Origin of the sequence: Butyrivibrio sp., from assembly GCF_015056685.1 — a bacterium.
In the GTDB taxonomy this organism is placed as follows: domain Bacteria; phylum Bacillota; class Clostridia; order Lachnospirales; family Lachnospiraceae; genus Butyrivibrio.
Genome location: NZ_SVFW01000028.1, coordinates 1 through 50,408, shown reverse-complemented (window position 1 = coordinate 50,408; position 50,408 = coordinate 1). Strand labels below are relative to the sequence as shown.

Genomic DNA, 50,408 nt, shown 5'->3' with positions numbered 1-50,408 from the left:
ACTGAAATATCAGTCTTTATGCGGGCTTGAGGGGTATTATGAACTAAGATTTATGAGGCTAGACTGTCAAACTTCCGCGTAAATGCCATGTTTTCCCTCAACTTTAATGATTATTAGAAGATTATAGCATCAATGGGATTAACATCCAATACCACAAGAAAGCAGACAATATGATAAAATAATTAGTGAAAATGTTAAAAAAAATTGAAATAAGAAACGTTTCCGTTGCAGATTTAAATTAATTGCGCTAATATATTGTAGAAAAAATGTCATAAATTTATCAATAATTATTGTGTTAAGGTATTGCATTATAGGAATCGAGGAAATCATATGGCAAAGCAGATAAAAACAATCGGCGTATTAACAAGTGGTGGTGACGCACCTGGAATGAATGCTGCGATCAGAGCAGTTGTTCGTAAGTCTTTAGCTAATGGTCTTAAGGTTAAGGGTATCAAAAAAGGATACATGGGCCTTCTCAATGAAGAAATCATTGATATGGACAGGAGAAGCGTATCCGATATCATCCAGCGCGGTGGTACAATCCTTGGAACAGCACGTTGCATGGAGTTCACAACACCTGAGGGACAGGCTAAGGGAGCTGAGATTTGCCGTAAGCATGGTATAGATGGAGTTATCGTTATCGGTGGTGACGGTTCTTACAGAGGTGCTCAGAAACTTTCACAGCAGGGCATCAATACAGTAGGTATCCCTGGAACGATCGATCTTGATATTTCCTGCACAGATTACACAATCGGATTTGATACAGCTATCAACACAGCTATGGAAGCTATCGACAAGATCCGTGATACATCTTCATCACATGAAAGAGTTAGTATCGTAGAAGTTATGGGACGTCATGCTGGTTACATCGCTCTTTGGTGTTCAATTGCTAACGGTGCTGATGATATCCTTCTTCCAGAGAAATATGATTACAATGAGCAGCGCATCATTGATAACATCATTGATAACCGTAAGAAAGGTAAGACACACCACATCATTGTAAATGCTGAGGGTATCGGACATTCAACATCAATGGCTCGTAGAATTGAGGCTGCAACAGGTCTTGAGACAAGAGCTTCTATCCTTGGTTACATGCAGCGTGGTGGTAGCCCAACATGTAAGGACCGTGTATATGCTTCAATGATGGGATGCTATGCAGCAGATATCCTTGCAGCAGGCAAGACAAACAGAGTAGTAGGATATCGCAATGGCCAGTTCGTTGACTACGATATTGACGAAGCTCTTGCAATGAAAAAGAATATTAACGAGTACATGTACGAAATCGCACGTATTCTTTAATTACATATTTGATGAAAAAATGATTCAACGGCGGATTTTTTTATATCCGCCGTTTTTTTATCCTTTGTTTATTGTGTTATACTATATACACTAATCGGGTATATGTAATAAGAGGAAAGATAATGATAACAAGTACTAATAACGATAGAGTAAAACAGGTGGTAGCCTACGTGCAAAAGAGCAAGGCCCGCAAGGACGGGGATGTCTTTGTCATTGAAGGCATGAAGATGCTAAGAGAAGCGCCTGTTCTTCAGGTAAGAGAAGTCTATGTGACAGGCAGATTTCTTGATAAGGCAACTGAGGAAGATAAAGAGATCCTTTGGCGATACGGTGCAGAGGAAGTTTCAGATGATGTCATGAAAAAAATGGCAGATACCCAGACACCTCAGGGAGTTCTAGCGGTAGTTTCCCAGTATCATTACACAGAAGAGGAAGTTTTGGAAGGCTATAATAAGGACGATGAAGGTGCTAAGCCACTTATTCTTATCCTTGAGAATATTCAGGATCCGGGAAATCTTGGAACAATGCTTCGTTCGGGCGAAGGCGCAGGAGTGACCGGAGTTATCCTCAGCAAAGGCTCAGCAGATATCTATAATCCAAAAGTCATCAGATCCACCATGGGCTCAATTTTCAGAATGCCTTTTATATATGTAGAAAACCTTGCAGAAATGATAAAAAAACTCTCTGCAAATGGCATAAATACTTATGCTGCGCATCTTAAAGGAACCAAAAACTATGATGAGTTCGACTATACAAAGCCCACAGCTTTTTTGGTAGGAAATGAAGGCAATGGCCTTACAAAAGAGACTGCGGATGCAGCAACTGAGTACATTCTGATACCAATGAAGGGTGAAGTTGAATCAATGAATGCTGCAACATCAGCGGCAATACTTACATTTGAAGCATCAAGACAAAGAAGGGGGTAATTAAAATGACAATAGGTTTTATCGGACTTGGAAACATGGCAAAGGCCATGATCGGTGGCATCTTAGCCAAGGGACTTATGGGACCAAATGAGATCATAGGAACAGCGGCAACTGAGACCACAAGAGCAAAGGTTGCAAACAAGTACGGAATTCAGACAAGAAGCTCTAACGAAGCAGTAGCCAAGGATGCAGACATCATCATCCTTGCAGTTAAGCCACAGTATCTTAAGGTTGTTATTGCGGACATCATGGACAGCGTAGATGACAGCAAGATCATTGTCAGCATCGCAGCCGGAAAGACTATTAACTGGCTGGCAAAAGAGTTCGAGAAACCGGTTAAGATCATAAGAGTAATGCCTAACACACCGGCTCTTGTTTTGGAAGGCTGCTCTGCAGTTTGCAGAAATGATCTCGTTACAGATAATGATTTCCATTTCGTTATCGAACTTTTGGAGAGCTTTGGAAAAGCCTACACAGTTCCCGAATCCATGATGGATGTAGTAGTTGGAATCAGCGGTTCATCACCTGCTTATGTATTTCTTTTCATCGAGGCAATGGCAGATGCTGCGGTTGCAGGCGGAATGCCCAGAAAGCAGGCCTATGAGTTTGCAGCACAGTCAGTTCTTGGAAGCGCAAAAATGGTTCTTGAAACAGGCAAACACCCGGGTGAGTTAAAAGACATGGTATGCTCTCCTGCAGGTACAACTATCGAAGCTGTACACGTCCTTGAAAAGGAGAGATTCAGAGGAACAGTAATGGATGCAGTCCAGGCCTGTATTGAAAAAAGCCGCAGTATTTGACAAAAAATCATATGTTTGTTAATATCTCTTTCAGAGTGTTTTCGACTTGGTAACAAGTTGAAATATTTTCGTAACATTTACCCAGGCGATCGCTAGGGTAGCAAAGAGGAAAGCAAAGATATGAAAAAAAAGCTAGAGTTATCCCGTGGGATAATGAGACTTATCATGATTTGCGGTCTCATCTTAGTTCTATTTGATTCCCATGAGATGACGGTACATGCAGGTGGAGGAGCTAACAGCATTTCTGTTTCTGCGGGCATTTCTAACATTGTTAGTCCGATGACACCTTTGGGAATTGATGTGACAGCTACAGAAGTTAAGGTGGCGGCAAGCGTGGAGAAATCTACTGAAGCAAGCTCTGCCTCATCTTCAGAAGAGACTGAATCAACCTTAGTCATGTCCAATGTGGGCAAGGCTATGAATGTAAGAGAAGAACCCTCAGAGGACGCTCAGAAAGTCGGAGTTCTTTATAAGGACTGCGGAGGAAAGATTCTTGAGAGGAAAGACGGTTGGACTAAGCTGCAGTCAGGCGACCTGATCGGATGGGCCAAGGATGAGTATCTTTTATTCGGTGAAGATGCTGAGAAACTTGCGTCTGATGTAGGTAAACAGCTTGTAACAAGCCAGAGCAGTGCTCTAAACGTTAGAAGTGAGGCGTCAGAGGACTCAGAGATTATCGGAGTTCTTGGTGAAAAAGCCTTTGTAGATATGATCGAGGACCTTGGAAATGGTTGGATCAGCGTAGACTACAACGATGAGACAGGATATGTGCAGTCAGAGTACGTTACCACTGAGTTCAAGATTGACCAGGGTGAGACAATAGCAGCGATCAAGATCCGTGAGGAAGAAGAGAAAAAGAAATCCCTCACAAAGAACACAGGCGCTGTAAGCGCAGACGCAGATGAAGTTAAACTTCTTGCAGCACTTATCCAGTGCGAGGCAGGTAACCAGCCATATGAAGGACGAGTTGCGGTAGGTGCGGTAGTTATGAACCGTGTTAAGAGCGGCGCTTATCCTAACAGCATTTACAGTGTAATTTATGCATCAGGTCAGTTCACACCGGCACTTAACGGAACAGTTGCCAAGGTATACAACAGCGGCAAGATTTCTGATACTAACTATCAGGCAGCTCAGGCAGCTATAAATGGCGAAACAACTGTTGGTACAGCCCTTCACTTCAGAAGGATCAACGGAAGAGAAGGAATTATCATCGGAGCGCATGTATTCTGGTAATGCATAAAAATTGAATATTTATTCAAAATCATTCACATAAATGAATATTTATGCTAATATATAAGGGATTGCAGTAGCAATCCCTTATACTATTTCCAGAAGAACGGAGGATGAGATATGAATTTATTCGGACGCGACTTTTTGAAACTGTTGGACTACACACCAGAGGAGATCCTTTATCTTGTTGATCTTGCAGCAGAGTTAAAAGAGAAAAAGAAAAATGGTGTACTTACTGATGTCTTAAAGGGCAAGAACATAGCTCTTATTTTTGAAAAGACCAGTACCCGTACCAGATGTGCTTTTGAAGTAGCTGCTCATGATCTTGGAATGGGTTCGACATATCTAAATCCAAACGATTCTCAGATCGGGAAAAAAGAAAGCATTGCAGATACCGCAAGGGTTTTGGCAGGAATGTTTGATGGAATCGAGTACCGTGGATTTGAGCAGGAAATAGTTGAGACTATAGCCAAATACAGCAAAGTGCCCGTATGGAACGGACTTACCAATGAGTTCCACCCAACACAGATGCTTGCTGATGCACTGACCATAAAAGAGCACTTTGGAAAGCTTTCAGGAATACATCTTGTATATATGGGCGATGCAAGATACAATACAGGTAACTCACTAATGGTTCTGTGTGCAAAACTCGGAATGCATTTCACTGCGGTATCCAATAAGAAGTATTTCCCATCAGAGGAGCTTGTTAAGACTTGCCAGAAAATAGCAGCACAGACAGGCGCAGTAATTGACTTTTCAGAGAATCCATTGGAGGGAACAAAAGGGGCAGATGTTATTTATACAGACATCTGGGTATCTATGGGAGAGCCGGATGAAGTATGGGAAGAGAGAATAAAAGACCTCGAACCCTACCGCGTAACTATGGATATTATGAATAATGCAGGTGAAAATTGTGTATTTATGCATTGTCTTCCATCATTCCATGATCTTAACACAGGCATTGGTAAGGACATAAAGAATAAATATGGCCTCGATGAAATGGAAGTAACTGACGAAGTTTTTGAATCAGACAGATCGATCGTTTTCGAAGAGGCAGAAAATCGTATGCACACTATCAAAGCAGTGATGTATGCTACTTTAAAGGAAGCCTGAAAATGTTAACTAAAGAAAATATTGAAGGGCAGCTCCATACAAAATGGGCTGCCCGTAATCTTGTCTACAAGGATGTAACAGATTCAACAAATAACGATGCCAAAAAACTGGGAGAAGAGGGCGCGCCACATGGAACTCTTGTGGTGGCTGACAAACAGACAGTTGGCAGAGGGTCACGGGGGCGCAACTGGGAGACTCCGAGCGGAACCAATATCGCCATGAGCCTTATGATAAGACCCGATGCGCCACCTGAGAAGATTTCCATGCTGACTCTTATAATGGGGCTTTCAGTGGCTGAGGGCATAGAGAATGCGATCATTCAGGCCAGGGACCAGCAGCTTGGCAAAAGAACTGACGTTGATATTTCAAGACAGCTCCTTTCTGAAGTAAAGGTTTTTCCCCTGATCAAATGGCCAAATGACGTAGTCATCGCAGGTAAAAAGATCTGCGGAATCCTCACTGAGCTTCACATGAAGAGCGACAACACCATAAATGACGTGGTCATAGGCGTTGGAATAAACGTCAATATGAGAGATTTCCCTGATTCCATAAAAGACATAGCCGGGTCCATCCTTTCTGAGACCGGTATCATTACGGATAGAAGCGCGGTTGTTGCCCACTGTATGAAATGTTTTGAAGATAACTACGAAAAATACAATAAGACTTTTGACATGTCTCTTTTAAAAGAGCAATATGAAAAGAGACTTATTAATATAGATAAACACGTCAGAGTGCTCGACCCCAAAGGCGAGTACGAAGCTGTCGCAAGAGGTATTACTAATGAGGGAGCCCTCATCGTTGTTACTAATGATGGTAAGGAGCGCATCATAAACGGCGGCGAAGTCACAGTCAGAGGACTTTACAGCTACGTGTGAGCCCGGAAGATAGCAATTATTCTTTTTATGGTATGATCGAATAAAAAATGAATATTCTTTTTTAGACAATAGGAGAAAGAAATGATTCTTGTAATTGACGTTGGTAATACAAATATTACTTTTGGCGTATATTCAGGAGAGAAGCTTGTTACTTCATTTAGAATGATCTCACAGATCTCTCATACATCTGATGAATATGGACTTAACCTCATATCTCTTTTGAACCTGAACAATATTAAAAAAGAAGATATCGAAGGCGTAATGATCGCAAGTGTTGTGCCGCAGGTTATGCATGCTCTGGTTAATTCAATTCTGAAATACCTGGGCAGAAAGCCATATATAGTTGGCCCCGGCATCAAAACAGGAATCAAAGTTAAGATCGACAATCCAAGAGAAGTCGGTCCGGACCTCATCGTTGACGCTGTTGCCGGATTTGAACTATATGGCGGTCCTGTACTTATCATTGACTTTGGAACCGCAACTACTTATATTATTGTAAATGAAAAAGGCGAGTTTTTTACCGGAGTGGTATCGCCGGGTATCAGAATATCAGCAAAAGCCCTTTGGGAGGACACAGCTAAGCTTCCTGAAGTTGAGATCAAAAAGCCCGAGAGCATCCTGGCAAAAGAGACAATCTCCAGCATGCAGGCGGGACTCATATACGGGCAGATCGGCCAGACCAAGTACATTGTTAATGAGATGAAAAAAGCTTCCGGCTATACTGACATGAAGGTAGTTGCAACGGGAGGCCTTGGCAGGATCATTGCTGCTGAAACAGAAGAGATAGATGTCTACGACCCAACCCTTACACTCAGGGGACTTCAGATTTTATATGAGAAAAACAGAAAGAGCAAACCTCAGCTTCACGAATTTGAAGATGGTGACAGACCGGAATAATTGGAGTTAAAGAATGAGCGCACAGGATTTTGAAAAAGAATACAAAAAAGAATTTGAGGAAAAAGAAGACTTTAAGATAGATGAAATGCAAAAGACCAATAAGGGCAGAGTATTCGAAGAGGCAGCCGGCGGAAGGATAGTTCTTTGCGGAGCCAATGCCTATGAGCAGAAATACTATTTTAACCCCTTGTTCAAAGAGATTCCTGAAAGCATTAAAAAAGAGCTGAATATCATCAGTGTTCTTTTTACTCAGGAAGCAGGTGGAATCTTCACGATCGTATTTGAAGAGGATGGAAGTATCAGCATCGAGACAAACGCCGATGAAGAGGACATCACATACGACGAGATAACAGCAGGTCTTTTGGTAGGAGAAGTAAGAAGAAAGAGACAGGACCTCTTCGAGGCTCTTGGACTCTACTACAGGATCTATGTTCTGCACGAGAATCCGGCTGATATCTTGGATGAAGACTGAGATAGCAGATCCAGGATTTGCGTGAGCGGGGCTTATTCTGGCGAGCAAAGCGAGAGCAGAACTACATTAGATAGGAGAAAGATGAGCGGATACGGCAAGTTACAGATTGGCAACGTAACCCTTGATAATAATATAATACTTGGACCAATGGCAGGTGTATCTGACCTGCCTTTTCGTCTGTTATGCAGAGAAATGGGCGCGGGGCTTGTGTGCATGGAAATGGTAAGCGCCAAGGCCATTACCTATAAAAATAAGAACACCGGAATGCTGATGGATATTCATGAGGATGAACATCCGGTATCCCTTCAGCTCTTTGGCTCCGAACCAGAGGTCATGCAGCAGGCAGTAGAGATGATAAAGGACAGACCTTACGATATCCTGGATGTAAACATGGGCTGTCCTGTTCCCAAAGTTGTTGGCAATGGTGAGGGATCAGCCCTTATGAAAAATCCGGAACTGATACAGAAGATTGTTGCTGCGCTTGTGGAAGTTTCTGACAGACCTGTCACGGTTAAGATAAGAAAAGGCTTTAATGATAAGAGCATCAACGCGGTAGAGTGCGCACTTGCTGCGCAGGAAGGCGGAGCGGCAGCAGTTGCAGTTCACGGAAGAACCAGAGAGCAGTATTACTCAGGGAAGGCCGACTGGTCAATCATCAGACAGGTGAAAGAGGCAGTTAAGATCCCCGTTATCGGAAACGGCGATGTGGTAGACGGAGAGAGCGCAAAGAGAATGTTTGATGAGACAGGGTGCGACGGCGTAATGGTCGCAAGAGCAGCTCAGGGCAATCCATTTATATTCAGAGAGATAAAGAGCTTTTTTGAAACAGGAATGACTTGTCCACGCCCGACCAATAAGGAAGTCTACGATACCGTCATAAGACATGCGGATCTGCAGCTTAAGTACAAGGGCGATTACATCGGAATTAGAGAGATGAGAAAGCATGTTTCCTGGTACACAACAGGAATGGCGGGAAGTGCCAAATTCAGGAATCAGATAAACCAGATGGAAGACATGGATTCCCTAAAAAAAGCCTGTGCAGAAATAATGCTTTAAGGCAATTATTAAATGTTTAGAAAATTGTCTAAAATAGTGTTTATGTTTCATTGACATGAATAGTTATAGACTGTATAATGGCAAAGTTAAAAGTAGCTTGTTTAGCAAATGCTTTTATATAGATTTATTATTCAATCTTTATGAAGGGTAGGGAATATCATAATGGAAGAAAAGAAAAACATATTAACTTATGAAGGACTTAAAAAGTATGAAGATGAGCTTCATGAGTTAAAGGTAGTTAAGCGTAAAGAAGTAGCTGAAAAGATCAAGGAAGCCAGAGAACAGGGCGACCTTTCTGAGAATGCTGAGTACGATGCAGCAAAAGACGAACAGCGTGACATCGAGGCTAGAATCGAAGCTCTCGAGAAAATCCTTAAGAACGCAGAAGTCGTTGTAGAAGAGGATGTAGACCTCAACAAGATCAGCATCGGTTGTAAAGTTAAGATTCGTGACCTTGAGTTCAATGAGGATCTTGAATACAAGATCGTAGGTTCATCAGAGGCAAACAGCCTTAAGGGTAAGATTTCAAACGAGTCACCGGTTGGAAGAGCTCTTATCGGTGCTAAAAAAGGACAGACAGTTTCTGTAGAGACACAGGCTGGTGTTCTTAAGTACAAAGTACTTGGAATTGAGAGATCAGAGAACTGATAAAACTATCGGCCTCTGAGTATTGCAGAGATGTAATTTATGAGCCAGCGGTCAGAAGACTTGCTGGCTCTTTATATCGTACCCAATCACTAATCAAGAATATAGCATATACATGCTCATAAGGAGGAAGTAAAGTGGCAGATAATAATCAGCAGAACAACAATGCACCACAGGAAGACGTTGGACGTCTTCGACAGGTTAGAAGAGATAAGCTTTCTGAGCTTCAGGCAGCAGGAAGAGATCCTTTCCAGATCGTAAAATACGACCAGACACATCATACAAAGGAGATCAGAGACAACTTTGATTCATTAGAGTTTGTTCCTCCTGTAGACGAAGAGGGTAAGGCAGTAGTAGTTCCTCTTTCTGATATACCTTCAGAGAAGCTTGTTTCACTTGCAGGCCGTATGATGAGCAAGCGTGTAATGGGTAAGGCTTCTTTTGCTAATCTTCAGGACAGAGATGGCCGCATGCAGCTCTACGTTTCAAGAAACGATCTTGGAGACGAGGCTTATGCTGATTTCAAGAAAATGGATATCGGTGACATTATCGGTGTTAAGGGCTTTGCTTTCAGAACAAAGACAGGTGAGATCTCAGTTCATGTTAAGGAGCTGGTTCTTTTATCCAAGTCTCTTATGCCACTTCCTGAGAAGTTCCATGGACTTACTGATACAGAAATACGTTACAGACAGAGATACGTTGACCTCATCATGAATGAAGATGTTAAGGAAACATTCAAGAAGAGATCAGCTATCATCAGAGAAATTCGTAACTTCCTTGCAGACAGAGATTTCATGGAAGTAGAGACTCCTATGCTTGTTGAGAATGCAGGTGGCGCAGCTGCAAGACCATTCTTCACACATTACAATGCTCTTGATGAAGAGAGAAAGCTTCGTATCTCACTTGAGCTTTACCTTAAGAGACTTATCGTTGGCGGCATGGAGAGAGTATTCGAGATCGGCCGTGTATTCAGAAACGAAGGTACAGACACAAGACATAACCCAGAGTTCACACTTATGGAGCTCTATCAGGCATATACAGATTATGAAGGTATGATGGAACTTACGGAGAGCATGTTCCGTTACCTTGCTGAGAAGGTTTGTGGCACAACACAGATTCCTTACGGCGACAATATCATCGACCTTGGTAAGCCATTCGAGCGTCTTACAATGAATGACGCAATCAAGAAATATGCAGGCGTTGACTTCGATACAGTTAAGACTGATGAAGAAGCTAAGGCTATTGCTAAAGAGCGTGGTGTTGAATTTGAGGATCGTCACACAAAGGGCGACATCATCAACCTTTTCTTCGAAGAGTTCTGCGAAGAAAAGCTGATCCAGCCTACATTCATCATGGATCATCCTCTTGCAATTTCACCTCTTACTAAGAAGAAACCTTCAGATCCTGAGAAGGTTGAGCGTTTCGAGCTCTTCATCAATACTTGGGAGATGTGTAACGCTTATTCAGAGCTTAACGATCCTATCGATCAGCGTGAGCGTTTCGCTATGCAGGATGCCAATGCAGCAGCCGGTGACGAAGAAGCAGAGCACACAGATGAAGACTTCCTCAACGCCCTTGAGATCGGTATGCCACCAACAGGCGGTATCGGCTACGGTATTGACAGACTTTGCATGTTGTTGACTAACAGTGCAGGTATACGTGATGTGCTGCTCTTTCCAACCCTAAAATCTCTTGATAAGTAAACCTCAGTATTCATGCGGGTTTGCGGAGATTTTTGATTTGAAATTTTTTTAGAACACTTAAATACATCAAAAATCATTATTGCTCTGAAATCCAGTGTTTATGCGGATTTCAGAGCAATTATTCTGACAACAATTTATTTGTTTGACAACATTTTGACCACACCTGATCAATGCAGCCAAGTATCGGCGCGGCATTTTGTGTGTGGCAATCTTTTAAATCTCGGCGCAGATGCGCTATCAGTGAGTCCTATTCACGGACTACTATTCCATTTTTGCTTTTTAGAGGGATTTATTTTACGGTAAAGGGCTATCTTATCCGTACAAATGGTGTGTAAAAAGCTCTTTTGGCAGATGATGTACGGATAAAAGTGCTAGTAAAGAGCCATCTTATCCGTACAAATGGCGCAGGAAAAGCTCTTTTGGCAGATGATGTACGGATAAAAATGCTAGTAAAGAGCTATCTTATCCGTATAAACGGCGTGTAAAAAGCTCTTTTGGCAGATGATGTACGGATAAAAGTGCTAGTAAAGAGCTATCTTATCCGTACAAACGGTCAGTAGACAGCTCTTATACCACATAATATACGGATAAGATGGCGTATAGTCTGTAATCTTATCCGTACAAGGGAAGAGCAGGGAACAAGAGATAGCTATGTTGTACGGATAGGAACAAAGAATAGCATTGAACTTATCCGTATGGCATGGATGATAGGACCAGATGATAGGGTGATAGGACCAGATGATAGGGCGATAGGACCGGATCATAGGCCTGATGGCTGGTGCATGAAAAAAGCGTGTATGAAAAAAGATAAAGATAAATAATAACAGAGGAAAATCTATGACAAATTATAATGAGATAATTGGTGAATTACAAAAAAGAAAGGTGCAACTTGAAGCGAGTATAGCCATAGCAAATAAAAAGATTGAGAAATTGCCAGATGGAAAGCTGCGGATTTCGTACTGTAGAGGGAATCCGCAGTATTACAAGATTATTGACTCTGCCGATACTCACGGGAAGTACATCAAAAAAAGCGATTTCAAGATAGCACAAGAGCTGGCGCAGAAGGATTATCTGAAAAAGATTATTGATGTAGCGCAGGAAGAACTAAAAATTGTAAAAAGAGCTATAGGTGCGGGCACCAACTTCCCAAAAACAAAGGAAGATAATCAGGGAATTATTACTCCGGAGGCGGTATATGACGGTCTCAAGAAGGAAAGAAGAATTCTCGTGTCTCCACTTTTGATAAGTGATGAGGAGTATGCCAGAAGATGGAGTGAGGAACAGTTCCGCATCAGCACTTATAAACCAGAGGAAAAAATATATGCAACCAGGCGTGATGAGGTGGTGCGATCCAAGTCGGAGATGGTGATTGCGGATATGTACTTTGAGATTGGAGTTCCATACAGATATGAGTGCGAGCTGCGGCTCAAGAGCGGTGTCATCAAATACCCTGATTTTACATTACTTAACAAGAGGACGAGAGAAGTTATATATCACGAGCACCTTGGCAGGATGGATGATGAGAAATATCGGAAAAAGAATCTGCGCAAGATAGAGGAATATAGAAGAAACGGAATTTTTGTGGGGAAGAATCTCATCCTGACTTTTGAAGAGGATGGATGTCCGTTCAACATAAGAGAATTCGAAAAGAGCATAAGGGAGATTATATAGATGCTTTTTCTGAGTGTTACAATTATAAGGAGTTATCGGTTACGGAATAGATATGCTTGAGGTGTTACTAACAAAAGTTGCGGCAATCAGAGACGTATTGTTGTTCCCGACACTTAAGTCCATGAAGTGATAAGCCCAGTATTCATGAGGGTTTTTGAGATAAGGAATGTCATTTTGACAAACTCCTGACAAACGGGAGATGAATTTAGAGGTTTGTAGATGCGCTCAGAGGCGCACCGTTAAAAACAGAAAACTTTTTTTCGATAACTTTACAAAAGGTTATAAGAGCTACTTTTTAGAAAACAAAATTCTAAGAAGTAGCTCTTTTTTGTTGGCTAATTCATGGATGGTTCTTCAGCACATAAAAAATAAGGAGGACATCATACATGAAAAGAAAAAAAGAAGACAGACCGTATTTTGATGATAACCGTGATTATGTTGGCGAACTTGAAAATGAGAATGAGAAAAACAGTCCATTTAACCGGGAAGTTATAGTCCAGGAGAAAGTAGTGATGCGTACCTTGAGGAAAAAGTGGCTCAGATATAGGGATGCAGAAATTGTTTACAGCCTTGAGCATAAGAAAATCCTTGAGATGGCAGACCAGGCAGGAGCGATTTATAGGAGAGAAGGAACTGTTCTGATCAACAGAGACATCTTTGATGAGTACCTTGAGAGATTCCACCAGCCTGCAGGAATGTATCAAACAAATGGTAATCGGGAGAAAAAAGTTTTGGAAGAGAGGGAGGGCTGAATATGTTCGGAACAATATGGATGTTCTCTGATCAGATTGATGATGAAGATATTCTGTTTGCCCAGAGAAGTTTTATCACCTACAACATGGCCATTGATTACTACAAGATGAGCTACAGGGCAGTTACTCGTGTGGCAGACAGGTCCGGTGCCTTTTACAAACTTCATAAAAAGGTTCTCATAAACAGGGCAATCTTTGAGGACTACTTAAGAAAAAATGGAAAAGATGGGAGGAAAAAAGTATGTGCAAAGTAATCGCAATCGCAAATCAGAAAGGTGGCGTAGCTAAAACCACAACTGCAATGAATCTTGGAATAGGACTTGCTAACAAGGGGCATAAGGTACTTTTAATTGATAACGATCCACAAGGGAGCCTTTCTATCTGCATGGGATATAAGGATCCTGACAGCCTTGAACTCACTATCGTTGATGTTATCGAGAAGATTGTTAATGAGGAAGATATTCCGGAAGGTTTCGCTATCATGCACCACAGCGAGAACGTAGATCTTCTTCCTTCAAATATTGGATTATCCGCTGCAGAGGTATCACTTGTAAACGTAATGAGCAGAGAACTGGTACTTAGGGATTATGTGGAACAGATAAAGGACCAGTATTCATACATCATTATTGATTGCATGCCATCTCTGGGTGTTATGACTGTAAATGCACTTGCTTGTGCTGACACTTGCCTCATACCCTGTGCCGCAGCGTTTCTTCCTGTAAAGGGTCTTCAGGCACTGCTTAAGACCATCTATACAGTAAAGCGCAGGCTTAATTCAAAGCTTGAGATTGAGGGAATCCTATTAACAATGGTTGATAAGAGAACCAACTATGCTAAGGAAATTATTGCAGAGGTTAATGAGGTATATGGCAAAAGCCTCCGAGTCCTTCCTACAGAGATTCCGCTATCAATCAGAGCAAGTGAAACATCTGCTATGAGTAAAAGCATATATGAATATGATCCAAAAGGCAGGGTGGCAAGTGCCTACAGTGAACTTACAGATTTTGTCGCAGATAATTCATGAAGGGGGTAATCAGATATGGCTGCTAGAAGAGAAAAGATACATTTTGAATCAGTAGATGAGCTCCTTGGAGCGCCGGAATTTAAAGAAGGTACCGAAGAAATACAGATAAAAAAAGTACATCCATTTAAAGATCATCCTTTTAAAGTAGTTGATGATGATAAGATGGCGGAACTTGTAGAGAGTATTAAGGTAAATGGGATTTTGTCTCCAGTACTTGTAAGACCGGACAACCAGGGCGGTTATGAGATGGTTTCAGGACATAGAAGAATGCATGCCGCTAAATTGGCAGGGCTTGAAGTTATGCCAGCGATTGTAAAAGAAATGTCCGATGATGAAGCAGTAATAATCATGGTGGATTCAAATGTCCAACGAGAAGAGATTTTACCTAGCGAGAGAGCCTATTCTTTAAAAATGAAGATGGATATTGTCAGAAAGCAGGGAAAGAGAAATGACCTCAATGGAACTTCTGGCACTGAGTGCCAGAAGTTGACCGGCGACAGTGTAGGAGAAGAATTTGGTCTTAGAGATAGGCAGGTCAGAAAATATGTAAAGCTCACAGATCTGATTCCTGAACTGATGCAGATGGTTGATGAAAAAGTTATTTCAATAGGAATGGGCTATGATATTTCTTTCTTTGATAAGGAAGTCCAGAAGTGGATCTACGAATACCGAAAAGAAAACGGCGTTCTCAGACCAGAACAGATAGAAGCACTTAAGGCGCAGAAGAATCTTGAAAATATGCAACAGTACCCAGTTATACAGGTTTTGAACAGTGCGTTGCCTGAGCCTAAAACAAACGGAAAGGTCTCATTGTCAGAAAGAAAATTAAATAAGTATTTCCCTTCACATATGCCTTCAAGGGAGCGTGAAAAGGTTATCCTTGAGCTTCTTGCAAAGTGGAAGGAAGAACAGGAGGAAATAGCAGATGAAACTTGATTATCATTACGGACGACAGGCATTCCAGTATGCCATGGTAGAAATTCCACTGCTTATGTTTATTGACGATGCGTTTGAACCACTGTCTATAGAAGCAAAGGTTGTATATGGAATCCTGCTACAAAGGATAAGGCTGGCAAATAGAAATGGCTGGCGGGATGAAGAAGGTAGGCTTTACGTGGTATATCCGCTTGAACAGATGCATAAAGATATAGGACTTTCAACAAGAACAATCAGCACAGCACTGAAGCAATTGGAAGATATCGGAATTATTGATATCTGTATAAGAGGTCAGGGAAAACCAAATCTGTACTACGTGAAGAACTTTATATACAAGGATGAGGAAAACTGTTCCAGAGGTGCAAAAATTGCATCTCTGGAATAAGGAAGGGGGAGAAGAAATAAAATGAAATTTGAGTATTTTAATGGGAGGGAACCGATATCAAACAGTTATATGGCACTTCCCAAATGTTTTCACAGTGATCCTGTGCTGAACAAGGTATCGGTCAATGCAAGATATCTGTATGCGCTACTATTGGACAGAATGAAACTTTCTGCCATCAATAACATGGTTGATAAGGAAGGAAAAACCTATGTTTTCTACGATTGGGAAGATGTTCATGAGGCAACAGGCTTAAGTAAGAATACAGTATATAAGCTTTTTGAGGAACTGGATTCTGAAAAAGGGATTGGTTTGATAGAGCGTGTGAAGATGGGGCAGGGCAAACCATCACGAATATATGTCATGAGGATTGTTGAGGCAGAACAAAATGTGGATACAAATGCACCTGAAAACCATAATTCGGAAAAAGTGCAGAAACTCACAATTTGTGATTCAAGCAAAAAAGAAGATGTTTCTGAATACCAAAAATTGAACCACCAAGGTCAAAATTGGGATTCAGAAGTCACAGATCTGGGCTCTCCAGAATACCAAGAATTGGGACGTAATAAGAATAATATTAATAAAAATAATTATAATAATAATCTTATCCGTATCTATCCCAGTAATAATATAGCTCCCAAGATGGATGGGATGAGATCAGATGTTGAAGAAACTGCTGCAAGGGCTTATGTCAGAGAGGAGATTGGTACGGATGTACTGTGCGAGAGGTTTCCGGAGGATGAGGGGATTATACGGGGAATAGAGGACCTTTTGGTTGATGTCCTTACTTCTAACCGCTCAAAGATATGGATCGGCAGCGAGGAAAGGGAAATAAACTCGGTAAAGGGGAGATTCATGAAGCTTGACAACATGCTCATCGAGGATGTTGTAGCAAGCTGGAAAAACCTTACTGAGGTGCCAAAGAATCCGAGAGCATATTTGCTGACGATGCTGTATAACGTGTCTATAACACACGTTGCACAGATAACTGCTGAAGTCAATCATGGTATGAGATATGGCTTCGGCGTAACTGAAAATCAAGAATTGATGGAGGGTTGATTATGTTTATCTTAAAGCTTTTACTGAAAATTGCATTGTTTCCGGTATTTTTGATCATGTGCTTTATCAAGAGTTGGGTAGGTGTTCTGTCCAAGATCGGCTGTTTGATTCTGGGTCTGTTTTACTTGCTGATGCTGGGAATAATCGTGATGTACATTAGTATGAAAATGTGGGATGCAGTGTTTATGGGAGTTGCATTCTCTTTTGCGGCATTTCTTGTGACTTTTGGCGCGGTTGCAGTGGGTGTTGCGATTGAGGATATTACAGACAAACTTAGTAATATACTTGCATCATGACAGAGAGAGGGGGAGATAACGATGAATTTATGGGATGTTAAGGGAGTACCACACAAAGGCTGGAAATGTGAAGGTGTAATTGATGTTGGGGATGGAGAATCGTCCAGCGATGAAATTGAATATGAGCAGTGTGAAATGTGCGGAAATGAGAGGATCCGATATGTGCATATCATGAGGCATGACAATTATTTTAGGGAACTGAGAGTTGGATGTGTGTGTGCAGAGAAGATGTCTGGCGACTATGAGAATCCAAGAATGGCTGAAAATGCTTTGAAAAACAAGCTTCTCCGAAAGAAGAATTATCTGAAAAAGCCCTGGAAATATAATCCGGCAAAGGGCACTTACAGCAAGAAATACAAGGGTAATTACATTACTCTGGTGAAAGGGAGATATGATAGCTGGGGGATATACTGTGATAAATACAGATTGTGGCAGGTTAGAGGTCAGAAGATAAAGGACTTCAAGGCGGCAGAGGCTCTTGCATTTGAACTGTATGAGCTTAGCCATAAGAGGCAGGAACCAATGGCAGCATAAAATATTATAAATTTTCAAAAGTTGCGCCAAACGCAAGTTTAAAATGATAGCATGGAATTATAAAGAAATTTTCTAACTTGAACCAAATTTAAGTCATTAGTGTTGGCATACTTGATAATAAAAGACTTGGAGGTCTCGTGATGAAAAAGAAGGATAATTCTGATCTTATGCTATTGAAAATGGTGGCTACGAAAGAACCTGATTTACGAAAGGTATGGCCAAAGGCTTTGGCAAACTACATGTTTAGAGAAATAATTGAGGATGCCCATGCTAAGTATGGGATTTCCCAAGAAGATATGAGGGAGATGAACAAGAAAGCTGCCAATAGAGCAAAAGCGTTTCTTGATGTGATAGTCCCGGATCCGAAGATGTTCCAGGCATTTGCTTCTTATGCTGCTTTTGTTATGGAGTGGGATGAAGCAGAGATAACTGAGGAGGAACAGAATATAATAGAGGAATTAGGATTGATGGCAGATTCATTATAAAAAATAAAATATTAAACGCTATATGCTGTATGAGGTACATAACCAATGTACAATATAAAGTAGAGACAGACAATCAAGGTGTTAGATTCCAAGGAGGCAGTGATGATAACTGAGTTCCCACGAAGGATAACTATTGACGGGTTTGTATATGAGAAGCAGAGTCCTCATGATGATGCGATGTACTATGATTCTAAGGATAATCCATCAGAGATTACCAGCCGCTACATCAGCCTTTATCCTAATGGCGAGCTTACCTATTTCTGGAATGGAATTGAACAGAGATGGAACAAGCACTTTGAAGTTGTAAAAGAGATAGCAAACTGATCACCGGTATTACAGAGTTTTTGGATTATGCAGAGACTCTTTTTGTGCTTACAGATGGTAATGTGTCGGAATCAAGGGACATTATTGCAGTTGGGAGAGCATCGTAGTGGGGACCACGGGTTCGAATCTTGTGTGAGCTTTTATGTAGTTTTGTGTCGGGATGAATGTATGGGCTAATTATTTATCAATTCTGTACAGACAATATCGACTAATACATCCTTACGATATACGTAGTCGCTGGTACAAAAAACGGATAACTGTTCTTTATTATGTGTACTGGCACACCGATTATATATTCTGTTTGAGCAGATAGTTATAAAGATGTCGGATTCCGGATCAATTACAAGATAAGTTCCAGTATATCCAGAAATGGCAAATGCGCTATCGCTTAGCCTAAAAGATACTTCGCTGTTCTTTTGATCAAATGCCTTCCTGTAACATAAGAGCCCTAAGCGCTGTGGTGGAATACATAGATCATACTTATGTGATGTGATCGTATTTAAGCTCTTTCTGGATATTATGGAGTTGGAAAGGATAGCTTGGCTGAATATGGAAATATCTTCTGGAGTTGAAATAATACCTGCGTGTCCAGAGACTTTTAATATTTGGGATTTAGGGTCATGCACAGTTCCTAAGGGTAGGTGCTTAACGATTACCCCGTTAGGAGACAATATATGCTCATTATCGTAAGACTGAATTCTGCTATGAAGTGAATTATTGTAATCATTCCACCAGAACGTATTGTTTAGATTGTTCTTATGCCATAGTTTTTTTGAGTAATCATAAAGTGAGTCGGAAAGAGTTTCGTCAATAAGAACTGACATTACTATAGCGCCCATATCACTGTACTTTAATGGTTTGTCAATAACATGAATGTTTTTTATTGCCTGAATTGCTTCATCGTGTGATGTGAAGGAATCTATGCGTTTGTCTGTTGATAGAGAAACAGAAAAGTTCAATAATTCATAAAGCCTTAGACGCTCGATATTTTTGAAGCTTTTTGAATAATCGCCAACCTGAGCATCTAAGCTTAACACTCCGCTTTCTATCAGATTCATTACAATAATTAGAAAGAATAGTTTCGTGACTGAGGCAATATCATAAAGGGTACTGGATGATACTTTGCTGTGAGGGTTTCCACTGATTTCTCCGTTGCATATTGTTTCTTTGTGTGTGCTCGTCCCATAAGAGATGACGATACCATCAGTCCATCCCTCATTTATAATTTTCTTTGCTTCGCTATTTATGGATTCTATCATTATAGGTCCTCTACTGAGTTTAGAATTGACAGAAGGCTATTCAATTCTGACTGATCATATTTTTTACCGTAAACATCTGCAAGCTTTTCTTTAACCATATTGATAGCTTTTTGGTTTTTGGTTTCAACCAGTTTTAACACATGATTTATAATTATGTTTTTGTTTGTCCTTGGATAATTGTCTGGAAACTTTGTTATAAGGTTTGCGTATGCCCAGCCACTATTTATATCTTTAAAGGATTCAATAGCATCTTTATAGTATTTTTTGGCGAGGTCGGGATCGGCATATCCAGGGTAAGATACATTGTCCACCATACCTTCGTAGTAAAAGTTTCCTAAAGCATTTAATGCCCAGGGTTCATGGGTTTCTGCTTGCATGCTTAAATATTTTAGGTATTTGTTTAGATTGTCAATAGAACTATCACCGTTAGTTATTTTTCTTTGGTATATCTTGGCTAAGTTACCATATGCGTATGAGTAACCTGCATTTGCGGCTTCCAAAAACAGCTCAGTTGCATCTTTCTTTCCGGTTATTTTCTTGATTCTGTTTTTGATGATCGATATGTTTGGAAGATCTTCCTCGCTTATTTGTAGTATCTTACCAAGGATGTTTGCAGCAGCAGGATTTTTGACGGCTTTAAGAGAATTGATTGCTTCTGTGGTCGCATAATCAACTTGTTCAAATCTACTCATTTTCTCTAATTCAGGAATGGATTCACATTTTTCGAGGCTAGTACCAGGCTGGTGATAATTAAAATAAATATATGCAAGACTCCAATATGCAAGAGGATTAGTGAGTTCTTTTGAAGTAAGCCTCTTGTAGCAATCAAAGGCCTTATTGATGTTTCTATCAGGTCCATTGCTAACGCCATAATAAAGCATGTCGGCATATTCATACAGAGCAAACAAATTTGGTTTATCACGCATTGCCATAGATATAATAGTGCGCCTTCCAGGATCTGAAGTGACGCCATATCTACAAGTGACTTCATTATTGAATTCTTCTAAATGTTCTTTATAGTCATTGCCAAATTCAAAATTGCGAGGAAGCTGCTTGAAAACAGCTAAATAAATGAGTAAGTAGATATGATATTCTAGGGATGTAATCTGGTAATCATCATGGCGGATGATGTAATTGATTAGGTCATCTTTATCATCTGAGTAAGATTTTGTGATTTTGCAAGTGTTGTCGTTATTTTGGTTTGTGTCGCCATAATCTTCAGTGCTAGTCAAAATTTCGATTAAATCATTGTTCAGATCCATTTTATGATTTGTACCAATGTTTTTTAGTATATTTTCGCGAATGTTATACTTTAAATTCCACTGGCCTAGTGGGGTTAAATCTGGATTGTCCTGATTATCGCAACTCAATCTATCTGCAAAGATGTCTTTCATTCCCTTTGTGAAGTAGTCGTATTCAATGATATGAGCCATTGGATTTATCTTATCGTTTACAAGCTTTTCAAAGAAATCACCCTGGTTTTTTACACAATGATATTTCTTTTGAAATAGATAATATAGTTTACCAATGAGACCTAATGTTTCACTTTTTCTGGGCATATTCTTACCTTTCCGTTTGTTACATTTTTTATTACACAAATATTTGAATAATAATACAGATTATACGCTTAATATACATTACGATTATATCATAGTATTTAATTAAGGCAGAACAGCAGACATTTCATAGCAAATGTAATGCGTGCCAATATCAAGCCTCGTAGAGAATGGAGGTGGATAATGATAGTAATACCTGCTGAGAAAATCAGAAAATATGTAACATATTCTGTTGAGGAGGAAAGGTGGATACATGATCCTGAAATGCCCATGGAATTAGAACCGGAATTTCAGTTATTTTCTGAAATGGCGATGAAATATAATTGTTTATCATATGATGGAACAGATAACTATTGATAGATAGTGATTTTTTTTAACTGTGAGCAACAAGTGAGTAGCATTGGCGCGGCATTACGTTATAAAATATATCTAGAATACTGTACAAGGTAAATTTGCAAAACTGTATAAGCACAATGATTTGATTTTTGAGTCAGAAGGGTGAGCATATGGGGTTATTAGAAAAAATATTTGGAAGATCAAGTTCATCAAAACAGTCAAATACTAGAGCAAGTGATGTTGCAGCGGCTTTTGTTTCTGCATTTAGGAATAGAGCATCGGTTGAAGAACTCAATAACATGTCAGAGGAGTTAGTGACGCTTGCTCAGATTTATTGGAACAAGGGTGATTTTGATAGCTATAAGATAATTCTATCCGCTGCGGAAGAAACGTCATACATGTATCAAGGGGACAAGTATCCTCATGATTTGGTTGAGGAGATTATTAGAAACTCTCATTAAACATGAGAGCATTGCGATATTTGGAGGTTAAAATGGGCGACTGGGTTAGAGATAACACGTGTGGTACTTGTACTCATTATGAGTATGCTGGTGAAAACGAGAAGGGATATTGTAGTTATTACAAGTCCTATTATTTTAGTGATGATACATGCAGCCACTATGAAAAGAGTGATTCGTATAGTTCTGGCAGCTCGGGCTGCTTTTTGACTACAGCTTGTTGTGAATATAAAGGATTGCCTGATGACTGTCATGAACTCGAAACTATGAGAAAACTGCGTGATCAATATATACTCAAACAACCTTATGGGAATGAAATAGTGCAAGGTTATTATGAGGAAGCACCGTTTATTGTAGAGAAGATTAAGAATTCGGAGGATTCCGCAATAATTCTTGAATCTATCTATAAATCCGTTTTGAAAATTGTTGAATTGGTAGAAATGGGAAAAAATGATGAAGCAATTATTTCATATATGTTAATGCTTCATAAGCTCTCTAAAATTTAATTATTTAGTTAAACATAAAGCCTAATGGCTGTGACATATGTGATGTAAGGCATAGCCAATAATGAGATGGCTGTGCTTTTTTGATATTTAGAAAAGATATTCATTTCAAATAATCAAAAAGAATAATACTCGGGAGACTGGCTATGTACGAATTTTTGAAAGATAGTACGGATGAAATAGTTCTTGAATATGACAATAAATATGAGAATCTATCACATGAAGATTTAGCACCTTTATGTAGACAAGGGGATTTAATTGCTCTTTATGAAATGGGGAGCAGATGTTGTCTTGGGGTTGACGGCGAAAAAGCAGATCCTATGGCTGCCAGACAATTTTTTGAGAAAATTTTGCATATTCAGAGGAATGCTAGAGCAGTTTATCTTTTGGGTGAAATGTATCGTGATAGAGAATTTGGAAGCGAAAATGAGCCAATTTGTCGAGAGTGTTATGAGTATGGACATGAGTGGGGAGATGCCAGATCTGCAGAAAAACTAGGGCTGTTATATAAATGGGGTGAATTTGTAGAAAAAGACTTGAATAAGGCTATAAGCTTATTTAATGAGGCAATAGACTTAGGAGACGATCATGCGTATTTTAATCTGGGAGATACGTATATAGAACTAAAAAACTACGTTTTAGCTAAGGAGTGCCTGGAGAAAGCTGTAGAGGCGGAAGACTATTCTAATATACTGTTGGGGAACCTTTATGAAGATGGTGCCGGAGTAGCCCAAGATTATGACAAGGCGCGTGAATACTATGAAAAAGCTTATGGCTTAGAAATAATTGAGGGGGCTTACTTTCTGGGAAGGCTATATCTTTCTGGAAAAGGAGTTAGCGAAGATGTCGATAAAGCAAGAAAATACATTGAAGAAGCTGTCAATGGTGGGTATGAACGAGCATATTATGAACTTGGAGCAATTCATGTACATTATGCAGAAAAGGGAATTGATGCCGAAAGCAATTTAAATAAAGGAATTGATTTTTTGAAAAAAGCCCCGGATTATTTGGATGATGTGACATATCAAATGCTTGGCATTGCATACAGATTATTAGGAAACTTAGAGAAGGCGCGCGATTGTTTTAGCGAAGCATACAAACTGGGTAATCCGGAAGCAGAAAAATCTCTAAGAGCTTTAGATGGTGAGAGTGCAAGTACACATAGAAAAGAGTTATTAAAAACAGACATAAACAAATTACTTGAGCTCTATGCTGCAGGTGAAGAAGATGCTGCTTTTGCGATCGCAAACTCGTATTCACAAGGCATCAATGGTGCCGAGGTTGATTATGTCAAAGCATATGCATTTTTTTCATACGTTTGTGAAAAAAAACTACCAGGCAAAAACAACGCTTTATTAGCCATGGCAAATATGATTATAGATGGATATATTCCTGGAAAATCTGCAAGCGAAGGGATATCCATCGCAAAAAAGTTGGCTGAAGAAGGATTTACACTATCATATCCATTATTGGGTGAAGTATATAGAAGAGGCCGCGGTGTTAGTCCTGATTATGAAAAGGCAGAATATTACTATAGAAAAGGAGCTGAACAAAATAATAACACTAGTAGGTGCTGCCTAGCTGAGATGTACTTTACGGGGCAAATTTCAGGTAAGCAGAATCTTGTAGAGGGCATTAAGCTATTAAAAGAAGTGTTGGCCGTACAACCTGAAAATGAAACTGCACGATGGTATATGTCGTGTTTTGAATTTGATGGAGTTAAAGAAAATGGTGAACAAATAGTAGAAAAGAATTCGCTGCATGCGTTGGAAGAAATGGAACGTCTCGCAGATAAAGGATCCATAAATGCTATTAAGAGATTAGCTGAAATATATGAAAAAATAGACACGTCATTTTTTGATCTTCAAAAAGCAATAAAATATAATAAGCTACGTTTGGAGAAAGGGGATTTATATGGAGCTGTAAGTCTGGCAGCTATTAATATTCTCGATGAATATCAGCACCAGACCGATACGACAAATGAAGATGGTGTGAACTATGCAAAAATGTATATAGAAAAGTCGTCCGAGAGTAGAGGACTCAAGGAAACTATGCTAAAGCTTATGATGGGGGTATACCAAAAGCGTGGATTAGACACGGTATATTCAAGGGAAGGGATGCAATATATTTTTGACAGTTTTGAAAGATATCCGTATGAATACTTTTCAGACGCTGGATTAAATACATTAACTGAGATTATCGAATGGATTTATCCATATGTGGGCGCACCGTATGACCGGCTTAAAAGAATATGCCAGAAAAATACATATATTAGCCGTGCTGCTGACAGAATACTTTCGAATAATAGTGAATATATGGGAGTTATTACAACGCTGGCAGAGCCGGAAACTGTGGAAGAGGAACCACAAGAAAAGTGGAAAGGACAGCAGGATTCCAATGAAAGTAGAAATGCTATACTTGGGGGAATTATTGTTGTTGCTTTAATTGCTTTTTTCTTTTTGCTTTTTAAGTTGATGGGTGGAGGACAAAATCAGAACAGTGTCCAGAATAATGAAACAGAGAAAACGGAGGTGGCAGTTGCACAAGAAGAAACTGGAAAACAGAATAATGAAATAAAGGATATCCTAGAGAATGGGACGTTTACATTTGTCGATGGATATGGAAACAGTCGCGAGGTAGAGCTGAATAATTCGATTAAACCCTGTGTTTATGATAAAGAGGGGTTTGAAATTATAAATGGTAGGGCAAAGTATGAAGACGAAAGGTATTCGTCACGCTGTGGAATAGATGTATCAAAATTTCAAGGAACTATAGATTGGCATGCTGTAAAAAACGACGGGATAGATTTTTGCTTTATACGTATTGGTAATAGAGGGTATAGCCAGGGTGTTATTAATTTGGATCCTGAGTTTATTAACAATATAGAAGGGGCAAAGGAAGAAGGACTGGATGTGGGGATTTACTTTTTCTCGCAAGCTATCACCGAACAGGAAGCTATTGAGGAAGCAGATTTTGTGGTTGATAATTTGACAGGGTATACGATAGATTTACCGATTGTATATAATACCGGAAAAATATCAAAAGAAGACTCTAGAACAGATAATATTTCAAATGAACAAATTGCTAAGAATGCAAAGGCTTTTTGTGATAGGATTTCTGATTTAGGGTATAATGCTGCTCTTTACACAGATATGCTTTGGGAAGCATATGTTTTTGATATGGAAAAAATGGGAGATTACAAGATTTGGTATTCTGATTATTACTCAGAAAAACCACAAACACCATATGATTTTGAGTATTGGCAGTACTCTAATCAGGGGAGAGTTGCGGGGATTAGTACGGACGTTGACTTAGATATACAGATTTATGAAAAATAATCGATGTATAAGGGGCTGTTTATTAGGGAGTGTGGTTAAAATGCGGAGGCTAATTAAGCCCTTTTAGCAAGACATTCAGGGTAGTGTTTTTGTTACGTTTTTCTTACATTATCTGTATTATCATGCTAAATACTTTGAGTGATATATATTTTAAGCTTGTTGTAATCTAAGTGATAGATTCTTTTGGAATACAACAAGCTTTTATATGTTGTCAAATTAGTCAATGATAATTACAACGCATGAAAAAGAAGAAACATTTAAATGATTTTTTATATATTGTAGCGCTGGGATTATTGATATTAAAAGTATAATTACATAGAATATAATTATTGGGAATTGTCAGTGTTTAAGGCGTTTTGCAAATACAGGATTAATACTTTCATGGGAATTGAAAGATAATTATCATAATAAAGAAAAGTTAGAGATGGCTTGAAAGGAGCAGTTTAAATGGAGAACCTAACCTGTGACATTTGTGATGGAAGACTTGTAGTAGATAAAGGTGGTGCAGTCTATTGCTCGCAATGTGGTGCTGTATATACTATAGCTGCGATGCGAGAGAAGTACCAAAAGATGAGTAATACTGGGAATGTTGGAGCTGATTTTACGGAAAAACAATCAACACAACCTTTTGAAGACGGGGCTAGCAATGTGATAAGAAGAGCAACTGTGCTTTATGAACTTGGTGATCTTGATTCCGCTGAAAGCATATGCAAACAGTATCTATCCCAGCATCCAGATGATGAAATGGTGCGTAGTGCAATTGATAATTATGAAAGCTTTAGGAGGTCTGTAAAAACTGAGGGCACAATACTTAAAGGGAAAGTGGTATCGATTGAAGAATTTGGTGTGTTTGTTGAGTTTTATAAGGGTTGCGAAGGAATGGTTCATATTTCTCAGCTGAGTACAACCAAGTTAAATAGCTGCGATGAAGTTTGCAATATAGGAGATATTTTGTGGGTGAAATGTAAGGGCCTCGATAAGATGGGGCGTCTTTCATATTCTGCAAAAGATTGTGCGGAAAAAAATGGATTCTGATCAATGTACTAGGAGACGCATTATGGCAGAAAAATGGTATAGACTGAGACAAATACCCGACTTGACGTTGAATAAGTATTCTTCCCTCGAGGGAAAGGGTGTAGATGGAGTTTTAGAGAACCATATTGCCTTTTTAAGGCAACTGAATCGAAAAGGAATAGTTTCTGGTCTATCATATCATCTTTATTATTTTTACTTGGTTCCGGATGATAAAGAAAAAGATGCCCCAGGAAATCGATTGCAGATATATCTTATGATACACGGAAATCAAGAAGCATTGGGGAATGTTGATGCGTTGATAAAGGCATCTCCTCTATATGATTTTTATAAATTTGAATCTGGATTAAAAGAATCAAGGACAGGAAAAAATGACTGTAGCATAAATAACGTTTTGGAAGAAGCAAAAATCGATGCTCCGGTCTTTAATATGTGTGCTTTTCTCAGCAAATCGGAGACCCTACTGCCTGCCGTAAACGGAGAAAGCGAAGATTATTACATGCTCCGTGAATGGGAGATGAACGAGGATGGCCGGCTTTACACAATGTGCAATATGATGGAAGCATTAGGGCATACCTCGTTATACCGTGTAGATTTATATCCTGTCGAGAAGAGCGTTTCTTTGAGGGAAGCGTTACGAAAACCAATGAGTATTCTTCGTAGGAGACAGGACGACAGAGGAATTGGTTCTAAGAGAGACTATGATGGCAAGGATGTACTAGATAGTTATGAGGATCTGATAGAAAAATACGATTCTTCCCCACATTTTATTGCTAATGTTATGGTTTTTGCTAATGAAAAAGAAGATGCCATATCAATATTGGATGCGGCTGGATCTGAAAGCCTAAAAAAAGGAAAGTATATTATTTCAACTTTTGCTTCTAAATATGATGTACATAGCTTTATAGATGACAATTTTGATAGCTTAAGCAATATGCGAGAGGGGATGATTGTTAAAAAAGGAAAAACTGGTCTGATTGTTTGCAGAGAGGATACTTCTTCCATAAGCTTAAATTATCTACCTACATTGTTTTCGCTAGAGGAAATCGCACCTTTTTTCCGTTTTCCAGCTCTTTATGATGGGGAAACAATCCAAATGCCAAAGGAAACAGCGCCAGCATTCGTTAGTCATGAAGGGTCACTTTTTCTGGGAAAAGATAGCAATGGGTATGATGTGTATTTTCCACTCTCATTATTGCCCAAGCACGCTTTTGTTTCGGGTGTACCTGGTTCTGGTAAAACAAATACAATGCATCATATAACATCTTCATTATGGAAAAAGCACCGGATTCCATTTCTTGTGCTTGAACCGGCAAAGCAGGAGTACAGAGCACTTATAAATGATCCTGAAATGAGTGATATGTATTTGTTTTCGCCCAATGCAGATATGAGTTTTCCGTTACATATTAATCCTTTTGAGATGCCAAAAGGAACTCTTGTTGCTGAACATATTAATAGATTACGTTCAGTATTTGAAGGGGCCTTCCCTCTTGAACCACCTATGCCTTTTTTATTAGATACTGCTATTGAAGCTGTTTATCGCGAGTTGGGTTGGATTCCAGAGCATGTATATATGGGTGATGAAAAGCTTGATGATGGGGAAACAAAGCGTAGATTGCCTACGATGTCCATGCTTTATAGACGATTGGAGCAAGAACTGAAATCTACTCAGTATAGTGATGAGGTTAGGGGGAATTTGGAATCTGCACTAAAAGTTCGTATTGGTAGTCTTTTAAGGAGAGAAATGGGAGATGTATTCGATGTACCTGAATCCTCTTTTGCTCCCGAAAAATGGCTCGAAGTTCCAGCTGTTATAGAGCTTGAGTCAATGGGAACGGGTCCCGCAAATTTCCTTACTCTAATGCTATGTGCTCTTATCAGAGAGACCTTGAAAGTTAATCCTCGGTATGAAGGTGATGTTAGACACGTGATATTTATTGAAGAAGCGCATAATCTTATTGGCCCTGAATCAGAAGAGCAAACAGGAGCTGAGGCTGATCCGAAACAAGCGGCGACAGCATTTGTTGTAAAAATGCTGGCAGAAGTACGTGCTCTTAAAGAAGGGATTGTGATAGCAGATCAACTACCAACTGTAATGGCGCAGGAAGTATTGAAGAATACTGGATTAAAAATTGGATTAAGGATAACATCTTCAGATGATAGGTCGCTCCTAGGAAGTACAATGGCTGCAAGTGCTCTGCAATTAGAACAGATGTCAACGTTTGCCGTTGGTGAAGCACTGATTTTCTATGAAAAACTTATGCGCCCATTCAAAATGCGTATTAAAGAATGGTGTGGTGAAATCGAAAATGATGCCGAAAAAGCACTTGTTGTCGCCTCAAAAAATGACAATGATTTGAGGTCTGCGCTTGCAGATAGTGAAACATATAGAGATGAGAATCTAAAGAGTATAAAGATTATTGGAAATAAGTATTATTTCCAGCTAGTTGATATAGAAGATCAGATTAAACAAAGTGAATATTGGCTTACAAGCGTGAAAAAACAAGTTGATAAAATCAACGATATTTATTCATATTTGGAGCGCGTTGAATTAGGAAGGGTAAAAATATCAGATGAAGAGAAAAATTCAAAATACGATTTGCTTGAAGATTTACAAGCAAGTAGAAACAATTTACTTAAAGAAAAAGAAAAGATTAGAAAAGTAATCGAAATTATTAGTACCATTGGCAACTGGGTGTTTGCGTTGGAAAGATTAAAGTGTGGCAGATGGGCACGGTTTAATGCACCAGAATCAGAATTGATTAAGATAACTCTTCTTCAGATAAAGATGTGCGATGAAGTATTCCCATTAAACGAAATGTTAAGGCAAGCGCTTGGGACAATTAAGGGCATAGAAAAGATTGATAAGGATTTAGAAAAACTATCATTACTTTATACTGATTTGGATGCTGATTTGAATAAGTACGTGGAATTGTATGGAGTAGAGTCAATAACAAGAGATTGAAAGGAGAAAGATTATGGGTAACTTCAAAGAGAAAGGTCACGAAGGTGTAAGAGAAGTGAATGAGAACAGCAAAGAAACTACTGATGTTGGAACTGAGATGACAGAGCAGGCGGATCAGATAAATTCTGTTTTAGATGGAATTGAGCTTCAGGATGATGAGGATGTTCAGGCGATAAGGGAAACGAGTCAATCATATCAGAGTAGTTTTGATAGTGCATTCAGTGAGCAGGTTGAAGCTTCTGGAGAAGAAATCGAACAACAGGGTGAACAGATCAAAGCATCGATAGAGGGTGAATTGGAAAATGTTAGGTCGGGTATAGATAAATTGGAGCAGGCTGGTGGTATTTCAGATATCGGAAAAGATGCTGCGGATACTGGTCGCCAAAAACTTGAAGGAAGTGGAGAAGAGTATGAAGGTATCATTTCGGAGACCGACAAAGCTGTAAATGATACAAAACAGAAAATTGAATCATTAAAAAATAATCTGAGTGGGATATTTGGGTGAATATCCGGAAAGCAGAACTTGAATGGCGAAGAGTTTTAAAGAGATAGGAAAAAAAGCAGAAGAACTAATGGAACAGGGGCGCGAGGCTGATCAAAATATTCAGAGATGTCAAGCGAACGTTGCAATGGCAAGTAATGCTGTTGCTTCTGCAAGAAGAGCTCTAGAGGCCGCCAGCTCAACTGATGAAGAAGGTAATTCGGTTGGTGATGTTGAACAGGCACAAGCAAGGTTGGCTGTGGCCCAGAATCAGCTAGCTCATAGCCAACAACGGTTACATGCGGCACGTGGTGAGGCAAATCGTATACGCCAAGAGAAAAATGCTCATATTAGGGAAATAGAACAACATAATAAAACGGAACGTTCTAACTTGCAGAATCTTAGGCAATTACGTTCCAACGCATTTAGCGGAGATTCAGCAACGCTTACTGAGGGAATCGCGAAACGCATGAATGAAGCAGAGGATGCAAGAGTTGAGCTACTCCGAAGCATGGGGATAGATGCTACTGCTGAGTATGTGTCTGTTGGAGAAGATATAAGCGCAGACTTTGGATGGAGTGGTGGTGGATTTGCCGAATTAGACTTGTCAGGAGTGTTGGGAAGCGTTCATGGAAGAGGAACAGAGGGGACAAACCAAAGTAATGGAGTTGTAACACCTGTTGGAGGCGCACTGAACGTTACGGGCTATGACAATGGTAGCGCGACAGAGAAAAGAAATCTTTCGCCTAACGGTGAAAACAATAATATTGCGGATAATCAATCTGAACAAAAGCAAAATAATGAAACATCGCCATTAAAACAGATTGATGGTAGGCTTTTATTTATGCCTTTGATTGATGGGAGTGGGTATGACTCAGACGATGCGATGAAGCAAGTCGCTTCCGAGATTGTTAACCAAATATGGGACGATCCAAGCCTGTCTGTAGCTCAGAAATGCGAACGCTCAAAAAAAGCAATACTAGTATGTGCTAATGAATTGCGTCAGAACATAGTTCAAGCACAGGCTGATGCAGCTAAAATGTATACCAAGGTAAAAGAACGGTCGCCAGAGGAAAAGCGTCAAAGCGGAGAACAATATATAGATGCGAAACTAGAATTAGTTAGAGAGTCTTTGATTAGAGATCATGGTGTTGTATCAGTGAGCGGGCTAGATGCAACAATGAGTGAGTTAAAAAAATACTATTCTGGCGAACTGCAAAAAGATATCCTTGGTCAACAAAATGGATTATATGATAATCCAGATTATGATGAGCTTGTGAAAAGAATTAATAGCAAGCGTGCACCAATAGCTAACGTAATGCCGGGTACAAGTATGCCTTTTGAAATGGCAGACTCAGGACATGTAAATCCAAATATTGGAAAATCAGAAGGTTATTATATAAATTGTCAATCCTGCGTTGTTGTTTTTGAAGCACGTGAGAGAGGATATGATGTTGAAGTTCTTCCAAATACAAGGGGATCAATGCTTGAAAGACTATCTCATGATACTAATTTAGCATGGATAGATCCGGAAACCGGTAGGCACCCTGAGTATATTTATGATGATACTTGTCGTACGCCAGAATCCTACTACGATTTTATTGATAGTGTTATTAAACCAGGACAAAGATATACTATTCAGTACTGTCATAAAGGTTGGGGACATTCCGGGCATATTGTAAACATAGACCGTACTGATAATGGGCAGCTTAGAATAAAAGATAATCAACGCAAGCTAAATGAACGTAGCGAGTGGGTTGGTTCCAATGCAGTTATTGAATACTTGTACAAGATGAAATATGAGGAGTTTTCACTGATTGGAACTCCTGAACCGTGTGTTCCGCAACTATTACGCATTGACAATATGGATTTTGATTATAGCGTTGTAAATAATATTATGAAAGGAGCTGAACATGTTACCGGTAGAGGTTGATGAGTTTGCAAAAGAACATGGCTATGAAACTGCTGATTATTTATGTGAATGGAGAGGATTTTCATGCTATGAGCCAGTATACACTAAGGATGAACTTGCGTATATAGGAATGCCGGCAATGATACTAGTAGACAAGGACGGAAAAATACGAATGGCTACCTATGATGAAGTCATGCAACGAATGGATGAATTAGATTAAGGCCAAAATTACAGCAATAGTTTCAAGACAACAGGAGGAAGAAATATGCGCCAATGGAAATGCTCTATATGTGGGAATACCTATAAGGGAAACGAACCCTGTGAGCGTTGCTCAATGTGTGGTGCACCAGGAAAATTATTTGAAATGGTGTCCGAATATGATGATATCAAAAGCCCCGATATTATAGAAGGAACAGGCAAAAAAGAAAAGACTGTTATATTACAAGAATGGGTTAAACTGCCAACAGGACACGATCAATCTTTACGTGCAATGATTACACTAGGAAATGAGGCGGAAACATTTAAAGAAAAGCTTATTTCAGCAAAAAAAGAATGGGATGACAATAAAGCAAAAAGCCAGAATATATATGATTCTATTGTATCATCGGCCACTAAGCAATGCGAGGAAGATTGCAATCGATATATTAGTCAAAAAGATATCGATATTAGAGCCACACAAGCAAGAAGGGGAACAGTCAATGAAGTAATAACTGCGTGCGAGAGCTTTGTAAAATCATTGAATTTCGGTTATCGCAGTGATGCAGAAAATCACATGAAAATAGTGCGCCAAAAAAGCAATACTGTAATGAGTGCTATTGGTGCTAAAGAAAAAGCATATACAGACTTATGTAATTGTCTCGTTGAAGAAGCAGAAACTACTAGAAATGAAAAAATTGATACAGCAAGGGCTGAACAAATTGAGCGTGATAAGATTGATGAACATAATTATGATTCAAAATATAAGCGTATTTGCGAAAGTGGGCGTGAATCTATAGCAAATAAGTTTACAAAATCAACCGTTCAGGCATATAAGCAGAGTATCCTTTCTACCAGATTCAATGTTAATAACTATGACTGCCCATCTGAAGTACCTGATTATATTATGTTGGGTGATATTGGTTTGATAATACCGAATTCCTCACAAGAGGATACTGCAGTAGTACAAGCAGTAGACATACAGGCTTCGGAATTTGCAAATATGAGTAATGGGAAGTATGTGGTCACAATTCCCTATGCCCAGCGACTTTCAGACGGAATATCCCTCTTAATGAGGTATGACCAATCCGAACGAGGTTATGTACAAGGACTTATACAACCACTGTTATTAAAGCTTTTTATGTCAATTCCAGCAGGAAAGCTTGAAGCGACAATGATTGATCCGTTAGAACTAGGGGCAAGCTTTCCTGATATTCCTAAGCTTGCGGAGGGACCAAATTCTGCTAGGATAATTGATACAAAAATATGGAGCAAAGAGAAGGATATTGAAACTGCAATTGCAACATTAAGACAGCGACTAGAGAACATGACTCAGGCATATGGTGGAGATCAGATAAGTCGTCTAAAAAAAGAAGTAATTAGAGCACTGGCAATCACTGATTTTCCAGTAGGATTTAGTGATGCCGCACTCAAAGACCTGCATGCAATAGTGCGCAACAGCGCATCTTTAGGGGTGTGTGTTCTTATTTGTGCTAATGATAATGAATTAGAAACGTTAAGAAAAAGAAACGGAACTCTTGTTGCGGAAATACTCCAGAGTCTAGTTGAAACCAAAGCATCTGGTAATATGCTTATGCTAAACAGAGTTGGCAATAATCAGTTGTTTTTGCAGTTAGATGAAATGAAAGATGTTCTTGCTAAAAAGGATCAGATACTTCCTCTTATTAGTGATGCGATTGAACGTACACCACTCAAAGTTGAGCATTTTGGTAGTATGTATAAAGAGGATATTTATGATAGTAATAATTGGTTTACGGGAAGTCATGATGAAATTGCTATACCTATTGGTATAAAAGGAGCAGACACTGTAGTAAAGCTGGTTGTTGGAAGAGGCGGTGGAAGCACTGAACATCACGCACTGATTGCGGGGCAGACGGGTGCAGGAAAGTCCACGTTATTACATACGCTAATCATGAGTGCACTAATAAGTTATTCGCCAGATGAAGTACAGATGTATTTGCTGGATTTTAAGGAAGGTGTAGAATTTAGTGCTTATACCCGATATCGGTTGCCATCTTTAAGGGTTGTGGCAATAAACAGTGAACGAGAGTTTGGACTTACCGTATTAAAAGAACTGTGCACAGAACTTGAAACAAGAACTAAGCATTTTAGCAGGTATGGAGTGTCTGATATAAATTCCTATGTGAGGCTTCCAGATGTTCCAAAGGTTCCGAAACTTCTTTTGATTTTTGATGAAGTACAAGAGCTCTTCAGAAGTAAAGGCGAAAGTGATTCAATCAGTAATGAATGCTTATCATGTATTAATAAACTTGTAATGCAAGGAAGAGCGTTGGGAATACACATTATTCTTGCATGTCAGGATTTTCATAATTGTTCTGGACTTGAGGCTTATTTCAGTCAAATGGCTATACGAATTGTAGTAAAGGGATCTGAAGAAGGGGCAGCATCCATACTTAGTGCAGATAATAAAGGTATCAGTTCTCTTCAGAAACAGGCTGCAGGAGCCGCTATTTATAATGGTGGTGGTGGCGTGGAATCTGCAAACAACTTCTTCCAGGTTAGCTACCTTTCCGAAGATGATAGGCTAAAATTACTAACACAGTTAGATGCGTATTATACCGATCCTGACGTTTCTGCTTTATATGAGAATCAGCATACAAGAATTCTTCTGACTAACGCCGAGGATAATATTCACAATTGTTTTAATCGGTTGATACTTGAAGGGGAAAGTAGCATACATCATTTGGCAACTTCTAAAGATGGTTATGGACTACTGTTAGGGCAGGGATTTGGTAAGAAAAGCATTTTCATGCCCGATATTTGTACAAAGGATAGAGATAATCTGCTTATTGTGGGCAAAGACGAAAGAATGGCACTAAGTTTATTTGAACTGTCGATGATGAGTGTCTTGTATGAAGAATTACATACAAATGCAGATAAAACCAATGCCCTTGTTTATGTTGCAGACCTATTTGCTGAAGAACTAACGGAGGAAGAGTGTGATTTTGATTATTTAGAATCGCAGTTCCCTGGGCAAATAAAGGTTGCTAAAGTGGGTGATATCGAAGAATTAATAGATAGCTTGTATGAGAATATTATTGATCGTTCAGATGGTTCAATGCCAACAACGGAAAGACTATTCTTAATGTTCTTTGGTATTAATAGAGCAAGAAGGCTGAGATCAGGAAAAATATATGATGAAGACAGGAATGGTGAACTAAGTTCAATAGATAAGCTTCAAAAGATAATTGTAAATGGCCCGAAATATGGTGTAAATACTATCATGTGGGGAGAAAGTCTGCAAAGTATTATTAATATCTTAGGCGATAGATATGAGGCCATGTTTGACAAGCGAATAGCGTTTGGATTAGATGATGCTTCGATGGATGAACTGGTTTCAGAAACTGAGCCAAAATCATTGAGAGGAAAGACTGCAGTTTACATGGATATATCTCACGATGTTAAGAATACTCACTTCAGACCTTATGAGATACCTGCAAAAATCTGGGTAGAGCGTTATGCAGAGGTATATGAAGATATTGCATCCGGAGGTGTTAAGAAATGACGGTTAAAGAGGCAAATCAACAAATTTCAGATTGCGAAGATCAGATCAAAAAGGCATATAGCGATTTCTTGAGAGAGGCAAGAGAAGTCTCGTCTAAAGGTATGGATCCGGTTATGAAGCAAAAGAACGATGCAGTAAATGCTGCAGATTCGGTTTATGGCATGAAAATGTTAGCCGCTATTGTTACAGTAATCATTGGATTAGTTATGATGTTTGCATCTCATCCCGGGTGGGGAATAATACTTATTATTTCCGGTGGTGTAGCGATTTACAATGTAACAAAGTCTAGTTCTACGATGGTGGATGAGAAGGTGGCAGCCGCTAACAGAAATGTTGATGAAGTTAGTGGTAAGCAATCAGGATTAAACGCTGTTTTAGACAAGAATAAATATGTATAGACATGTGGCGAGGTATTATGTGCCTCGCCGTATCTATACTAGGTGGCAAAAATGTTTGATGAAAAAAGTATGAATAACTCAAATCTAGATATGTTAAAAGAATGCTACGAGTTAGCTGTTCTGAATGCGGATAATGAAATTGCCAAAAATGTTATTCGCCAAAAAATTAAAGCTATTGAAATCTTGGATAGCCCTGTAGCTGCTGTAGAAATGACTTCCTATAGTAAGCATGAAAGTCAAATCGTAACTGATGCCATATTTGAACTTTCATCAGACAGTAGTGAAATATCCACAGTTAGTCGAATTGTTGAGAATCTTCCAGAATCGGGCGAAAAAGAGTATTTATTAGCGCTAATTGCTCTGAGAAAAGGAACTGGAGAAAGTAACAGAATAGAGGCGGTTAGGCATATTTCCTTAGCACATTCTTATGCCCCAAATGATCCCAGAATTATTGCCTTGGCTAGGATATTAGAAGAGGCTGATTAGTGAGGCTGAAAGATGGATACAAGTAAAATTCTATATTTTTTGAAAATACTTGCAACAGAAACAACTGGACATATCGATGAAATCGAAGATTTATATCTGAGAGCGTTGAATGAAAACGATGATATACAGGGCCTAGATGCATTGCTGGAAGATTTGGTATTTGACCATGAAACTGGCAAGTCTCTTCTTAAAGAGGCTAGATCGTTGCTGGAAAAGATTTATACCTATCCAATTGATTCAGTAGAAATGTTGCCCGATATCAAACGTGAAAAAACAAAAATTGACAGCATGTATCGAGCATGCATGGAAACAATATGTTCCCCTGCTCCTACAACTGAGACCATAAGTGTTTTGCGCAAAAGGGACATTATAGCTTATATCGAAGCGTTTAGAATGATAGCAAATGCCAGTATACATCTTATGCTTGTGTATGGTGGAGCTGATACAGTTAAGAATTTGACTTGGAATGATTCTGTAGGAGTGCAAGAATCCTTTTACGCTGTAAATACACGTTTTCTACCATCATTGTGTTCGATAAAAAAGCCAGATTACGGGTGGATAATTACGAAGAAAAGACTAGGAAGAAATGCTGTTTTTTGCGATGAATTCTTTTTATTAAACTATGAAAGAATGGATATTATTAATGAACAATGTAAGCATCTTCTTAGAGAGCCAATCGGTACACATGCTTTTTTAAATGTGGAGGCATATGAGTCGGGTAGATGCGAAGTCCCTTATTGTTGGGGAATTGGTAATATAGTTTCTACATCGCCTGGAACAGCTTTGTCATTTCTTCAAGAAGATTATGTAGAAAGACTTCGATTTCCTCAGCCTGAAGAGTATACCAGAAAGTTGCCAAGCCCATTCGAATGTGTAAAACAATTGGCGGATGGCAGGAGCTTTTGTATAACGGCTGATGAACTTTTGCGAGGAATGAATAGTTGGTATGTGGGATGTGAAATTGAAAGGCGAAAAAGTAGTCATATATGCCTATTATGTGGGAAGTATATCGATAGCGGAAAATATGTTTGCCGTTCACATTTTACTTCGGAGTTTAAATGAAAACAAATGACGAATATTTAAGTTTGAATAGATTGTATTATCCTGTTAAAACGCTTGGACCTGGTGATAGGGTTGGGATTTGGACAACTGGTTGCATAAGGAATTGTAGAGGATGTATTAGTCCTGAATTACAAGCATATGACTTATCAAAAGAAGTATTAGTTAATGATGTGTTAAGAATGATTGCTACTATAAAAAGTCCTATTGATGGATTTACTATTTCAGGTGGTGAACCATTTTATAAGCCGAAGGCAATGAGAATTCTTATTGATTCACTTTTTGAAAGATGTGATGACATAATCATTTTTACAGGATATACGCTTGATGAATTGAAAGAATTGAAGAATGAAGATATCAATTCGACATTAGAAAAATGTGCTGTCCTTGTAGATGGGCCTTTTATCAAAGAATTAAATGATGGAAAGGGGTTGAGAGGGTCTTCTAATCAAAAATGTCATGTGTTTAGACATCATGACAAATATTCTGATATTGAAGTGGAAGGGAGACAATTACAAACTGTAGTTTATGATGGCAAGGTATTAAATATAGGCATACCATAAGGAGATTTAGATGATTAATCCTGCAGAAACAATCCCTCCACAGCAAGGGATTAAAGGAAAATACAATTCAAATGAAACGATTGCACCTGAAAATGTCCATAGTACAGAGAGCATGGTTTTGCTTGCTGGAGAATCAATTGCTGATAGTTACATAATAAATTCATTGATGGAGAAGCAGGGAAAACAATCAAATGTATATCTTGCAAAAAAATGGGGGAAATCATATGTCATAAAACTATATCATGATGGCTGGCATCCTTCATGTCAAATGCAGAGTTTTTTAGCAAATGTGAGGCATCCTAACATTGCGCATGTCGTAGAGTATGGAGAATACAAGGGAAATTACTATGAAATATATGAATATTACGCAGAAGGAACATTGGAGGAAACATCAGCTTTATCTGGCACTCATATACAAACGGTAATAATACCTTCTATCAATGAAGGATTACATGAATTGCACAGAAATGGAATAGTTCATTGTGATATAAAACCAAGCAATCTATTTTATTCTAATAATGAATCGTCTGTAGTAATTGGTGATTGCGGTATAAGTGGATATACAAATTCAAATGGTAAACTTGTTGATGCTGTTCGTGGTACTCCTCAATACGCTCCTCGTGTCAAAGCTCTTTTATGGAGTGCAGCAATGTCTCCAGCTTATGACTACGGTTCGTTTGGGCTAGTGCTCTGCAGAGCGGTTCTAGGACATTCACTATTTGAAGGTATGTCAATAGAAGAGATATCTAGAGCTTGGGATAACGGGCTGGAATTACCAAGCCAAATCTCTGGAAGGATAGGTGTCCTTATTAGGGGATTATTAAATGAAAATGAAGAGCAAAGATGGGGATATTCTGAGGTTAAGCGATGGTGTGAAGGCGAGTACATGCGCCCGACAAATCGAAATATTTACGTTCGTAATAAAAAGGAGGCAAGCATAAAACCTCTTATTTACGGACGTTTTGATAATCAAACCATATCGGTGTTATCGTTGCATCAGCTAGAAAAAGCAATAATAGCTCATTGGGCCCAAGCTACAAGAATAGTTAAAAGACGAGAATTAGTGGAGTTTGTCAGGCAATTCGATGTTCCTTTAGCTGAAGAAGTGCGAAAGCTGTCATTTTATCAGGATTTGGATGCTGCAGTATACAAACTACTATTATTTATTGCAGATGACAAGAAAACTATATTTTATTGTGAAAAAAAATATAATTCACTAGAAGAGTATGTAAAATGTCTGGCGGAAGGTGATGATGAAGTGGCCAAGCGTTTTCTTCTGACAGGGCTTCTTGTGTATTACCTTCGTTATAATAACTATGATAAATTACAGGTAGATGAGATAGAGCAGATTATTAAAAGAAATAATAGCAATGATATGACATCGATTACTACAATTTGCTTTGCTTTACAAGGACAAAAAAGAATTGATGTATATGGAAACAAGGTAGAGTCTCTTGATGATCTGATTCCTGTTTTGACCCAATGTTCTATGGCTGAGATTGATGCATTACTGAGAAGTGATCAATTTATCGCATGGTTTAACAGACTTGGGTATGAGAAAGAATTGCGAAAGATGAAGGAGGCATTTTCATAAATGAGCAGTTATTATACCACCGCTGAGTTGGAAGCGATGAGAAGAAAACAAATAATGCAAGATTTGTCTGATGGTATTAAAAGACTTAAAAACATACTGATGGGGAAACATGATAATAATGTTCAGGTAACGCGAGGGAATAATATCGAATTAAATGTAAGTGTTAAGGATAACGCTGAAGGAGGTTGTTCTGACAGCATTCAAAAGCTGAAAGAACAGCTTAGAATAAATCATAGTAATTATGCCCAGGTAACAAAAGGAAGTAATATTGAATTAAATGTTTTTGAAAAGGATAATGTAGCGGAAGATTATAGTGTTTCAAATAGTGGCGTTGGACCTTTGCTTTATGAAAACGTGAATCCAGAAAAGAGTGTACGAAAGGAACTTGATTTTTCCGAATTACTAGTGTCAAAAAGAAATGAGCCTACCAAACTAGAAAAAGAGCTACAAGCTTTAGTTAGAAAATTAGATGAGCGAGTAATAATCTCAAAAAAAGATGAAGCAGACCATTCCCGTGTTATTGTTGAAATATCAAACATTCTTGATAATGAAGGACTTGATATTGAAGATAAAATAAAGCAAATAAATATGCGTGTACTGGCCTTTTTACAAGGAGGAAGGCCGCTAACTGAAAAAGATAAAGAGAAGTTTCAGTCTGATTATTATGAGTATTGCGCATTATGTTCCATGTTAGAACTTGATCCAGTAGAGAATATTCCGTACAGAGTTGAAGGTGAAATCTCTAGAATGCGGAAAGTACTAGAAAAACGTCGGCAAGATGAATACATTATGACCGTTATTGAGGAAATAATGGATGAATTGGGATGTCACGTTAAGGACGAAGCGGTATTAGATCATGTTGTTGGTCAGATGTTTTCTGTCGATGGGCATCCTTTATGCGATGTATTTGTTGGAAATGATGGGCGAGGTATTATGTTTGAACCGATAGGAGCATCAAAACCTGCCTCTTTAGAAAAAAAACGTCAGATTGAAAATAGTGCCAGTAGCGTATGCGCGTTATATAAAGAACTTGAAGAACGTGCTGCTGAGAAAGGTGTTATTCTTAGCAGAGTATATATGGATCCAGCAAATGCTGATGAGATGTGTGTTCAGGATGATATTAGTGAAAGACGAGCAGTGACCCAAAAAAGAAAAGCGACTGTGCAAAGGCAAAAGGCACTTCATATGGAGGAGTAACTAATGGCATTTTATAAAGTATGCGTTTGTGGAGAAAAAATAGTATCAGAGAAAAGGCTGGGGTTTCCAGATAATTGTCCCTCATGTAAACGGAGGATAGTCGAATATATAATGCATGACGATAATGATCCTAGTGATGAAGCGCGTAATGACGAACATGGACAGGGTAGTAATGAAGCACTGAATAAAGATGACTTGTGGAAAGACAACCAAGATACAAGAGAAAACAGATATATTCTACAATTTAATGATGGGAAATATATTGAGATTCCGGACGAGGGTGGCATAGTAGGTCGTACAGAGATAGGCGCAGAAGAATTAGCGGACTATCCTTCTGTGAGTAGACAACATATTCGCATTACTCCTCGCAGAAGTAAAGGGGTCATAGTAGAGGACTTAAGTAGTTATGGTACGTTGATTGATGGGCGAAGGCTAACTAAAAATATACCAGAACGAGCTTTGGCTGGTTCAAAAATTACACTTTGCAATGTTGACTTGGTTTTGATGCAAAAAGGAGATAATGAGTAATGGTTCAAGCTGAGAAGTGGCAAAAAGACCTTGCTGTTTACCAAGATATTAATACTACTTTCATAATTGAAGGAAATGTCCATGATTTACAGCCGTGGATTTATGAAGATGATGGAACTTGTGAACCAGTGGCATTATCATTATATCTACAACGATACCTATCAGAAACTGGATATGATCCTGTTATTTTTTATAATCGAATAGATGGATTCTCAAACCCTTACTCGTGTGATATGGCGTCAACCTTTTATAGAATATCTTCGTCTGATGAAAAAGGCTCAAAATCCATTGGGATTGCCACTGAGCTTATAAGAAAAACGATGTCTAATACTGATAGACCTGTAGCCATTGTGGTTGATCTTGCAAACACTATTACATCTTCGCCTGATAACCTATCAGAGGATGAAATAGAGTATTACACAAGGCTCATGCTTGCCTCAAGGAACCCAATGCAAGCGCTTAGTTTAAGAGACAAAAGACCACTTACAAATCTTTTATTTCTTATAGTAGAAAAGGTTAATGATGTACCAACATGGTTCTATTTAAATAATCCATACGTACGTACATTAACGATCACTCGACCAGAAAAAGAGGTTCGAACAGCTGTCATTGATGCACGACTTGATGCTGTATTGGGCGCTACTGATTTAGACTCGTCAGCTAGAAAAAAAGCCGAGGAGGAATTTGTTGCTCTTACAGATGGTATGACGTTGGTAGAATTGTTTGGTATCTTCTCTCTGTGTCAACAAAAGCAATACAATGTATCACAGATTCGTGAAGCAGTTAAGATGTTCCGTTATGGGGAAACTGAGAGCCAATGGGACAAACTTGATTCGGAAAAAGTTAAACACGCTGAAGAGTTTTTGAAACGGCGCGTAAAGGGGCAGGAAATTGCTATAAAAAAAGCTTCTAGTGTACTAAGTCGTGCTTGTACAGATATGACAGGAATACAAGGAGGATCAAGCAGTAGACCAAAAGGTATTTTATTCTTTGCTGGACCAACTGGCACAGGAAAAACAGAATTGGCTAAAACTATTGCAGAGTTTGTTTTTGGAGATGAAAGCTTTGTGACACGTTTTGACATGAGTGAGTATCAGCAGCCACACTCTGATCAGAAGTTGCTAGGAGCACCTCCTGGATATATTGGTTATAGCGATGGTGGCCAACTGACGAATGCTATCAAATCAAAACCTTTTTGTGTTCTATTATTTGACGAGATTGAAAAGGCGCATCCATCAATTCTTGATAAGTTTCTACAGATTCTGGAAGATGGTCGTATAACTGACTCTGCTGGCGAAACTATGTACTTTTCTGAGTCGTTAATTATTTTCACTAGTAATTTGGGAGTGGTTGGTATTGATGAGAATACTGGCAAACGATACCAAACTATTACTCCTGAAATGGATTATGAAACTATACAGAAAGAATTATTATCTTCGATCAAAGACTATTTTAAATATACCATTCAACGCCCAGAATTACTGAATCGTATAGGTGATAATTTCATAGTGTTTGACTTTATAAGAGAAAAGACTATTAGTGAGATTCTAGATTTGAAGCTCAATGCAATAGTGGACAATATGGAGCATAAAAAAGGAATAAAGCTTAAGATTAGTGATTTGTTCAAGCAATATCTTTTTGATAAGGCAAAAGAAGATCTTTCAAATGGTGGAAGGGGGATTAGTAATATGATTGATACATATCTTGTAAACCCTCTTTCTACAGTACTCATTAAGGAAGATGTCATTTCGGGGGATAGTATTGTAATTGAAGGTAGTTCATCTGGAGAAGACTTGTTCAAATATTCCATTTCAAAGAAATAAAGATCACATTATATTCATCTGATTTATCTAGGGAGTTTTTCGATTGCTATGAAATTGAAATGACTGCATGGATTCTGAAACCATTATACCGAAGTATGTGAAAAATAGCATCAGGAGGTGTTAGATTATGACGGTTAAAGAGGCGAATCAACGCATTTCAGATTGCGAAGATGAGATAAATTATGCATATAATGATTTCTTGAAAGAGGCAAGGGTAGTCTCGTTAAAAGGATTACATTCCGTAAAGAGGCGTAGAAATGCTGCCCAAAATGCAGCAGATACATTTTACATCCTGAAAATCTTAGCTTCATTAACTGTTATAGTCATTGGTATCGTGTTGGCATTGGTCGGACACCCTTTTGGGGGAGTGTTTTTAATAGTAATAGGAGGCGGTGTTGCTGTAAAAATACTTATGTCAGGTGCTAAACATCAAGATGAGAGAGTAATATCTTCACGTAGAGAAGTGGATGAAGTGAGTGAAAAACAGTCTTTATTAAACGCTGCTTTGGAAGATAATAGATTTATATAATAGTTGGAGGAATACAGATTATGAGCCAGGAAGAGCTGGATGAATTGTTTATTTGTGGAAAAGAAAGCTATGATTTGAAAGATTATAATAAGGCGTATGAGTACTACAAACAAGCAGCTGAGCTAGGACATGCTACATCACAATTATGTTTGGGGAAAATGTTTGAATTTGGGAAAGGTGTATCAAGAGATTTCGCAAAGGCACACGAATGGTATCTAAAAGCTGCTGAACAGGGCCTCGCTTCGGCTCAAGCGCGACTAGGCAATCTATATAGTCGTGGATTGGGGATTGAGAAGGATTATGAAAAAGCTTTAGAATGGTTTCGAAAAGCTGCGAACCAAGGTGAAATACATGCGCAAGGTAGCATTGGATCCATGTATGAGCATGGGATTGGGGTTGAGAGAGATTATAACAAAGCGCGTGAATGGTATCAAAGAGCAGCTGATAGAGGATCAGAAATTGCACAATTTAGTATGGGAAAGCTATTTGAGAATGGATTGGGTGTAAAACAAGACTTATATGCGTCTTTTGATTGGTACCGGAAATCTGCTGAGAAAGGATTTGCACCTGCAGAGAATAAGCTTGGAAATCTTTTCTTTGAAGGTGTGGGAACCTCAAAGGATTTAAATGAAGCGTATAATTGGTATCAAAAAGCAGCTGATCATGGATTCGCTGAAGCACAAGCTCGACTTGCATGGATGTATAGGAATGGAAAAGGAGTTGCGCAGGATTATAACAATGCATTTGAGTGGTATCAAAAAGCGGCTGAAAAGGGAGATTTTACTTCTCAGTTGTATTTAGGAATGATGTATGAGCGAGGGGAAGGTGTTTTACAGAATTATTCCAAGGCATATGAATGGTACGAAAAAGCTGCTGTAAATGGATTTGCTCCTGCCCAATATTGCTTGGGAAATCTTTATAAGCAAGGCTTAGGCGTTCAGCAGGACGAGGTGAAAGCTTACGAATGGACTCGGAAAGCTGCAGAGCAGGGAGAAGTGCAGGCACAAAGATGTCTTGGAATAATGTATGAGCTAGGGAGAGGTGTGCCAAAAGATGATACTAAGGCTGTCGAATGGTATCAAAAGGCTGCTGACAAGGGTGATATAAGTGCACAATCGTTTTTGGGAATAATGTATGAAAAAGGGAAAGGTGTATCTCGAAATGATTCTAAAGCTTTCGAGTGGTGCCGGAAAGCTGCTGAAAAAGGTGATTTGGTTGCTCAGTCTCATTTGGGATGGCTGTATCAAAATGGAATAGGAGTCCCAAGTGATATTATCAAAGCGTTTGATTGTTATGAAGACGCAGCTAAAAAAGGCGAACCTGGTGCTCAGTTTAGTCTGGCTATGATGTATCAGCAGGGGTGGGGGACATCGCAGAGTAATAGCAAGGCATATGAATGGTTTAAGAAGGCAGCTGAGCAAGGACAAAGCGCTGCGCAATTTTGCTTGGGTCAAATGTATGAAAACGGACAAGGCTGCTCTAAAGATTTATCCAAAGCCATAGAGTGGTATAAGAAATCAGCGGAACAAGGAAACCAGCATGCAATAGCTTCATTAAAAGGAATAGAATAATTATAAGGTCTTTCCTTTTTGACGTAAAAAAGAAGTGTATTATTTCAAAACAAGGAGTATGTGAATTATGGGTAGATTTGAACCAGTTAGTTTAGAACGAATTCGTTTTGAAGGTGATTTCCGTGGAGATACAGAAGTACGTATTATGCGGGACTCCGCGACAGGCGTTATGTACATTTTTACTTCTTCTGGCAATGCAGGTGGCTTGGCTCCCTTATTAGGGACAGACGGACGCCCTGAGTTTTTCATAAGTAAATAGTTGTTTGTAAATAAAGTGTATGTTGTAATTGTACATTGAGCTGCACTGTTGAATATATAAGCTGTAAGTGTGGAAAGGATCTCAAGTATTGGGGTCCTTTTTATAATACACTTTTTCTTACACTTTCTATGGAATCCTGATAAAGAAGAAAGAGTAAGAAATCTCATATAATTAAATCAAATAAAGGAAATGATTATAAAAAAGATTATTGTTTATGTTTAATTGAGGAACAATGTTGTGGCTTGAGTAGTTTGTGGTTGTAACGGATTGGAAAATTGATGTTGGAGTTGTAACAGAACGTGTTTTATTCAGGAGGTGGGTTTATGTATAAGGCTATTAGGTTAATTGAAAACTGCTTTACGGAAAAGGAATTAAGGCACCAAACATTTGAAATGGATAGCATGGCTGGGATCAGAGCTGGATTTAATGGGGAAAATGTAAACCCACAAATTCATATTCTATCGGCAGGAGAAGACAATACTGTAAAAGTAATATCTGCACCAATTGCAAGGAGTAATGGCGATAACATCGCTAAAATGCTCTTGGTAATCAATTCTTTGAATGATAAATTCAAATTTGCAAAATTTGTACTAGAGCCGAATGGTGACGTTGTGGCACAGTGTGATGTTCCTATTTCGGTTTCGGATGAGTTGATCGGGGACGTAGTATTGGAATTGGTTTTAGTATTATCGAGGATTGTAGATGAGTCTTATCCAGATATCATGAAAACAATATGGGCGTAGGCAGTACTTGATGAGCGAAATTTTTTTTTGTATCGGATTATAAATGACATTTCAAGTCATAAAGATAATATTTCGCAGTGAAATGGATTTGTTGTGCATGAAAGGTACATTATATGAAATATCCACTTTATAATAATTGGCTTGATATACAAAAGATAAAAGGAATGAACCTTGTTATTGTAAGAGACTATGGAAAGGATAAGTTGAGTTTTGTGTCACAACAAGATATCGAAAATTCAAGACGTATAGATGGTCATGATCCATATAGACTCTTTGGAAGCTGTACTCGAAAGGAAGTTGATCGATATTTAAACTATCTTCTTGATGTAGGGTTAATCAGGAATAACCATTTTATTAGAACGGGAAAAATTTCTGCGCATATTACAATACTAACGCCCAGGCAGAAGATGAGTCAGATGATATGTAAAAAATATGCTTCTGCTCTGTCATTTGTTTTCGGACCATTGTTTGTACTAGGGGCATTATTGGGAGGTGGTAAGATTTACATGTGGGGAATACCTCATATAACAGGGTGGGTGTGGAATGTAGGAATATTATTGGGATTGATAATAGGTGCAAGCCTTCATGAGCTATCGCATGGGATAATGGCATGGGCATATGGTGCAAAACTATACGAGGCTGGAATAACGCTAATTCCAATACCAGGGGCATATGTTCTGATTGATGACGATATGATTGATTCTAAAGGTAGGATTCAGATATTGGCTGCAGGGATAGAAATGAATCTCTTGGTTTTTGGAATATCGATGATTATTTTCTATGTATGTAATATTTCCATTTTTGCTGTGGTTGGACTGATGAATTTGGCACTTGCAGTGGAAAATATGATGATTATCCCTGGACTTGATGGTTACGCAATAATGAAGCAAGTAATGGAAAAATATAAGTGAGTGAAGCTGATAACAAGAATTGTAAAGGATAGCTTGAGCAAATCAAGATAAGGAGAGGTGGTTATGGGAGTGATTAGAACAGAAGATATGTCTGTACTGGAGGAAATATCGAACTTTTTCATGGGAGTTAATAACATGCAGTACGTATCTACACTAAGAAGAGTGCTATATGATTTGTTTCCTGGGACGTATGCTGAATTTGGAGATCCATCAGTGGAAGATGAAATTGATGAACTTATTGCTGAGTTAGAGGCTGAGGCAAAAAGAGAGAAGGAGGAAGAGAGGGCTAGGACTGTAAAGGTACTTCCACGCAAGGGGAAACCTCTAATGATTGGTCTGGGCTCAGCTGGAGCCAATTTTATCCTTAGAGAAGCATCAAACAGCCTGTTTTATACAAACAAAAAGTTGATAATCACAGATGATGCGGAAGTGATGGCTAGAGCAGCAGAAGTTGATAGCGTGTTGGTTGGATGCGGAAAAGACAGGGCAAGGTGCGGAGAAGACATTATTAAAATCTTCGAAGATGAAAAGTATCTTATCAAAGCAGCATTTGAGGGATATAGCGCAGATGAAGCAATCGTAGTGTTTGGTGCAGGTGGAAATATGTGTTGGGCGCTTCCCGTTGTGAAGACTATTTGCAGTGAAGTTGGTATCACTAGTATTATTCCGGCTTTCTTCCTTCCTTTTGACTTTGAGGGGCAGGAACGAATAGAAAATAGTGGAAAGATAAGCAAAATAATTAAAGAGAATTATCAGGACTATGTGGAGTTGAACAACAATAAAGCCTTTTCTGTGTGTAGTAAACATACCTCCATTATCCAGGTCTGCTCGATACTAGATCAAATGATGGCGTTTAATTTGAAGCAAATATGTCAAAATTAAGGAGTTAATAATACTTATGACGGATATAAGAGCACAGTTCGGAATAGATGACAATGGAGAAAAGGTTTCTTTACCATGGAGCAATAGTGGTGAACGAAGCGTAAAGAACATAAAAGCTATTGTTGTTATGGGATCGCTTAAGCGGACAATCATAAGCAATATGATAATACATCTGCTGCTGAATAATTCACCAAAAGATGTTTTGGTTTATAACATTAACGATAGTTCAGAAGACTATACTTATACAATCAGGCATTATAGAAGAGTGATGATTTCGAAAAGAGAAACACTGCTTTCATTTTTGAATTTCATCATGGATGAGCTGAATGCCAGGAAAACAGGTAGTAAAAAGGTATGGCCACACATATGTCTGTTCTTCGACGATTACATTTTGGACCGGCTTGTTGATCGACATCTTGATGAAGATATATCACGAAAGTGTAATGAGGTGATCGAGGTGCTCTTAAAAGAAGGCCCCGCGCAGGGAATATTCTTTTTTAACATATTTCTTTTTAGAGAAAGTTTGCAAGACACGGCAAGAAAACTCAAAGAAGAGGCTACAGATACAACTTTGTATAATGCTTATGTGCTTTTGCCAATGGGGAGTCGTGAGGGCTCATTTTACTTAATCGGTGAGGATGGTAATTGTATTGAAACAAAAAGATTTTTTATCGAAGAAAACAAAGAATATGAAAGATATAAGAAATGGGGGAGAAAAGATGCATTAAGCGTCTATTTGCATAAAAGATTATGTGGGCCGAGATATTATATACGGTTGATAAAGGAATGGTATGAAAAAAGGAGAGCATAAGAATTTTTGCCAACATTATTTGCCGAAAGAGTTTTTGGTGACTGGTAACCACATCTTTAGGGGGATGGCATTGAGGACTAGGTCCAAACTGTTGACAAGATTAGAAGCATAGAGAGGTAGAAATCATGAAGAAAATCAAGTTATTAGCAATCCTATTTTCCTTTGTAATTGTATTCTCATCTTCAATAAGCGCATATGCAACTCCTAAAACCATGAGTGATGGACAGCTTTTTGATGCTGAATTTTACGCAAATACTTATCCGGATGTTAAGGCGGCATATGGATATGATGAGGCTTTGTTATATGCACATTACCTTGCGTTTGGAAAAGCAGAAGGAAGATTACCATATGCTGAAGCTGCTGTGGCAACTGTACCTGCAACAAATGATCTTGTTATAGGCAATAAAGATGAAACAGCAGAAAAACAAGCTGCATTACAATCTGGATATACAGCACTGCCTCAGAATGTGAAAAATTTCTTCAATAAAAAGAATATCCGGATATATGCGGCAACAAGAGACTATATCGGAACCGTCAATACTAGAAAGAGTCTTGGTTATACATATTTCACTTTTTCCGATTCTGGTGCATTTATTTCAGCTGATGTGTATGTCTGTGGAAGCATAAATTCATTTATGCCACCGGTTTATACACTCTATCATGAGCTTGGACATATATTAGACAGCTCAAGTGGATGGAAAGCATATTCCTCGAATTGGAGCGGTTGGGAAGAGATGATACCCTATTCTCCAACTCAGGTATATAACGAAGGAGAGGCCTTTGCAGAAGCATTTGCTGCATATTTCATACGTCCCGAAAAGCTCAAGAAAACTGCGCCTAATTCTTATTTGTATATAGAAAGTATTATCTTGAATATGAAATAAAATATATTAAATGTCCTTCTTCTGAAGCATTTATGTGAACTTCCGCGATAATTAACTCTCGGCAGCCAAATTGAGAGGTGAAAAAATCGGAAAAACCCAGATTTTATGC

At 38.8% G+C, this 50,408-nt stretch carries 51 protein-coding genes; 49 read left to right on the top strand and 2 right to left on the bottom strand.

Annotated elements, in window-relative coordinates; all coding sequences use genetic code 11:
* Positions 1-330 precede the first annotated feature (330 nt).
* The 23 genes from pfkA to E7303_RS11120 all read left to right on the top strand — a co-directional run bounded on the left by pfkA (position 331) and on the right by E7303_RS11120 (position 18,479).
* Positions 331-1,299 carry a 6-phosphofructokinase gene (gene pfkA / locus E7303_RS11230; RefSeq protein ID WP_022775861.1) on the top strand — a complete coding sequence of 323 codons (969 nt, stop codon included), beginning with the start codon at positions 331-333 and terminating at the stop codon, positions 1,297-1,299.
* A 122-nt stretch (positions 1,300-1,421) separates the two neighbouring features.
* Positions 1,422-2,225, top strand: a complete 804-nt coding sequence (locus E7303_RS11225) for a TrmH family RNA methyltransferase (protein WP_022775862.1) — start codon at positions 1,422-1,424, stop codon at positions 2,223-2,225.
* Between the two features lie 5 nt (positions 2,226-2,230).
* Positions 2,231-3,025 (top strand): pyrroline-5-carboxylate reductase, encoded by a 795-nt coding sequence (gene proC / locus E7303_RS11220; RefSeq protein ID WP_292145382.1) that lies wholly within the window; start codon positions 2,231-2,233, stop codon positions 3,023-3,025.
* Between the two features lie 120 nt (positions 3,026-3,145).
* Positions 3,146-4,258, top strand: a complete 1,113-nt coding sequence (locus E7303_RS11215; RefSeq protein ID WP_022775865.1) for a cell wall hydrolase — start codon at positions 3,146-3,148, stop codon at positions 4,256-4,258.
* Between the two features lie 117 nt (positions 4,259-4,375).
* Positions 4,376-5,368, top strand: coding sequence for an ornithine carbamoyltransferase (gene argF, locus E7303_RS11210; protein ID WP_292145381.1), 993 nt, complete (start codon positions 4,376-4,378; stop codon positions 5,366-5,368).
* A 2-nt stretch (positions 5,369-5,370) separates the two neighbouring features.
* The gene (locus tag E7303_RS11205) at positions 5,371-6,243 is read left to right on the top strand and encodes a biotin--[acetyl-CoA-carboxylase] ligase (protein ID WP_292145380.1); all 873 of its coding nucleotides are present in this window, start codon (positions 5,371-5,373) and stop codon (positions 6,241-6,243) included.
* A gap of 81 nt (positions 6,244-6,324) precedes the next feature.
* Positions 6,325-7,140, top strand: a complete 816-nt coding sequence (locus E7303_RS11200; RefSeq protein WP_292145379.1) for a type III pantothenate kinase — start codon at positions 6,325-6,327, stop codon at positions 7,138-7,140.
* A 13-nt stretch (positions 7,141-7,153) separates the two neighbouring features.
* Complete coding sequence (locus E7303_RS11195) at positions 7,154-7,612, top strand: DUF6145 family protein (RefSeq protein ID WP_292145378.1); 459 nt, start codon at positions 7,154-7,156, stop codon at positions 7,610-7,612.
* A gap of 81 nt (positions 7,613-7,693) precedes the next feature.
* A complete protein-coding gene (dusB, locus tag E7303_RS11190; RefSeq protein WP_292145377.1) occupies positions 7,694-8,668 on the top strand; it encodes a tRNA dihydrouridine synthase DusB in 975 nt (324 codons plus the stop codon).
* Between the two features lie 162 nt (positions 8,669-8,830).
* On the top strand, positions 8,831-9,316 hold the full coding sequence (gene greA / locus E7303_RS11185) for a transcription elongation factor GreA (RefSeq protein ID WP_022775872.1): 486 nt from the start codon (positions 8,831-8,833) through the stop codon (positions 9,314-9,316).
* Between the two features lie 134 nt (positions 9,317-9,450).
* Positions 9,451-11,016 carry a lysine--tRNA ligase gene (gene lysS / locus E7303_RS11180; RefSeq protein WP_292145376.1) on the top strand — a complete coding sequence of 522 codons (1,566 nt, stop codon included), beginning with the start codon at positions 9,451-9,453 and terminating at the stop codon, positions 11,014-11,016.
* 344 nt (positions 11,017-11,360) lie between these two features.
* Entirely contained in the window at positions 11,361-11,501 is a 141-nt protein-coding gene (locus tag E7303_RS11175) for a hypothetical protein (RefSeq protein WP_292145374.1), read from the top strand.
* Between the two features lie 352 nt (positions 11,502-11,853).
* A complete protein-coding gene (locus tag E7303_RS11170) occupies positions 11,854-12,687 on the top strand; it encodes a hypothetical protein (protein ID WP_292145372.1) in 834 nt (277 codons plus the stop codon).
* 386 nt (positions 12,688-13,073) lie between these two features.
* A complete protein-coding gene (locus E7303_RS11165; protein ID WP_022766300.1) occupies positions 13,074-13,439 on the top strand; it encodes a DUF6462 family protein in 366 nt (121 codons plus the stop codon).
* Positions 13,440-13,441: 2 nt separating this feature from the next.
* On the top strand, positions 13,442-13,693 hold the full coding sequence (locus E7303_RS11160; protein ID WP_022762244.1) for a DUF6462 family protein: 252 nt from the start codon (positions 13,442-13,444) through the stop codon (positions 13,691-13,693).
* Positions 13,681-14,463, top strand: a complete 783-nt coding sequence (locus tag E7303_RS11155; protein WP_292145371.1) for a ParA family protein — start codon at positions 13,681-13,683, stop codon at positions 14,461-14,463. The genes E7303_RS11160 and E7303_RS11155 overlap by 13 nt, the downstream gene beginning before the upstream one ends.
* A gap of 15 nt (positions 14,464-14,478) precedes the next feature.
* Entirely contained in the window at positions 14,479-15,399 is a 921-nt protein-coding gene (locus tag E7303_RS11150) for a ParB/RepB/Spo0J family partition protein (RefSeq protein WP_292145369.1), read from the top strand.
* On the top strand, positions 15,389-15,784 hold the full coding sequence (locus tag E7303_RS11145) for a replication initiator protein A (RefSeq protein ID WP_022762241.1): 396 nt from the start codon (positions 15,389-15,391) through the stop codon (positions 15,782-15,784). Before E7303_RS11150 ends, E7303_RS11145 begins: the two co-directional genes overlap by 11 nt.
* A gap of 21 nt (positions 15,785-15,805) precedes the next feature.
* A complete protein-coding gene (locus E7303_RS11140) occupies positions 15,806-16,840 on the top strand; it encodes a replication initiator protein A (protein WP_292145368.1) in 1,035 nt (344 codons plus the stop codon).
* Positions 16,841-16,842: 2 nt separating this feature from the next.
* Positions 16,843-17,136: a hypothetical protein gene (locus E7303_RS11135; protein ID WP_026495860.1), complete on the top strand. Its 294-nt coding sequence runs from the start codon at positions 16,843-16,845 to the stop codon at positions 17,134-17,136.
* Positions 17,137-17,157: 21 nt separating this feature from the next.
* The gene (locus tag E7303_RS11130) at positions 17,158-17,670 is read left to right on the top strand and encodes a hypothetical protein (protein ID WP_292145367.1); all 513 of its coding nucleotides are present in this window, start codon (positions 17,158-17,160) and stop codon (positions 17,668-17,670) included.
* Between the two features lie 140 nt (positions 17,671-17,810).
* On the top strand, positions 17,811-18,155 hold the full coding sequence (locus E7303_RS11125; protein ID WP_292145366.1) for a hypothetical protein: 345 nt from the start codon (positions 17,811-17,813) through the stop codon (positions 18,153-18,155).
* Positions 18,156-18,257: 102 nt separating this feature from the next.
* On the top strand, positions 18,258-18,479 hold the full coding sequence (locus tag E7303_RS11120) for a hypothetical protein (RefSeq protein WP_292145365.1): 222 nt from the start codon (positions 18,258-18,260) through the stop codon (positions 18,477-18,479).
* A 173-nt stretch (positions 18,480-18,652) separates the two neighbouring features.
* On the opposite strand, the gene E7303_RS11115 is transcribed toward E7303_RS11120, so the two are convergent.
* A complete protein-coding gene (locus E7303_RS11115; protein WP_292145364.1) occupies positions 18,653-19,738 on the bottom strand; it encodes a serine hydrolase domain-containing protein in 1,086 nt (361 codons plus the stop codon).
* Entirely contained in the window at positions 19,738-21,297 is a 1,560-nt protein-coding gene (locus E7303_RS11110; RefSeq protein ID WP_292145362.1) for a tetratricopeptide repeat protein, read from the bottom strand. The genes E7303_RS11115 and E7303_RS11110 overlap by 1 nt, the downstream gene beginning before the upstream one ends.
* 180 nt (positions 21,298-21,477) lie before the next feature.
* Between E7303_RS11110 and E7303_RS11105 the strand changes: the two genes are divergently transcribed.
* The 26 genes from E7303_RS11105 to E7303_RS10980 all read left to right on the top strand — a co-directional run bounded on the left by E7303_RS11105 (position 21,478) and on the right by E7303_RS10980 (position 50,299).
* Positions 21,478-21,651 (top strand): hypothetical protein, encoded by a 174-nt coding sequence (locus E7303_RS11105; RefSeq protein ID WP_292145360.1) that lies wholly within the window; start codon positions 21,478-21,480, stop codon positions 21,649-21,651.
* A gap of 149 nt (positions 21,652-21,800) precedes the next feature.
* A complete protein-coding gene (locus E7303_RS11100) occupies positions 21,801-22,091 on the top strand; it encodes a hypothetical protein (protein ID WP_292145358.1) in 291 nt (96 codons plus the stop codon).
* Positions 22,092-22,123: 32 nt separating this feature from the next.
* A complete protein-coding gene (locus E7303_RS11095; RefSeq protein WP_292145356.1) occupies positions 22,124-22,594 on the top strand; it encodes a CFI-box-CTERM domain-containing protein in 471 nt (156 codons plus the stop codon).
* Positions 22,595-22,737: 143 nt separating this feature from the next.
* On the top strand, positions 22,738-25,929 hold the full coding sequence (locus E7303_RS11090) for a GH25 family lysozyme (RefSeq protein WP_292145355.1): 3,192 nt from the start codon (positions 22,738-22,740) through the stop codon (positions 25,927-25,929).
* A gap of 447 nt (positions 25,930-26,376) precedes the next feature.
* Positions 26,377-26,964 (top strand): S1 RNA-binding domain-containing protein, encoded by a 588-nt coding sequence (locus tag E7303_RS11085; protein WP_292145353.1) that lies wholly within the window; start codon positions 26,377-26,379, stop codon positions 26,962-26,964.
* Positions 26,965-26,986: 22 nt separating this feature from the next.
* Positions 26,987-29,926, top strand: a complete 2,940-nt coding sequence (locus E7303_RS11080; RefSeq protein WP_292145352.1) for a hypothetical protein — start codon at positions 26,987-26,989, stop codon at positions 29,924-29,926.
* Positions 29,927-29,939: 13 nt separating this feature from the next.
* Positions 29,940-30,431: a hypothetical protein gene (locus E7303_RS11075; protein WP_292145350.1), complete on the top strand. Its 492-nt coding sequence runs from the start codon at positions 29,940-29,942 to the stop codon at positions 30,429-30,431.
* Positions 30,432-30,453: 22 nt separating this feature from the next.
* A complete protein-coding gene (locus E7303_RS11070) occupies positions 30,454-32,340 on the top strand; it encodes a toxin glutamine deamidase domain-containing protein (protein WP_292145349.1) in 1,887 nt (628 codons plus the stop codon).
* Positions 32,321-32,539 (top strand): hypothetical protein, encoded by a 219-nt coding sequence (locus E7303_RS11065; RefSeq protein ID WP_292145348.1) that lies wholly within the window; start codon positions 32,321-32,323, stop codon positions 32,537-32,539. The genes E7303_RS11070 and E7303_RS11065 overlap by 20 nt, the downstream gene beginning before the upstream one ends.
* A gap of 45 nt (positions 32,540-32,584) precedes the next feature.
* Positions 32,585-36,061 (top strand): FtsK/SpoIIIE domain-containing protein, encoded by a 3,477-nt coding sequence (locus tag E7303_RS11060; protein ID WP_292145347.1) that lies wholly within the window; start codon positions 32,585-32,587, stop codon positions 36,059-36,061.
* Positions 36,058-36,459 carry a hypothetical protein gene (locus E7303_RS11055; protein ID WP_292145346.1) on the top strand — a complete coding sequence of 134 codons (402 nt, stop codon included), beginning with the start codon at positions 36,058-36,060 and terminating at the stop codon, positions 36,457-36,459. The genes E7303_RS11060 and E7303_RS11055 overlap by 4 nt, the downstream gene beginning before the upstream one ends.
* Before the next feature lie 51 nt (positions 36,460-36,510).
* The gene (locus tag E7303_RS11050) at positions 36,511-36,945 is read left to right on the top strand and encodes a hypothetical protein (RefSeq protein WP_292145345.1); all 435 of its coding nucleotides are present in this window, start codon (positions 36,511-36,513) and stop codon (positions 36,943-36,945) included.
* A gap of 12 nt (positions 36,946-36,957) precedes the next feature.
* Positions 36,958-38,007 (top strand): hypothetical protein, encoded by a 1,050-nt coding sequence (locus E7303_RS11045; RefSeq protein ID WP_292145344.1) that lies wholly within the window; start codon positions 36,958-36,960, stop codon positions 38,005-38,007.
* On the top strand, positions 38,004-38,567 hold the full coding sequence (locus E7303_RS11040) for a 4Fe-4S single cluster domain-containing protein (RefSeq protein WP_292145343.1): 564 nt from the start codon (positions 38,004-38,006) through the stop codon (positions 38,565-38,567). Before E7303_RS11045 ends, E7303_RS11040 begins: the two co-directional genes overlap by 4 nt.
* A gap of 10 nt (positions 38,568-38,577) precedes the next feature.
* Positions 38,578-40,161, top strand: a complete 1,584-nt coding sequence (locus E7303_RS11035; RefSeq protein ID WP_292145342.1) for a protein kinase domain-containing protein — start codon at positions 38,578-38,580, stop codon at positions 40,159-40,161.
* Positions 40,162-41,358, top strand: a complete 1,197-nt coding sequence (locus E7303_RS11030) for a hypothetical protein (RefSeq protein WP_292145341.1) — start codon at positions 40,162-40,164, stop codon at positions 41,356-41,358.
* Between the two features lie 3 nt (positions 41,359-41,361).
* Complete coding sequence (locus E7303_RS11025; protein WP_292145340.1) at positions 41,362-41,886, top strand: FHA domain-containing protein; 525 nt, start codon at positions 41,362-41,364, stop codon at positions 41,884-41,886.
* Positions 41,886-43,709, top strand: a complete 1,824-nt coding sequence (locus tag E7303_RS11020) for an AAA family ATPase (RefSeq protein ID WP_292145339.1) — start codon at positions 41,886-41,888, stop codon at positions 43,707-43,709. Before E7303_RS11025 ends, E7303_RS11020 begins: the two co-directional genes overlap by 1 nt.
* 127 nt (positions 43,710-43,836) lie before the next feature.
* Positions 43,837-44,238 carry a hypothetical protein gene (locus tag E7303_RS11015; RefSeq protein ID WP_292145338.1) on the top strand — a complete coding sequence of 134 codons (402 nt, stop codon included), beginning with the start codon at positions 43,837-43,839 and terminating at the stop codon, positions 44,236-44,238.
* 20 nt (positions 44,239-44,258) lie between these two features.
* Complete coding sequence (locus E7303_RS11010; protein ID WP_292145337.1) at positions 44,259-45,809, top strand: tetratricopeptide repeat protein; 1,551 nt, start codon at positions 44,259-44,261, stop codon at positions 45,807-45,809.
* A 67-nt stretch (positions 45,810-45,876) separates the two neighbouring features.
* On the top strand, positions 45,877-46,068 hold the full coding sequence (locus E7303_RS11005) for a DUF6440 family protein (RefSeq protein ID WP_292145336.1): 192 nt from the start codon (positions 45,877-45,879) through the stop codon (positions 46,066-46,068).
* A gap of 323 nt (positions 46,069-46,391) precedes the next feature.
* On the top strand, positions 46,392-46,811 hold the full coding sequence (locus tag E7303_RS11000) for a YbjN domain-containing protein (protein WP_292145335.1): 420 nt from the start codon (positions 46,392-46,394) through the stop codon (positions 46,809-46,811).
* A 113-nt stretch (positions 46,812-46,924) separates the two neighbouring features.
* Positions 46,925-47,722: a metalloprotease gene (locus E7303_RS10995; protein ID WP_292145334.1), complete on the top strand. Its 798-nt coding sequence runs from the start codon at positions 46,925-46,927 to the stop codon at positions 47,720-47,722.
* Between the two features lie 63 nt (positions 47,723-47,785).
* A complete protein-coding gene (locus E7303_RS10990; protein ID WP_292145332.1) occupies positions 47,786-48,604 on the top strand; it encodes a hypothetical protein in 819 nt (272 codons plus the stop codon).
* A 16-nt stretch (positions 48,605-48,620) separates the two neighbouring features.
* Positions 48,621-49,415, top strand: a complete 795-nt coding sequence (locus E7303_RS10985) for a hypothetical protein (RefSeq protein WP_292145331.1) — start codon at positions 48,621-48,623, stop codon at positions 49,413-49,415.
* Between the two features lie 125 nt (positions 49,416-49,540).
* Positions 49,541-50,299 (top strand): anthrax toxin lethal factor-related metalloendopeptidase, encoded by a 759-nt coding sequence (locus tag E7303_RS10980; protein WP_292145330.1) that lies wholly within the window; start codon positions 49,541-49,543, stop codon positions 50,297-50,299.
* The last annotated feature ends 109 nt before the right edge of the window (positions 50,300-50,408 follow it).

What these genes read in the sequence shown, in the direction of transcription:
- argF (WP_292145381.1), top strand. Translation starts at nt 4,376, where the DNA reads ATGAATTTATTCGGACGCGACTTTTTGAAACTGTTGGACTACACACCA.
- E7303_RS11205 (WP_292145380.1), top strand. Translation starts at nt 5,371, where the DNA reads ATGTTAACTAAAGAAAATATTGAAGGGCAGCTCCATACAAAATGGGCT.
- E7303_RS11055 (WP_292145346.1), top strand. Translation starts at nt 36,058, where the DNA reads ATGACGGTTAAAGAGGCAAATCAACAAATTTCAGATTGCGAAGATCAG.
- E7303_RS11070 (WP_292145349.1), top strand. Translation starts at nt 30,454, where the DNA reads ATGGCGAAGAGTTTTAAAGAGATAGGAAAAAAAGCAGAAGAACTAATG.
- E7303_RS11200 (WP_292145379.1), top strand. Translation starts at nt 6,325, where the DNA reads ATGATTCTTGTAATTGACGTTGGTAATACAAATATTACTTTTGGCGTA.
- E7303_RS11095 (WP_292145356.1), top strand. Translation starts at nt 22,124, where the DNA reads ATGGGCGACTGGGTTAGAGATAACACGTGTGGTACTTGTACTCATTAT.
- E7303_RS11000 (WP_292145335.1), top strand. Translation starts at nt 46,392, where the DNA reads ATGTATAAGGCTATTAGGTTAATTGAAAACTGCTTTACGGAAAAGGAA.
- E7303_RS11020 (WP_292145339.1), top strand. Translation starts at nt 41,886, where the DNA reads ATGGTTCAAGCTGAGAAGTGGCAAAAAGACCTTGCTGTTTACCAAGAT.
- E7303_RS11130 (WP_292145367.1), top strand. Translation starts at nt 17,158, where the DNA reads ATGAATTTATGGGATGTTAAGGGAGTACCACACAAAGGCTGGAAATGT.
- E7303_RS11115 (WP_292145364.1), bottom strand. Translation starts at nt 19,738, where the DNA reads ATGATAGAATCCATAAATAGCGAAGCAAAGAAAATTATAAATGAGGGA.
- E7303_RS11225 (WP_022775862.1), top strand. Translation starts at nt 1,422, where the DNA reads ATGATAACAAGTACTAATAACGATAGAGTAAAACAGGTGGTAGCCTAC.
- E7303_RS11060 (WP_292145347.1), top strand. Translation starts at nt 32,585, where the DNA reads ATGCGCCAATGGAAATGCTCTATATGTGGGAATACCTATAAGGGAAAC.
- E7303_RS11120 (WP_292145365.1), top strand. Translation starts at nt 18,258, where the DNA reads ATGATAACTGAGTTCCCACGAAGGATAACTATTGACGGGTTTGTATAT.
- E7303_RS11025 (WP_292145340.1), top strand. Translation starts at nt 41,362, where the DNA reads ATGGCATTTTATAAAGTATGCGTTTGTGGAGAAAAAATAGTATCAGAG.
- E7303_RS11010 (WP_292145337.1), top strand. Translation starts at nt 44,259, where the DNA reads ATGAGCCAGGAAGAGCTGGATGAATTGTTTATTTGTGGAAAAGAAAGC.
- E7303_RS11030 (WP_292145341.1), top strand. Translation starts at nt 40,162, where the DNA reads ATGAGCAGTTATTATACCACCGCTGAGTTGGAAGCGATGAGAAGAAAA.
- dusB (WP_292145377.1), top strand. Translation starts at nt 7,694, where the DNA reads ATGAGCGGATACGGCAAGTTACAGATTGGCAACGTAACCCTTGATAAT.
- E7303_RS11105 (WP_292145360.1), top strand. Translation starts at nt 21,478, where the DNA reads ATGATAGTAATACCTGCTGAGAAAATCAGAAAATATGTAACATATTCT.
- E7303_RS11080 (WP_292145352.1), top strand. Translation starts at nt 26,987, where the DNA reads ATGGCAGAAAAATGGTATAGACTGAGACAAATACCCGACTTGACGTTG.
- E7303_RS10995 (WP_292145334.1), top strand. Translation starts at nt 46,925, where the DNA reads ATGAAATATCCACTTTATAATAATTGGCTTGATATACAAAAGATAAAA.
- greA (WP_022775872.1), top strand. Translation starts at nt 8,831, where the DNA reads ATGGAAGAAAAGAAAAACATATTAACTTATGAAGGACTTAAAAAGTAT.
- E7303_RS11090 (WP_292145355.1), top strand. Translation starts at nt 22,738, where the DNA reads ATGTACGAATTTTTGAAAGATAGTACGGATGAAATAGTTCTTGAATAT.
- E7303_RS11155 (WP_292145371.1), top strand. Translation starts at nt 13,681, where the DNA reads ATGTGCAAAGTAATCGCAATCGCAAATCAGAAAGGTGGCGTAGCTAAA.
- E7303_RS11145 (WP_022762241.1), top strand. Translation starts at nt 15,389, where the DNA reads ATGAAACTTGATTATCATTACGGACGACAGGCATTCCAGTATGCCATG.
- E7303_RS11125 (WP_292145366.1), top strand. Translation starts at nt 17,811, where the DNA reads ATGAAAAAGAAGGATAATTCTGATCTTATGCTATTGAAAATGGTGGCT.
- E7303_RS11040 (WP_292145343.1), top strand. Translation starts at nt 38,004, where the DNA reads ATGAAAACAAATGACGAATATTTAAGTTTGAATAGATTGTATTATCCT.
- E7303_RS10980 (WP_292145330.1), top strand. Translation starts at nt 49,541, where the DNA reads ATGAAGAAAATCAAGTTATTAGCAATCCTATTTTCCTTTGTAATTGTA.
- pfkA (WP_022775861.1), top strand. Translation starts at nt 331, where the DNA reads ATGGCAAAGCAGATAAAAACAATCGGCGTATTAACAAGTGGTGGTGAC.
- E7303_RS11045 (WP_292145344.1), top strand. Translation starts at nt 36,958, where the DNA reads ATGGATACAAGTAAAATTCTATATTTTTTGAAAATACTTGCAACAGAA.
- E7303_RS11110 (WP_292145362.1), bottom strand. Translation starts at nt 21,297, where the DNA reads ATGCCCAGAAAAAGTGAAACATTAGGTCTCATTGGTAAACTATATTAT.
- E7303_RS11150 (WP_292145369.1), top strand. Translation starts at nt 14,479, where the DNA reads ATGGCTGCTAGAAGAGAAAAGATACATTTTGAATCAGTAGATGAGCTC.
- E7303_RS11215 (WP_022775865.1), top strand. Translation starts at nt 3,146, where the DNA reads ATGAAAAAAAAGCTAGAGTTATCCCGTGGGATAATGAGACTTATCATG.
- E7303_RS10990 (WP_292145332.1), top strand. Translation starts at nt 47,786, where the DNA reads ATGGGAGTGATTAGAACAGAAGATATGTCTGTACTGGAGGAAATATCG.
- E7303_RS11135 (WP_026495860.1), top strand. Translation starts at nt 16,843, where the DNA reads ATGTTTATCTTAAAGCTTTTACTGAAAATTGCATTGTTTCCGGTATTT.
- E7303_RS11005 (WP_292145336.1), top strand. Translation starts at nt 45,877, where the DNA reads ATGGGTAGATTTGAACCAGTTAGTTTAGAACGAATTCGTTTTGAAGGT.
- E7303_RS11015 (WP_292145338.1), top strand. Translation starts at nt 43,837, where the DNA reads ATGACGGTTAAAGAGGCGAATCAACGCATTTCAGATTGCGAAGATGAG.
- E7303_RS11160 (WP_022762244.1), top strand. Translation starts at nt 13,442, where the DNA reads ATGTTCGGAACAATATGGATGTTCTCTGATCAGATTGATGATGAAGAT.
- E7303_RS11035 (WP_292145342.1), top strand. Translation starts at nt 38,578, where the DNA reads ATGATTAATCCTGCAGAAACAATCCCTCCACAGCAAGGGATTAAAGGA.
- E7303_RS11100 (WP_292145358.1), top strand. Translation starts at nt 21,801, where the DNA reads ATGGGGTTATTAGAAAAAATATTTGGAAGATCAAGTTCATCAAAACAG.
- E7303_RS10985 (WP_292145331.1), top strand. Translation starts at nt 48,621, where the DNA reads ATGACGGATATAAGAGCACAGTTCGGAATAGATGACAATGGAGAAAAG.
- E7303_RS11170 (WP_292145372.1), top strand. Translation starts at nt 11,854, where the DNA reads ATGACAAATTATAATGAGATAATTGGTGAATTACAAAAAAGAAAGGTG.
- E7303_RS11140 (WP_292145368.1), top strand. Translation starts at nt 15,806, where the DNA reads ATGAAATTTGAGTATTTTAATGGGAGGGAACCGATATCAAACAGTTAT.
- E7303_RS11195 (WP_292145378.1), top strand. Translation starts at nt 7,154, where the DNA reads ATGAGCGCACAGGATTTTGAAAAAGAATACAAAAAAGAATTTGAGGAA.
- E7303_RS11050 (WP_292145345.1), top strand. Translation starts at nt 36,511, where the DNA reads ATGTTTGATGAAAAAAGTATGAATAACTCAAATCTAGATATGTTAAAA.
- proC (WP_292145382.1), top strand. Translation starts at nt 2,231, where the DNA reads ATGACAATAGGTTTTATCGGACTTGGAAACATGGCAAAGGCCATGATC.
- E7303_RS11165 (WP_022766300.1), top strand. Translation starts at nt 13,074, where the DNA reads ATGAAAAGAAAAAAAGAAGACAGACCGTATTTTGATGATAACCGTGAT.
- E7303_RS11065 (WP_292145348.1), top strand. Translation starts at nt 32,321, where the DNA reads ATGTTACCGGTAGAGGTTGATGAGTTTGCAAAAGAACATGGCTATGAA.
- E7303_RS11075 (WP_292145350.1), top strand. Translation starts at nt 29,940, where the DNA reads ATGGGTAACTTCAAAGAGAAAGGTCACGAAGGTGTAAGAGAAGTGAAT.
- E7303_RS11085 (WP_292145353.1), top strand. Translation starts at nt 26,377, where the DNA reads ATGGAGAACCTAACCTGTGACATTTGTGATGGAAGACTTGTAGTAGAT.